A 54,682-nucleotide genomic window follows, 5' to 3' on the forward strand; every position below is an offset into this window, starting at 1 on the left:
ACCATTGTTCCAGCCCGGACCGCGCTGCCAGCCATTGCCGCGATGATAGTTCTGCGCGACATCGAAGGAGCCGTCAGCGCGGACGCCGTCAGCCTGGGCCACAGCCGGAACGGCGGCAATGCCTGCCACTGCCAAGGCCGCAGCAAGTCCGGCGGACATCATCGTCTTCATGGGCTTCATCATAGTAACTCTCCGTGGATCAAGGCGATGGTATGCTATTCGTCTGATGATGATCCCGCCCCATCATCCGATGCTTTAACCCATCGCCACGCATTGCATCGTTGCGTCAACGATCGTGCAGGCTGTCAGTTCCGTTTATTATCCAGAAGGAAAAATATTGCGCCGCAATCAGTGGCCGATCTCGTTCGCGCAAACGGCATCGTCGGGCGGCGGGCCGGATCAACGCTCAACTCGGGCACGATAAGCAAAAGAGCGCCGCCGGACGGTTCCGGCAGCGCTCCTGATCGCGTGATGAAAAGGCTCAGGCCGACTGGGCGACCACAATGCCCTTCTCTGTCAGGAAGGACTGGATCTCGCCGGCCTGGAACATCTCGCGGATGATATCGCAACCGCCGACGAACTCGCCCTTCACATAGAGCTGCGGGATCGTCGGCCAGTTAGAATAGTCCTTGATGCCCTGGCGGATATCCGCGTCGGCCAGCACGTTGATGCCTTTGTAGTCGACGCCGAGATAGTCGAGGATCTGCACGACCTGGCCGGAGAAGCCGCACTGCGGGAAAGCCGGCGTGCCCTTCATGAACAGGACGATATCGTTGGACTTAACTTCATTGTCGATGAAGGCGGTGATTTCGGACATGTCTGCTTTCCTGGTCTGGCCGGACGGCACAAAGGCCGCTCCGATGATCCCATCAAATAGGTCGCGGGGGACGGCCCGCTACTCCGGCGCGCTGGTCTGCAGCGCCAGGGCGTGCAGGACGCCACCCATGTTCCCCTTGAGTGCGGCATAGACCATCTGGTGCTGCTGCACCCGGTTCTTGCCGCGGAAGCTCTCGGATACGACTTCGGCGGCATAGTGGTCGCCATCGCCGGCGAGATCGCGGATCACGATCCGCGCGTCGGGAAGCGCCGCCTTGATCAGGCTTTCGATGTCGCGTGCATCCATTGCCATGGTCAGTCTCCGCAGGTCGCCGCCGTACCGAGGCGGGGCCGGATCAAACGCCGCCCGCCATGAACGCCGGGAACCAATTCTCGTGCGCCTCGGTCAACTTTGCAATGGATATGGTGGCGAGGCCCGCCACATCCAAGCTCTCGCCGCCGACATGGCCGAGCAGCGCGGCGTCGACGCCGGCCGCGGCGGCCGCCGCAAGGATGCCATCTGCGCGTGTCGGATCGGCCGTGACGACGTAGCGGGCCTGGTCTTCGCCGAAGAGGGCGCCATGCGGTGCCCCCGCACCGCCGGGGAGGGCGATGGTCGCGCCAATACCGCCGGCCATCGCCATCTCAGCGAGCGCGACCGCGAGGCCGCCATCCGAGATGTCGTGGCAGGCGGTGAACTGTCCCGAACGGATCAGTCCGCGCACGAGGTCGCCGACCTTGCGCTCCTCGGCGAGATCGACCGGCGGCGGGGCGCCTTCCTCGCGACCGAGGATCTCGCGCAGATAGATTGACTGGCCGAGATGGCTGCCGGGCTTGCCGATGAGCAGGACGGCGTCGCCGGTCTGCTTGAAGGCGATCGTCGTCATCACGCTGAGATCGGGCAGGAGACCGACGCCGCCGATGGCCGGGGTCGGCAGGATGCCGACGCCGCTCGTCTCGTTGTAGAGCGAGACATTGCCGGAGACGATCGGGAAGTCGAGCGCGCGGCAGGCCTCGCCGATGCCTTCGATCGCGCCGACGAGTTGACCCATGATCTCGGGCTTCTCGGGATTGCCGAAATTCAGATTGTCGGTGGCGGCGAGGGGCTCGGCGCCGACGGCGGTCAGGTTGCGCCAGCATTCGGCGATCGCCTGCTTGCCGCCCTCGAAGGGATCAGCCTCGCAATAGCGCGGCGTGACGTCGAGCGAGAAGGCGAGGGCCTTCTTCTCGTGCCCCTCGACGCGGATCACCCCGGCATCGCCGCCCGGCTTCAGCGCCGTATTGCCCTGGATCAGGTGGTCATACTGTTCCCAGACCCACCGCCGCGAGGCCATGTCGGGCGCGCCAAGGATCTTGACCAGCGCTGCGCCATAGTCATTCGCCTCCGCGATGTCCGTCGCGGCGATCGCGGCCGGCGGCGTGGTTCGGGTGAACGGGCGATCATATTCCGGCGCCTCGTCGCCGAGATCCTTGATCGGCAGATCGGCGACCACCTCGCCGTGGCGGAGGATGCGGAAGCGGAGGTCGTCGGTCGTGTAGCCGACGATCGCGAAATCGAGCCCCCATTTGCGGAAGATCGCCTCAGCCTCGGCTTCCTGCTCGGGCCGCAGAACCATCAGCATGCGCTCCTGGCTCTCGGAGAGCATCATCTCGTAGGCGCTCATCTCCGCCTCGCGGCAGGGCACCTTGTCGAGGTCGAGCTCGATGCCGAGGTCGCCCTTGGCGCCCATTTCGACCGCCGAGCAGGTGAGGCCGGCAGCGCCCATGTCCTGGATCGCGATGACGGCACCGGTCTGCATCAGTTCGAGGCAGGCTTCGAGTAGCAGCTTCTCGGAAAAGGGATCGCCGACCTGCACGGTTGGGCGCTTCTCCTCGATGGTCTCGTCGAATTCCGCCGAGGCCATGGTGGCGCCGCCGACACCGTCGCGGCCGGTCTTAGAGCCGAGATAGACGACCGGCAGGCCGACGCCCTCGGCCTTCGAGTAGAAGATGCTGTCGGCCCGTGCGAGGCCGGCGGCGAAGGCGTTGATGAGGATGTTGCCGTTGTAGCGGGGGTGGAAATTGACTTCGCCACCGATGGTCGGCACGCCGAAGGAATTGCCATAGCCGCCGACGCCGGCGACGACGCCCGAAACGAGATGACGAGTCTTCGGATGCTCCGGCGCGCCGAAGCGCAGCGCGTTCATCGCCGCAACAGGACGCGCGCCCATGGTGAAGACATCGCGCAGGATGCCGCCGACACCCGTCGCCGCGCCCTGATAGGGTTCGATGAAGGAGGGATGGTTGTGGCTCTCCATCTTGAAGATGATCGCCTCGCCATCATCGATGTCGACCACGCCGGCATTCTCGCCGGGGCCGCAGATAACGCGCGGGCCTGTCGTCGGCAGCGTGCGCAGCCATTTCTTGGAGGATTTGTACGAGCAGTGCTCGTTCCACATCGCCGAGAAGATGCCGAGCTCCGTCAGCGTCGGCGTGCGGCCGATCAGATCAAGGATGCGCTGGTACTCGTCGGGCTTGAGGCCGTGGCTCGCGACGAGTTCGGGCGTGATCGGCGTATCATTGGCAAGCACGGATGACCTCGACCTTGGGATTTGGGGTTCGGATAGAGCGCGGCGGCCCGCATGTAAATGGCAGCGGCGAAAAAGCTGATGTCTCGACGCGAATCAGCCAAGCTCCCACCAAATTCGAGGCGACAGGAGCGGGCCATGGAATTCAATCACGTTGCCAATCGTGTCGCGGCTGCGCATTTCGAGATCATCGTCGCGCTCTTCAAGGAGCGTCTGGGCTTCATCGAACTGCGCCGGACCGAGCGGGCGATCTGGCTGCGCAAGCCGGGCTCCAACATCGACCTGCAATTCTCCCGCGTCGCAGCCTCGCACGATGATCCTGAGCGTGCCCGCTCGCAGGTCTCGTTCCTCAGCCTGACGCCACGCGACGAACTCGAATTGCTTGCCGGGTGGCTCTCCGAACGCGGTGTCGCGGCCCATGTCGGCGCCTATTCCGATCGCGAATTCTATCTCGAAGCGCCCGACGCCATGGTCGATTTCGTCATCGAGGCGATGCGGCCGGAACTCGCCGACTATCCTGTGAAGGACTAGCTCAGGCCACCGCCCTCAGTGCGCTCTCAAACAACGGCCGCCCGTCCAGCCCGCCATTCAGCGGCTCGATGAGGTTTTCCGGATGCGGCATCATGCCGAGGATGTTGCGCTTCTCCGAAAGAATCCCGGCGATATCGTCGATCGAGCCGTTCGGATTGCTGATATAGCGGAATGCGATGCGGTCCTCGCCCTTGAGCCGCGCCAGTGTTTCGTCGTCGGCGCGATAGTTGCCGTCGCCATGGGCGACCGGTGACCGGACGACCTGTCCCTTGGAGTAGCCCGCTGTGAAGGCCGAGGCAGTCGTCTCAACGCGCAGCTCGACTTCCTTGCAGATGAACCGAAGGCCGGCATTGCGCATCAGCACGCCCGGCAGCAGCCCCGCCTCACAGAGGATCTGGAAGCCGTTGCAGACCCCGAGAACCGCAACGCCACGCTCCGCCTCGCGGCGAATCCCATCCATGATCGGCTCACGCGCAGCGATCGCGCCGGAGCGGAGATAGTCGCCATAGGAGAAGCCGCCGGGGATCACGATGAGATCGACCTTCGGCAGGTCATGATCGCCGTGCCAGATGACGGCTGGACGATGGCCGCTGATCTTTTCGAGCGCCGCGATCATGTCGCGCTCGCGATTGGAACCAGGGAAGACGACGACGGCGGATTTCATGTCGCTCAGCCCACGATCTCGACGCGGTAATTCTCGATGACCGTGTTGGCCAGCAGCTTGGCGGCCATGGCTTCGACCTCGGCCTTGGCCTTTTCGGTGTCGGTTCCGGCGATCTCGATGTCGAACACCTTGCCTTGGCGGACGCCGCCGATGCCGGCGAAGCCGAGCGAGCCGAGCGCGCCTTCAATGGCCTTCCCCTGCGGATCGAGGACGCCGTTCTTCAAGGTGACGGTGACGCGGGCCTTCATGGATGCTCCGGTAGACGCGATTGCAGTGGAAGATGCGCCCCCGAGGGGCGAAACGGAAACGGCCGCCCGTGAGGGCGGCCGCAATCGTTATTGCTTACTGGACGAGCACGGGACCGCCGCCGACGGGGCGGTCGGGCTCGATCAGGATGCCAAGGCGGCGCGCGACTTCCTGATAGGCCTCGACGAGCCCGCCCATGTCACGGCGGAATCGATCCTTGTCGAGCTTGTTCTGGGTCGCGACGTCCCACAGCCGGCAGCTATCGGGCGAGATCTCGTCGGCGACGACGATACGCATCATGTCGCCTTCCCAGAGCCGGCCGCATTCGATCTTGAAATCGACCAGCTGGATTCCGGCGCCGAGGAAGAGGCCGGAAAGGAAGTCGTTGACACGAATGGCCAGCGCCATGATGTCGTCGATTTCCTGCGGCGTCGCCCAGCCGAAAGCGGTGATGTGTTCTTCCGACACCATCGGATCATCGAGCGCATCGGCCTTGTAGTAGAACTCGATGATCGAGCGCGGCAGAACCGTGCCCTCTTCGAGACCCAGGCGCTTCGCCAGCGAACCGGCGGCGACGTTTCGCACGACGATCTCGAGCGGGATGATCTCGACTTCACGAATCAGCTGCTCACGCATGTTGAGCCGGCGGATGAAGTGAGTCGGAATGCCCATCTTGTTCAGATGAGTGAAGATATGTTCGGAAATGCGGTTGTTAAGCACGCCCTTCCCGTCAACAACCTCATGCTTTTTCTTGTTAAAAGCAGTGGCGTCGTCTTTGAAGAATTGTATCAGCGTGCCGGGCTCAGGTCCTTCGAAAAGGATCTTGCCCTTGCCCTCATAGATGCGCCGACGGCGGTTCATGGGCACATACCGTGGTTTGAGGAAATCCATTAGGCCGGGGTTCCAATATACAGGGATTCGCCGCGGCGAAAGTTCAGCCGGCCGAACCCGATCAGGGTCGTCCGCGCGGCGTGAACCTACCCGATCGCTCCCGAATTAACAATGAGCCACTCTTGCGGCGATTTGGAGCGAGGACGCCCTAAGGTGGCCATCTCCGTGCTGCGTTGGCGTTGATTTGGGGTATTCGTCACTATATGCAAGGGGCCACCTAGCCTGCGGCTCGCCAAGCGGCCTGCCGTCAGTTCATCTGAATTCAGCGGAGAGCCCGATGACGACGTTCGACCAGCGCAAGGACGCCTTCGAGAACAGGTTCGCCCATGATGAAGCCCTTCGCTTCAAGGCCACTTCTCGCCGCAACAAGCAGCTCGGCCTCTGGGCCGCGGCGCTGATGGGGAAGGCCGGCGCCGAAGCGGAGACCTATGCGAGTGAAGTGGTCGCTGCGGACTTCGAAGAGGCCGGCGATGAAGATGTCTTCCGCAAGGTCCGCCAGGACCTCGATGCTGCCGGCATCGCCCAGTCGGACCACCAGATCCGCCGTACGATGGACGAGCTGCTTGCCAAGGCGATCGAGGACGTCAGGACCGAGGGCTGAGTTTCCCCGACGCGCGAGGGCGCTGACATGACGTTCGTCTCGCTCGCCGCGCGTTTGGCGGACGCAACGCCTGCGCTCTCGGCCTGGATTTCGATGCCGGATCCGCTTATTGCGGAAAGCGCGGCCAGGGCCGGCTTCGATGCCGTGACCCTCGACATGCAGCATGGATTGCATGATCCGGTCAGCGTCATGCGAGGGGTCGCCGCCGTGACACTTGCTGGGCAGCCGACCATCGTGCGTGTGCCGGTCGGCGATTTCGCGATGGCGAGCCGCGCGCTGGACATGGGCGCATCAGCTGTGATCGCGCCAATGATCAATTCGGTCGCGGACGCCGAGGCACTGGTCGCTGCCACCAAATACCCGCCGGTCGGCCAGCGAAGCTGGGGTCCCACGCGCGCCATCCAGCTTCAGGGCATCGATCCCGCAGCCTATCTGGCGAATGCCAACCAGACGACGCTGGCTTTCGCCATGATCGAGACGCTCGCCGCTATGGCAGCGCTCGACGCGATCCTCGAAGTTCCCGGCCTTGATGCCGTGTTCATCGGACCGTCTGATCTCTCGATTGCGCTCTCCAACGGCGCCAATGTCGACCCAATGCGGATCGACAACCAGGACGCTGCCTCAGCGATTCGCGCCCGCGCACACGCAGCCGGCAAGCGGGTCGGTATCTTCGCGCTGAACGGTGCCCAGGCGCGGCTCTATCGCGCGCTCGGCTATGATTTCATCGCGCTCGGCGTCGATGCTGCCTATTTTGCGCTCGGCGCGGCGGCCATGCTGGCGGACGCACGGCGCGACTGACGAGGCCGTCCGAAGCGGCCCTCTGTTCACTTTTGCACTTTCGGCGGGCGAGACGTATTTCTTATCCGGCGGCGACTTGCGCCGTCCGGGGGGAAATCATGAGAAAGCCTATCGCCGAATTCATCGGCACTTTTACGCTCGTCTTGTTTGGCTGCGGCTCGGCGGTGATCGCGGGTCCGCAAGTTGGGGCCACCACGGTCGGGGTTCTCGGCATCGCCTTCGCCTTCGGCCTTGCCATCGTTGCCATGGCATATGCGATCGGTCCGGTCTCCGGTTGTCACGTCAATCCTGCTGTTAGCCTTGGCGCGCTTATTGCCGGCCGCATGTCCGTCGGCGATTTCGTCTCCTATGTGGTCGCGCAGCTCGCGGGCGCGATTGTCGGTGCGCTCGTGCTCTTCCTGATCATGAAGGGCAAGGCATCGGGCTGGGAAGGCGGCATGGGCACTAATGGCTGGGGTGCCGGCTATCTCGGCGAATACAACACCGTGTCGGCGTTTCTGTTCGAGACCGTCGCGACCTTCATCTTCCTGGTCGTGATCCTCGGCGTGACGCACAAGATCGCGCTCAACCACTTCGCCGGCCTCGCCATCGGCCTGACGCTGGTCATGATCCACATTGTCGGCATCAACGTCACCGGTGTGTCGGTCAATCCGGCGCGCAGCATCGGGCCGGCGCTATTCGTTGGCGGCCAGGCGGTCGCGCAGCTCTGGCTGTTCATCATCGCGCCCTTCCTTGGCGCCGCACTGGCCGGGCTGCTGTTCCGCTCGGGGGTTCTCTACGGCAGAGAGAGCTGAGGAAACGGCCTTCAATGACGCGAGGCCGGGCACGTCCCGGCCTCGACTGCTGCATCGCCTAGACTAGGCGACGGCGAGGGCGGTCTCGATTGCGGCGACGACAGCCGGATCGTCCGGGACTGTCTTCGGGCTGAAGCGCGCGGCGATCGCGCCATCGCGGCCGATCAGGAACTTCTCGAAGTTCCAGGTGATGTCCTCATCGCCAGCGAGCCAGTCATAGAGTGGATGGCGGTCCTCGCCCTTGACCGAGATCTTGGCGAACATCGGGAAATCGACGCCATAGGTCGAACGGCAGAAATCGGCGATCTCCTCGTTAGAGCCCGGCTCTTGCCCGGCGAAATTGTTGGCCGGGAAGCCGACGACGACGAGGCCGCGATCCTTGTATTTGGCATAGAGCGCTTCGAGACCGTCATATTGCGGCGTCAGCCCGCATTTTGAGGCGACGTTGACGACCAGCAGCACCTTATCGGCATAGTCAGCGAGCGTCGTTTCGCTGCCATCGATACGCTTCAGGGGAATGTCAAAGGAGGAGGCCATGCGGAATCCAGGTTCGGGATGACGAAAGGGACCGCTCCTCAATAGGCAAGTCCGGCCCTGCCGTCATCTATCCCGTTCAGGCGGCGGTTTCGCCGAAGACGCGACGGAAGATCGTGTCGACATGCCGCGTGTGGTAGCCGAGGTCGAATTTCTCCTCGAGCTCCGCATCGGACAGCACAGCAGTGACGCCCGTGTCTGCTTTCAGTTCGGTCAGGAAGTCGGCACCTTGTTCCCAGACCTTCATGGCATTGCGCTGGACGAGGCTGTAGGCGTCCTCGCGGGAGACGCCCTTCTGGGTCAAGGCCAGCAACACGCGCTGCGAATGAACGAGGCCGCCGAGCCTGTCGAGATTCTTCTGCATGTTGTCCGGATAGACCAGCAGCTTCTCGATTACGCCGGCGAGGCGATTCAAGGCGAAATCAAGCGTCACGGTCGCGTCGGGACCGATCATCCGCTCGACCGAGGAATGCGAGATATCCCGCTCGTGCCAGAGCGCGACATTCTCCATGGCCGGGACGACCATGCCGCGCACAAGGCGCGCCAGCCCGGTGAGATTCTCGGTCAGCACGGGATTGCGCTTGTGCGGCATCGCCGACGAGCCCTTCTGGCCGGGCGAGAAATATTCCTCGGCCTCCAGAACCTCGGTGCGCTGCAGGTGGCGGATCTCCGTCGCCAGCCGTTCGATCGACGATGCCACGACGCCGAGGGTCGCGAAATACATCGCGTGGCGGTCACGTGGGATGACCTGCGTCGATACGGGCTCGACCGCGAGCCCGAGCGCGGCGGCGACATGCTCCTCGACACGAGGATCGATATTGGCGAAGGAGCCGACCGCGCCTGAAATCGCACAGGTCGCCACTTCGGCGCGCGCGGCGACGAGACGGGCACGGCCCCGTTCGAATTCGGCGTAGGCCTGGGCAAGCTTGATGCCGAACGTCGTCGGCTCGGCATGGATGCCATGGCTGCGGCCGATGGTGACGGTGTCCTTGTGCTCAAAGGCGCGTTGCTTCAGCGCCGCCAGCAAGCGGTCGACATCGGCGATCAGAAGGTCGGCGGCGCGTACGAGCTGGATGTTGAAGCAGGTGTCTAGCACGTCGGAGGACGTCATGCCCTGATGCACGAAGCGCGCATCCTCGCCGACGATCTCGGCCAGATGCGTCAGGAAGGCGATGACGTCGTGCTTGGTTGTCCGCTCGATCTCGTCGATGCGGTGTACATCAAAGGTGGCGGCGCTCCCCTTGGCCCAGACCGTCTCGGCGGCGGATTTCGGCACGGTACCGATCTCCGCCAGCGCATCGAGGGCATGTGCCTCGATTTCGAACCAGATGCGGAACCGCGTCTCCGGCGACCAGATTTCCGTCATTTCGGGGCGGGAGTAGCGCGGGATCATGCGGTGGCTTCCTTGGCGAACGGTCAGGGGCGGCCGGCTGGCGGTCGGCGTTGATCTAGCGAATTTCGCCGCCCGGCGTAACCCCTGCCGCGTCAGGCACCGCGCCGCATGCCGCGGATCGCTGCTATATTGGCGGCATAGGCGGAGGCATCGCCCTTGAAGACGGCCGAGCCCGCGACCAGCACCTCGGCACCGGCCTTGATCAAAGCCGGCGCGGTGTCGGGCGAGACGCCGCCATCCACTTCGATGCGGACGGGCCGCGCGCCGATCATCCGGCGCACCCGCGCGACCTTTTCCACCGAGGCGGGAATGAAGCTTTGGCCGCCGAAGCCAGGATTGACCGTCATCACAAGGACGACGTCGACGATGTCGAGGATATATTCGAGCGCGCTTTCCGGCGTCGCCGGATTGATTGCGACGCCGGCCTTCTTTCCGAGGGCCCGGATATGCTGCAGCGAACGGTGGAGATGCGGACCGGCCTCGGCGTGAACTGTCATCACGTCGGCGCCCGCCGCTGCGAAGGCATCGAGATAGGCATCCGCCGGCGCGATCATCAGGTGAACGTCGAAGATCTTGGTCGTGACATGGCGCACGGCCTTCACCACTTCGGGCCCGAACGTGATGTTGGGCACGAAATGCCCGTCCATGATGTCGAGATGGATCCAGTCCGCCCCCGCCGCATCGATGGCTCGGATTTCCTCGCCAAGCCGCGAGAAATCGGACGACAGCACGGAAGGAGCAATCAGCGGCGGATGGGCCATGGTGTCTGTCTCTTGCCTCTCGATTGCTTCGGACGCGATAGGCCGTAACACGGGCGGGCAGCCCCCAGCAATTGCCCAGCAGCCCCAAGGCAGGCAAAGTCCGCCCTAACGTGGGCAACCTGATTCCCCTTCCTGGCGTGGCCCGACGGTTGGACGGCATCGCCGGTTAGCAACGAAGATCTGGTCGGCAGAAAGCGGGGAGAGAGGAGCAATCCGGCGTGTTGGAACTCGAGGGCGGAAGGGCCGGCCGGATCTGGCGGGATGGCGACAGCGTCACGCGCCCCGCCGGGGCCTGGACGCCAACGGTTCACCGGTTTCTGCGCCATCTGCACGACGCCGGTTTTTCCGCCGCGCCGATGCCACTGGCCCTCGAAGGGGGCCAGGAAATCGTGACTTATGTCGAGGGCCGGGTCTGCGAGGACTTGGCCGACCCGGCGACAGGGTCGCTCGCGATGCTCGCTTCGGCCGGCGCGCTGCTGAGGCGCTTCCATGATGCGGCGCGTGGCTTCCTCGAATCGGACGGTGAGGAGCAACGATGGATGCTGCCGCCGCAGGAGCCCTGCGAGATCGTCTGCCACGGCGACTTCGCGCCCTTCAATGTCGCGACCGTTGGAGAAGCTGCCGTCGGCATCATTGATTTCGATGCGTCCCACCCGGCTCCAGCCGTATGGGACCTTGCCTACGCAGTCTATCGATGGGCGCCCCTTTCCGATCCCACGCATGATGGCGTCGCGTTCGGCACCGAGGAACAGCTGCGGCGCGCCCGGCTCTTCTGCGATGCGTATGGAGCGGATGAGAACGACCGTCGCCAGCTGCCAGACATGATCGTGCGGCGCCTGCGTGCGCTGCTGGACTTCATGCACGCCCGCGCCAATGCCGGCGACGCCACGTTCGTCGAGGATATCAACGTCGGAGATTCTGATATTTATATCAGGGACTTGGATTATATTCGGCAGAGAAGCGACCGGCTGATTTCCGTGCTGATCGACTAGAGCAAAGGACCGAAGAGTGGATTCCGGTTTTCGGCGTCATCCGATGCGAAAGCAAAGAGCTGGATCGCCCCTTGTGCGTCCGATGGGATGCGTGGCGATCTGGGGCCGGTGTGGTGGCCGTTTGGTGATCAGGGACTGTTGATGGACAAATATGATGCGATCGTGCTCGGCGCCGGCATCGTCGGCGTGTCCGCCGCCATTCATCTCCTGCGCCGCAATCGCAGCGTCCTGCTGCTCGACAAGGGCCTGCCGGGGGAGGCGACCTCCTATGGCAATGCAGGGGTCATCGAGCGCGAAGGCTTCTATCCGATCGTCTTTCCTCGCGGTCTCGGCGAACTCTACCGCATCGCTCGCAACGAAGAGGCGCGGCTCAACTACAACCGCCGCTTCCTGCCGCGCCTTGCGCCCTGGCTGCTGAAGCTGCGCAAGGCGACGGGGCAACGGGGCATCGACGCCTATGCCGAGGCGATGAACCCGATTCTCTCGCATGCGGCAGCCGAGCATGGCTCGCTCGCCGGAAAAAGCCGCGCCGTCGAGTTCTTCCGCGGTACGGGGTGGCTGAAGGGCTATCGCAGCATCGCAAGCTTCGAAGCCGGGACTAAAGCGCACCTGGCCCTCGCCGATCATTTCGGCGTCCGCTACCAGGTGCTCAGCAACCATGAGATTGTCGATCTCGAGCCCGATCTGTCGCCCGTCTTCGCCCGCGCCGTCTTGTGGCCCGAGTCGGTTTCTGTCTCCAGCCCGGGCGGCGTCACCAAAGCGCATGCGCGGCTGTTCGAGCTGATGGGCGGGGCGTTTGCCCAGGGCGACGCACAATCGCTGCGCCGGGAGAATGATCTCTGGGTCGTCGACCGCGCCAGCGGCCCCGCCACAGCGCCTGACGTCGTCGTGGCGCTGGGGCCCTGGTCGATGGATCTCCTTGCACCGATGGGCTATCGGCTGCCCTTCGCCGTCAAGCGTGGCTACCATCAGCATTTCAGGCCACGCGGCGATGCGGCGCTGGACCGGCCGGTTGTCGACGTCGACCATGGCTATGTGCTGACGCCGATGCGGCAAGGCTATCGCATTACCTCGGGCATCGAGTTCGACGAACGGGATGCGCCGCCGACGCCGATCCAGATCGAGCGGATCATGCCGCAGGCGCGGGCGCTCTTTCCGCTCGGCGATGCCATTGAACGCGAGCCATGGATGGGTGCCCGGCCATGCTTCCCGGATTCGAGGCCGATCGTCGGGCCGGCGCCGAAGCATCCGGGCCTGTGGCTGGATTTCGGCCACGGTCACCTCGGCTTCACACTCGGTCCCGCGACCGGCCGCCTGCTCGCCGAACAGATCACCCGCGAGATGCCCTTCGTCGATCCGGCGCCGTTCAGCGCGCTCCGCTTCGGTCGCTGAGGTTCAGGAGCCCGGCAGCGGCTCGAAAGTCTCGGCGCCCCAGCGGTAGATCCCGAAGCCCGGCAGCTTCGTATCGCCCTTGGCATCGAAGGCCACGGGGCCGAGCACGGTGTCGACTGTGTTCTTGCCAAGCCATGCTGCGAGTTCGCCGCCCTTGGCGGAATGCGTCGCCTTGCGCGCGGCTGCAAAGAGCTGCACGGCGGCATAGGCCGGCAAGACGAAACCGCGCGGCTCGACGTCGTCAGCCCGGAACGCCGCAGCGACGGCTTCGGCAGGCTTTTGGCTGCGCCAGTCGGTGTAGAAGGTCATCAGCGTGCCCATGGCGGCAGGGCCTGCGACATTGCCGAACTCGCTGGTCGCGAGCGCATCGCCGCCCATCAGCACGATGTCCGAGCGACGGGCCTTCAAAGCCGCGGCGATCAGCGCCGCATCGCCGTCATAGCCGGCGACATAGAGCACGCCGATATCGTCGTCGATCATGACATCGACAAGACCGGCATAGTCCTTTGCGCCGGGCTCGAAACTATCACTGCGCGCTTCCTTGACGCCGGCGGCGTTCAACCCGGCCACTACGGCCTCGGCCAATGCCTTGCCATAGGGTGAGCCGTCACTGACAACCGCGATCCGCTTCTTGCCATAGGCTTTCGCCAGGAAGGCACCGGCGGCCGTCCCCTGCGCGTCGTCGCGGGCGGCGAGTCGGAGGATTGATGGGCCGGGACGATGGTCGGTGAAGTCGTTCGCCGTAATGGCCGGGCTGATTGCGAGGATGCCCTTATCGGCATAGACGGCGGCAGCGGCATCGCCCTCGGCGGCGCACACATGACCAACCACGAAGACGTCGCCGCGCGCGGCAGCCTTGGCAGCCGCGGTTGCCGCTGTATCGGCGCGGCAGATGTCATCGGACACATCGAGCCGGACCGTCTGGCCATCAATGCCGCCGGCGGCGTTCAATTCCGCGACGGCGCGCGCGGCACCCGATTTGATTTCCTGGCCAAGCGTCTGGTACGGGCCCGACAGTGGCGCGATGACTGCGATGCGGATATCGGCCAGCGCAACCCCGGCAAATGCGGTGGTGCAGAGTGCGAGGAGAAGAAACCGTCTCATGCTCATGTCCATCGATGATGGCCGATCATGCACGGGCCAGGCGGAAATGAAAACGCCGGCCCCAATTGGGACCGGCGCTGATGCATCGAAAGTCGAGAGCCTAGAGCGGCACGTTGGTGATCTTGCCGTCGTCGCCCTTCTTCCAGATCCACATGACATAGTCGGCGGTCGTGCGGTCGCCCTTCGCGTCGAAGGAGAGCGGGCCGATCACGGTTTCGAACGGTCCACCGGACTTCAGCGTCTCGGCGACCTTCTGCGGGTCGGCCGTGCCGGCCTTGGTGATCGCATCGACGATGACCTGGACGGACGCGTAGGCGTAGAGCGTATAGGCCTCGGGCTCGAAGCCGGCGGCGCGGAATTCCTCCACGGCGGCGGTCGCCATCGGGTTCTTGCGCGGATCGGGCGAGAACGTGTTGAGGGTGCCCTCGGCTGCCGGACCGGCGATCGAAGCGAACTCGTTCGACACGATGCCGTCACCGGAGAAGAGGGTCGCCTTCAGGCCCTGCTCAGCCGACTGGCGGACGATCAGGCCGCCTTCGGTGTGCAGGCCGCCCCAATAGATGATTTCGACGCCAGCCGCCTTCATCTTGGAGATCAGTGCCGAGAAGTCCTTGTCGCCGACATTGACGCCTTCATACATGACTTCCGTCACGCCGGCGGCATTGAGGGCCTTCTTGGTCTCGTCCGCGAGGCCCTGGCCGTAGGTCGTCTTGTCGTGGATGATCGCGACCGGCTTGCCCTTGAGGTTCTCGGCAATGTACTTGCCGGCAACCGCGCCCTGCTGATCATCGCGACCGCAGGTGCGGAACGTGTTCCACAGGCCGCGCTCGGTGAAGGTCGGGTTGGTCGAGGCCGGGGTGATCTGAAGGATGCCGTTCTCGGCATAGACTTCGGACGCCGGAATCGACACGCTCGAATTGAAGTGGCCGATAACGAATGTCACGCCATCGCCGACGAACTTGTTGGCGACCGAGACGCCCTGCTTGGCGTCCGAAACGTCGTCGCCGAGTTCGACGACCAGCTTCTGGCCGAGCACGCCACCCTTCGCATTGATATCGGCGACGGCCTGCTCTGCACCCTTCTGGAGCTGAGCGCCGAAAGCCGCATTGGCACCGGTCAGAGGACCGGCGACGCCGATCTTGATGTCGGCATGGGCGGCGCCGGCAAATGCCAGGCTCGCTGCAAGCACGAGACCGGACATGAGGGACTTCTTCATTGATGTCTCCCGTTGTTACTGGAAGTTCGCTCTGGAGCGTTTTCGGCGGATGTTGAACGCGCCTTGATCAGGCATCTTGCCGATTTTGCGGGTCCTGTCACCCGGATTCTGGATCCTATGTCAGCAGTAAGTCGTTGCTTTCGCAAAAGCTTATCCTGCCGCCAAAGGCTATTTCGCGCGCCATGAGAAGGCGCCGGATTTTTCGTATAGCCAATAATATTGAGAAACCATCTGATTGGCCAAAGTATAGCGATAGGCGATGGTTCCGATGGCAAGAAGAATTACGAAGTCGATCAGCCAGTAGTGGACCGAGAGCAGTGTGCCGCCGAAAAGCGCAAAATGAATAAAGCGCACGCCGAACGAGAGAATGAGCAGATAGACGACCACAGGCAGGAAGCGCCGCCAGGTGAGGGCGCAAGCGCGTCCGGTCATCCAGGCACCCGCGCCGCCGAGGATCAGCGTGACGAAGATGAAGACGAAGATGGACTTTTCTTCGAAGAGGAGGCCCTGCATCGTCGTCACTCCGGCAATCTGTCCGCGCCGGCGGTCGGCGGGAGGGGAAGGCAGGCCGCAGCCGGGCGAGAGCGGAACGGGGCGGTCAATGCGCGCCCCCCTCGAGATACGCCGCTCGGATTTCAGGCTTTTCGAGCAGTTCGCGGCCTGGGCCCGACATCGTGACGGAGCCGTTGACGAGGACGTAGCCGCGATGCGCGAGCCGCAGCGCGTGGTAGGCGTTCTGCTCGACAAGGAAGACCGTCAGCCCTTCGGAGCGGTTCAATTCGCCGATGGCATCGAATATCTGCTTGACGATCAGCGGCGCCAGGCCGAGCGAAGGCTCGTCGAGCATCAGAAGCTTCGGCCGCGCCATCAGCGCACGCGCGATCGCCAGCATCTGTTGTTCGCCGCCGGAAAGCGTGCCGCCGCGCTGTCCGATACGTTCCTTGAGGCGCGGGAACAGCGTGAACATGCGCTCCACGTCCTGGTCGAAATAAGCGAGATTGTCGAGCGCCGCGCCCATCTGGAGATTCTCCAGGACCGTCATGCGCGGAAAGATGCGGCGACCCTCGGGCGACTGGGCGATTCGCAGTCGCGCGATTTCATGCGTCGGCAGCTGCGTGATGTCGCGGCCCTCGAAGAGGATCTGACCTTCGCGTGCGCGCGGGTTGCCGCAGATGGTCATCATCAGCGTGGACTTGCCGGCGCCGTTGGCGCCGATCAGTGTGACGATCTCACCCTTGTTGACGTCGATATCGACGCCCTTCAGCGCAATGATCTTGCCGTAGTAGGTCTTGGCGCCGCGGACCTGGAGCATCGGCGTGGCCGTCGTGACGGTCATGGCGTCGCTCCTTCAGTCAGTTCGTCCAGCTGCTCCTCGACCTTCTCGACCTCCTCGTCGTCGACGCCAAGATAGGCGGCGATGACGCGCGGATCGTTGCGGACTTCGGAAGGCGTGCCGTCCGAGATCTTCACGCCATATTCGAGCACGACGACATGGTCGGAAATTTCCATCACGACGGACATGTCGTGTTCGATCAGCAGGATCGACGTTTTCCCCATCTGTCGGATGTCGAGCAGCAACGTGTTGAGTTCGGCGGATTCGCGCGGGTTAAGGCCCGCGGCCGGCTCGTCGAGGCAGAGCAGTTCCGGACCCGTGCACATCGCACGGGCGATCTCTAGGCGGCGCTGGGCGCCATAGGGGAGGTCGCCGGCCGGGTCATCGGCGCGGGCAGTGAGCCCCGTCTTGTCGAGCCAGAACTTCGCCGTCTCGATCGATTCCTTCTCGGCGCGCTTGTAGGAAGGCATGCCGAGGACGCCGAGGATCGTCATGCCCGAGGCGAGCATGAGGCGGTTATGCTGGGCGACCAGGAGGTTTTCCAGCAGGGTCATGCCCGAGAACAGGCGAATATTCTGGAACGTCCGCGCGACCTTCGCTTTGGCCGAGATACGGAAGTCAGGCATCCGCTCGAGCAGGAATGTGTCGCCCGCAGCGTGCTTCAGCAGGAGCATGCCCTGCGTCGGCTTGTAGAAGCCCGTGATGCAGTTGAACACTGTGGTCTTGCCGGCGCCGTTCGGCCCGATCAGCGCCGTGATGTCGCCGCGGCCGACCTCGAACGAGAGGTCGTTGACAGCGACGAGGCCGCCGAAGCGCATCTGGACATGCTCGACCGTGAGCACCGGATCGGCGGTCCATGGGCGCGGCGTCTGTTCGCTTGAGAGGACGGACGACATCACCCGTGGCCCTCCTTGACGAGCGAGCTCGAGATCGATTTTCGCTCCGTGAGGAAGACGGTCGGCTCGCGGGCCGAGACAAATCCACGCGGCTTCCAGATCATGACCAGCACCATCGCCAGACCGAAGATGAGCATGCGGAACTGATCGGGATCGAAGCCCTCGCCGAAGACGGCTTTCAGGAAATCAAGTTCGCGCAGCAGTTCGGTGCCGCCGATCATCGCGACGGCGGCCAGCGCGACGCCGATCATCGAGCCCATGCCGCCGAGCACCACGATGGCGACGATGACGGCGGATTCCATGAAGGTGAAGCTCTCGGGGCTGACAAAGCCCTGGCGCGCGGCGAAGAACGAGCCGGCGAAGCCGCCAAACATTGCGCCGAGCGCGAAAGCGGTCAGCTTTGTGTTGGTGGTGTTGATGCCGAGCGAGCGGCAGGCGATCTCGTCCTCGCGCAGGGCCTCCCAGGCGCGGCCGACCGGCAGCTTGCGCAGCCGCAGCGTGACAAAGGCCGTCAACAGCGCGAGAAGCAGGATGAGGTAATAGAGGAAAATCTTGTAATAGGCGCTCGACATCGCGAGGCCCCAGACCTTGGCAAAATTGTTCGGGGCCGAGACATCGAACGAATAGATGCCGAAGAAGGTGATCTTCGGGATCGAGGAAATGCCGGCCGAACCGTTGGTGAGCTCGCGGAAGTTGATCAGGACCAAGCGAATGATCTCGCCAAAGGCGAGTGTCACGATGGCGAGATAGTCGCCTCTGAGCCGCAGCACCGGGAAGCCCAACATGATGCCCCACATCGCGGCGAGAATGCCGGCCATGGGCAGCAGCAGCCAGAACGAAAGGCCGAAATGGGTTGCCAGCAGCGCATAGGAATAGGCGCCGACGGCATAGAAGGCGACATAGCCGAGATCGAGCAAACCGGCGAGGCCGACCACGATGTTGAGGCCCCATCCGAGCATCACATAGATCAGGATCTGGATGCCGAAATTGTCGACCCACTTCAGCGAGCCCTGGAAGCCCAGGAAGTAGACCATCAGCGCCGGATAGATGAACAGGAAGACGAGGCCGGTCGGCGCGAACCAGCGCGCGAGCCGGGCGCGGAAGGCGACTTCGCCCGCGGTCGCCGGCGGCTTGTCGCGCAGCTTGTTGCGCGTCATCGCTGGCCAGATCGTCGTCGTCAGCAGGAAGCGGCCGGCGATCACGATGCCGACGATGATCGCCACCAGCCCCCAGCGGGTCGTGATGACGAGCTCGTTCTGCATGTTCTGCTCGGTCTTCAATCCGACCAGCGGACCGAAGATGCCGAGGGCGACGACACCCGCAAGAATAGCGTCGCGCGCGGCGCCGGCGATCGAACCGCCGGGGCCGGACGTCGTTTTTGCCGTTGCCATGCTCAGACCTTCTCGACTTCCGGTCGGCCGAGCAGGCCCTGCGGCATGAAGATCAGGACGATGGCGAGGATCGAGAAGGCAGCGACATCCTTGTAGTCGATCGAGAAATAGCCCGACCAGAACGTCTCGATAAGGCCGATCAGAAGCCCGCCGAGCACAGCGCCGGGCAGAGAGCCGATGCCGCCGAGAACGGCCGCTGTGAAGGCCTTCACGCCCGGCGTGAAGCCGTCCGAGAAGTTCACGACGCCATAATAGGTGAGGTAAAGCGTGCCGGCGACGGCTGCGAGCGCTGCGCCCATCACGAAGGTCAAGGAGATCGTGCGATCGACATTGACGCCGAGCAGCGCCGCCATCTTGCGATCCTGCTCACAAGCGCGCTGGGCGCGGCCGAGCGGCGTCTTCTGCACGACATACCAGAAGCCGGCGAGAAGGACGGCCGTGACCACCCAAATGAGGATCTGCTTGTAGGAAATCGTCGCCGCGAAGTTGTTGCGCTCCATCAGCGTGATGGTGCCGGAGAGGACCGGGGGCAGCGGCTTGTTGCGTGGGCCCTGCGCGACCTGGATGAAGTTCGACAGCACGATCGACATGCCGATCGCCGAGATGAGCGGCGCCAGGCGGAACGAGCCCCGCAACGGCCGGTAGGCGACACGCTCGATCGCCCAATTGAGCAGGCCGGTGAGGACCATGGCGATGATCATCACAGCGATGAGCGCCATGATCACCGAGGAGACCCCGAGAACGGTCGTGAACAACAGGAAGAAGATCATGGCGATGAAGGCCGACACCATGAAGACGTCGCCATGGGCAAAGTTCACCATGCCGATGATGCCGAACACCATCGTGTAGCCGATTGCGATCAGGCCGTAGATCGAGCCCAGCGTGATCCCATTGATCAATTGCTGTAGGAAGATTTCCATCTGCGAAAGTTCCCCGGTGCAGCGCGCTTTTTGCCGGGGGCTCGTACCTTGCGGTCGGCCCCTCGTTGATCCTTTGGCTTAGCAATTCGGCACGCACAAAACAACAGCACGACCCCCGCCAGGTGGGATGTATGTTTCGGGGTGTGAACAAAAGACGCGGAACATTGTTCGATCGCGAGGCCGATCCGGATCTTTGACGCAAGGACTCCAGAGATGCCGAGAGAGCGCGCTGAGCGATTGTCAGATGGATGGCTGGATTGTCAGAAGCGAGCTTGGGGCCATTTGCCGGCACGTTGATGAAGCTGCTGGAAGAACCGCTACAGCGCTTTCCGCCTAACAAATCGAATCTGCATCGGCGCGTAACGACTTGAAAAATCAGGCGGATGCCTGCTTGCCCTCAGAGGCGCGCGGGTCGAGGGCGATCGTCTCCGGCGTCGCGTCGCGCAGCGGCGGCATCGACTGAAATGCGTCGCGCGGGACATCGGCGACCGCTGGCCTGCGGCTCAGGCGGTAGAAGATGTAGGCGATGAGGCTGGCATGCATCAGCCCGCAGAAGGTGAACAGGCCCTGCGGGCCGACCCACTCCATCGCCAAGGCGGCGACGATCGGGCCGATCATGGTGCCGATGCCCGACATAAGCAGCAGGCCGCTGGCGATCTTCACGAAATCGTCCGGCGCGGCATAGTCGTTGGCGTGGGCAACGGCGAGGCCGTACATCGGATAGACCATGCCGCCAAATCCCGCGACCAGCGCGATCACGACGAAGGCGCTGCTCGGGTTAAGGAGGCTGATCGTTCCGCTCATGATGATTGCAGCGAAGGAGACGCCGATCAGCACGTAGCGGCGGTCGATCCTGTCGGACAGGCGGCCGAGCGGCACTTGAGTCAGGGCGCCGCCGAGCACGGCGCCGCTCATCACCAGCGCGATCGCGCTCGTCGGCAGGCCGATCTTCTGCGCATAGACGGCGCCGAGCGTGCCAAAGGCGCCGTTCACCATGCCGATGATGAAGCAGCCGACCGCCGACACAGGCGAATTCACGAAGAGGCGGCGGAGGTCGAGCTTGGTCGTTTTAAGGGGGCGAGGCGTCTGCGCCGTCGACAGCGCCGAGGGCAGGATCGCCAGCGAATAGAAGATCGCGCCGAGCACGAAGAACTCGTAGCCCTCGGTTGATCCCGTGGTGATCAGGAGCTGGCCGGCCGTCGAGGCCGCGAAATTCACCATCTGGTAGACCGAGAAGATGGTGCCGCGATTCTCGCGCGTAGCGCGCTCGTTGAGCCAGCTTTCGACGATCATGGCCGCGCCGGCGAAACAGAAGCCGGAAAAGGCCCTGAGCGTGATCCAGGCGAACGGCGAGACATAAAGAAGGTTCAGCAGGATCACGACGCTGGCGATCGACGCCATGACGCCATAGGCGCGGACATGGCCAACACGGCGCACGATGCGCGGGACGATGAGGCAGCCGGCGACGAAGCCAACAGCCCAGCCCGTGCCGATCAGGCCGAGCTCGGCTGTCGTGAACCCTTCGATCGAACCCCGGATGGGAAGCAGGAGCCCATGGAGACCGCCGGCGACCAGGAGAAGGGCCGATCCCATGAGGAGCGCGGCGACGGGAACGAGCTGCGATGCCATGATGATCGAGGTTGCCGTGATGGCCGCGATGCGGCAATTGCTTCGGTCACCTTGTTGAACGGTGCCATGTCGAAATCATGGCGCATCATCGTGAACATCTCGTCACCAGAGCGCTCAACGTGCGGATATGCCAAGCTTTCAGCGCGTCTCGCTGGCAAGTGCCGACTTCAAAGCCAGAAGATCCCGCCAGACGAGCCGCTTCTGCAACGGCTGGCGCAGGAGATAGGCTGGATGAAGCGTCGCCATGGCGCGAATCGTCCGCTTGCCGGTGTCGAAACCGAGCCATTGGCCACGAAGTCGCAATATTCCTTCGCGCGTGTCGAGCAATTCCTTGGCCGCGGCACCGCCGAGACAGATCAGGAAATCCGGGTCGACAAGCGCGATCTGACGCCGCACGAAGGGGCGGCAGATCGCGGTCTCCTCGGGCGTCGGCGTCCGGTTGCCGGGCGGGCGCCAGGGCACGACATTGGCGATATAGACCTGCTCTCGATCCAGGCCGATGGCGGCGAGCATCCGGTCGAGCAGCTGGCCCGACCGACCGACGAAGGGCACACCCTGGAGGTCCTCCTCACGGCCGGGCGCTTCGCCGACCAGCATGATCCGGGCAGCCGGATTTCCGTCGGCGAACACAAGCGAACGGGCGGTGAGGCGAAGGGAGCATCCTTCGAAGCGGCCGAGCGTTTCGCGCAACTGATCGAGCGTCTCAGCTGAGGCCGCGGCGATCCGTGCCGCCTCGATGTCGAGGTCTGGCGTCTCGGGTGCACGTGGCGGGGCTGGGGCGAAGGTCGGGCCGGCGGACGGCGCCCGGGCCGAGAACGCCGCCGCGTCGGCTGTCGGTGATTCGAATGCAGGGGCCGGCGCCGGGGCGAAGACCTGTTCGGGCGGCGGCGCGGCGAAACGATCGATCGCAACCTCGTCGATCGCCGTATCGACTCCGTTCGCCTGATACCATTCGATCAACGCGGCAAGCGCGTCGGCCGTCAGGCTGCCGGGGTCTGTTTCGATCCTCATCCGGCGATCTTACCGACAGAGCGGGTCGATGACAAAGCGGCGCTGCGGCTGCTGCGCCGATGGATCAGCTGATCGCGGAATTCATCACGACTAGATCCTTGCCGGTTGCATCTGGATGAAGCGGCAGGTCCGTGGTCACAAGAACGTCGCCGGCTTTCATCAGCGACTGGATGGTTGCCGTCACCTTCGGATCGGCATGGATGCGGAAGAGCGTGCCCTGAGCGTCGGCGGCGGCAGCGCTGTCGCGGTCGAAGCCGATCGCATGCCAACGCAGATCCCCAGTGGGAGAATCGGAGCGATTGAGCACGAAGGTGTAGGAGCCGAGCGGCTTGGTGGGAAAATCGAAATGCGCCGGCCCGTCAGCGACCGTGACGCCGTTGACGAGCACCAAGATGCGTTTGTCGGCGCTGGAGACGATGATCGAAACGGCCTGCTCGGGCGCGGCGGCAGAAGAACCATGAGGCTCGGCGGCTGCAACCGCTGTCCGGGCTTCCTCAGCGACGATATCGGCCAGCACCAGGCCGTCGCGCCCGACATCCACCGGCTCATCATGGGCTCCGGCAATGATCACCGGCGTACCCAGCGTGGTGACGCCGAAGAGAAGGGACGAGAAGGCTAGCGGCAGGTGAACGCAGCCATGCGACGACGGATAGCCCGGCAGGCCGCCAGCATGCAGCGCCACGCCCGACCACGTCAGCCGCTCGGTATTCGGCATCGAGGCCTCGTTGTAGAGGCTCGAATGATGCGTGCGGTCTTTCTGCAGGATGGTGAAGACACCGGTCGGCGTGTCATGGCCGGCCTTGCCGGTGGAGCAGGTCGAGACGCCGATGCGGATGCCGTTGCGATAGACGAACAGCATCTGGTTCGGGATCGATACGACAATCGCGACCGGCCCGATTGGCGACCTGTCCGGATGCCAGGTGAAATCGCCGGGCTTCAGGTCGGCAACGTCTTCGACTTCGACCGCGCGCGCGACAGCCGGCAGAAACGCCAAGGCGGTGGCACCGAATGCAAATTGGCGGCGGTTGGGTCTGCCGAAGGACGACCGCTTGTCCGATCGCGTGGCCATAGCCGAATCACCTCCGCCGCAAGTTGATCCAGGATTAGGCGGCGCGGACGCTGCTGGTCAATTCTCTGACAGTGCGGAACGCAACGATCATGTGGTTCCAGCGGAACACCGAGAAACACACGACAGAGGGTGACTGGTCTCATACGGGGCGACGCTCTATTGTCCTGCCGCATGAGGATTGAACAGCCGCCAGGCAGCCGAGGCAGTCTCAAATGGATCCAGCGTTCGGTCGCGGAGAAGTGGCACACCCTTGAAGCGCCGATCCTCAGTGCGGCCGGCGGAAGCGAGCTGCGCTGGTATTCGCCGCTTGCGGCCGACTCCTATGCCGAATACCGGGACGAGGCCTGCCTCGGCCTGCTCGGCCAACTCCATCTGGCGGATGCGCTGCAGGATTTCTGGCCGGCGCGCGGTCCGCAATGGGACGCGCTTGCAAAGACCGATTCCGGCGCCGTCGTGCTTGTCGAAGCGAAATCTCAGATCTCCGAACTGTTTTCGCCGGGGACGGCCATTGGCGAAGCAGCCCGTCTCAAGGTCGATGCCGTTTTCGAGAATCTTGCGGACCGGCTGAAGGCGGCTTCACGCCGTGCACGCTGGACCGAGCATTTTTATCAACTCGCCAACCGCTTGGCGTATCTCGATTTCCTGCGCCGGCACGATGTCGAAGCCTGGCTTGTGCTGGTGAATTTCGTTGGCGACGCGGAGATGCATGGCCCGCATTCCGACGCGGCCTGGGAGGCTGCCTATCAGGTCGTGTGGCATGTGATGGGCTTGCCGAAGCGGCACGCCCTCTCATCCTATGTCGTCCATGTTCATCCTGATGTGCGAATGAACGGGCAACACGCGCTGTAGCCTTGAGACCGAAGACGGCCTCTCGCTACTGCAGGAGGAAGTCCAGCACCAGATCGTCGAAGGCGGTCCCCTGCTCGACATTGAGGAGATGGGCGGCTTTGCGGATGACCTCGAGACGCGCCCCTTCGATCGTCGATACCCATTCCCGCGTCTTGGCGATCGGGGTCGCCGCGTCCGAGTCGCCGCATATTGCGAGGGTCGGAACCGGGATGAGTTCGAGATCGTCGCGAAGGTCCATTTCCGCCAGGGCTTCGCAACAGGCGGCGTAGCCTTCGTCGGATGCCGTCAGGATCATTGCGCGGACCCGCGCGCATTCCTCAGGATGGGCGGTGCGGAACGCTTCAGTGAACCAGCGTCCGATGACAGCATCGACCAGCGCCTCGACGCCTTCGTTGCGGGCGGTCTGGGCACGACCCTCCCAGACCTCGCGCGGTGCAAGATGCGGCGAGGAGGAAACGATCACCAGCTTTTCGACATGCTCGGGCGCGTTGATGCCGAGCCATGCCGCGGTCATGCCACCCTTCGACAGCCCGACGACATGCGCCGATTCGATGCCCAATGCCTCCATGACGCCGCGGGCGTCACGGCCCAGCCGGTCGATCGTGTAAGGCGTTTCGGGCGGGGCTGACTGCCCATGCCCGCGATCGTCGAATCGCACAATACGGAAATGTTCGCGAAACCGCGGCATCTGGCCGTCCCACATCGTGTGGTCGGCACCGAGTGCGTTCAGGAAGAGCAGCGGCGGCTTGCCGTTGTCCGGATCGGCCTCGACATAGAGTTCGATCCCGTCGTCCATCGCAATGCGTGGCATCACCCTGTCCTTGCCGCTACCCCGATTCCGCTCTGGCGATCCGCCGGCGGGAATGATCTCATCATGGTTCTGGTCGGCGTCAACCTATATAACCGCGACAGCGGTTCGAACATGCCCCGACTCGCCTCGCATGGGCCTCCTTATGGCGTCGTCGTTACCTCAATCGATCACGGCTGCTACCTCCTTGTTCGAACCGCGGAGCCTTGGATGACCAGTATCGCGTGGGATGCGGTGGCCGATCGCGACGTGATTGAGATTGCCGAGCAGTGGCTGCATCAGGGACGACGAATCGCGATTGCGACCGTGGTGGAGACCTGGGGGTCGGCGCCGCGGCCTGTCGGCAGTCAACTTGTCGTTGATGACGCTGGCGCATTCGAGGGCTCTGTCTCAGGTGGCTGCGTAGAGGGCGCCGTGATCGCCGAGGCGGCCGATGTGATTGCAAGTGGCCATTCACGGGTGATGTCGTTCGGCGTTGCCGACGAGACCGCCTGGCAGGTCGGACTTTCGTGCGGCGGCCGCATCGCTGTCTATGTCGAGGCCATCAGCTGATGCGCGCCGAAACTCTCGAAGCGCTGGCGGCAGCTGGACGAGAGCGCCGAGCCGCCATCCTCGTTACCGATCTCGAAAGCGGCGACAGCCGAGTCGTGGCTGAAGACGGAAGCTTTTCTGAAGATCCATTCGGCGATGAACTGATGGCGCGTTTCCGCTCTGGGCGCTCGGGTTTGGTCGAGTCGGCGCATGGCAAAGCCATGCTGACCGTCCGACTTCCACCGCCGCGCCTCGTCATCATCGGCGCAGTGCATATCGCCCAGGCCTTGGCACCGATGGCCGGGATCGCCGGGCTCGACGTCACCATCATCGATCCGCGCACGGGCTTCGCAGCGGTCGGGCGCTTTCCAGGCGCGCGGCTTTACCCGATCTGGCCAGAGGAGGCCTTGGCCGAAGTTCCGCTCGACGCCTTCACTGCGCTGGCGGCGATGACCCATGATCCGAAGATCGATGACCAGCCGCTCGCGGCGGCGCTTGTGGCGGGTTGCTTCTATGTCGGCGCGCTCGGCAGCCGCAAGACACATGCAAAGCGCCTCGATCGTCTCGTGTCGCTTGGCGTCGACCCCGTGGCCGCTGCACGCATCCGCGCGCCGATTGGGCTCGATATCGGCGCGCAGTCGCCGGCGGAGATCGCTGTCGCAGTCCTTGCAGAAGTGATTGAGGCGCTGCGACGGCGGGGGGGCGACACGTGAACACGGTCGCCGCCATGATTCTGGCGGCAGGCGAGGGGCGGCGCATGGGCGGCCCGAACAAGCTGCTCGCCGAAATCGCCGGCGTTAGCTTGATCAGGCGTGTCACCGAGGCCGCACTGGCGAGCCACGCGCTTAGGCCCGTCGTCGTTGTCACTGGCCATCGACCTGAGGCGATCCGGGCGGCGCTCGCCGGGCTCGATGTCGCAAATGTGGACAATCCGGATTATGCATCGGGGCTGTCGACATCGCTCAAAGCCGGTATCGCCACGCTTGGTACGGAGATCGACGGTGCGCTGATCCTTCTCGGCGACATGCCCTTCGTGGACAGCGCGACCATTGATGGGATTCTCGCTGCCTTCGAGGGCTCTGGTCGCCGGGCGATCGTTGCGCCGGTTCATGATGGCCGCCGCGGAAATCCCGTTCTGTGGCCGCGCCGGTTTTTCCCGGCGCTGGTGGCGATCGAGGGCGACAAGGGCGCGCGCGATTTGATCACGGCCCATACAACAGAGGTCATCGAGGTCGCGGCCGGCCCCGGGGTGGGCCACGACCTCGATACGCCAGAGGTGTTGGCCAAGGCGGGCGGGCGTCTGCCCAGCTGACACGCTTCAGATGGGTTGGCCGACGTCGATCCGGTTGCCGTCAGGGTCCTCGAAGACGAACGCGCGGAGGCCATAGTCCTTGTCGCGCAACCCCTTGACGATGCGCAGCCCCTGCTTTCGGCAGATGGCATGAAGCCCGTCTACATCCGCGACCATCATGTGGATTGCGTTGAAGCCGGGCTGCTTGAAGTCCTTCTGCAGCGTCAGATGCAGTTCGGCGGCGTCGCGCTTCAAGATCATGAAGCCGACAGGTTCACCGTTCTCGAAGGTCTTCCGGAAGCCGAGAACGCGGATGTAGAAATCTTCTGCCCTTGCCATGTCGTGTACGGGCAGCATTGCGGCGATCCGCCCGAAGCGGATGCCGTGGTCGGCGCTATCAGTCATGATCGAACTCGGATTGGGAACAGGCCTGCGCCAATGGGACGGTGCCCATTCGTCACAGCCGTCATCCTGAATCGGGCGAGACGGTGCTCGGCAGTGAGTCTAGCACAAACAGACCCGTCAGCGCGTCCAGCCTGGTTGGCTGGCAGCACTCAGCCGCCTATGCTGCTAATATCTTGATTCAGCACGACAATCGTCGAATACGCGGTTGAAATCAAGGGGCCTCTGCGACACGATTTGGGTGTCCCTCCCAGGACGTCGTGAAATCGCAATGTCGAGGTGTCCATGCCTTCATCGTTGTTGCGTCAGCTTCAGGGCTATGGGTTGACGACTGCCCATATCCTTTATCGCCTGCCTGATCATCCCGCCCTCCTGCAAAGCTATGTCTGGCAGGATTACGATCTCGCCCCGGAGTTTCCCGAACTGAACCGTTTCCTTGATTTCTGGAAACGTGAACTCGAGGGGCCGCTTCATTCTGTGAAGGTTGCGCATCATGGCGTGATCAGCGCTGCGGAGATGCGGATCGCCTCGTCCGAGTTTGCGTTCAACTAGGTTCCCGGCGCCGCAGGTTCCTCCCCTTGCACGGCACCGGACAGATCGGGTTGCCAACATGTCGTTGGCAACCCGATTTTTCCGGTTTTGGACCGTTAGCGATCAGTCTTTGCCGTATGGCGGGGCCGGAATCGCCTGATGCGCGGCGCGCAGCGCCGCCGACCAGCGCTCGCGCAGATCCAGGAAATATTCGTCGTTGCGATCGATGCGGTGCGAGACATCGATCTCAATCGCGTCGCGGCGAATGGTGACGACATCGACCGGCATCCCGACGCCGAGATTGGAGCGGATGGTCGAGTCCATGGAGACGAGGCCGAGCTTCAGAGCTTCCTGGAGGCTCGTCTCGCTGGTCACCGCACGATCGAGGATCGGCTTGCCATATTTGTGCTCGCCTATCTGCAGATAGGGCGTGTCGCTGGTCGCCTCGATGAAGTTGCCGGCCGAATAGATCATGAACAGCCTGAGACGGCCGCCCTTGACCTGGCCGCCGAGCAGCATGGTGACGTCGAAGCTCGCGGCCTGCTGCTCCATCGACTTGCCATGGATGCGATAGACCTCGCGAATGGCGCGGCCGATAAACTGCGCCACCTTGAACATGCTCGGGATCGAGTAGATCGTTTCGATCTCGCCCGTTTCGGGGTTCTTGATCCCTTCGTTGAGCAGGTTCAGCACCGACTGGCTGACCGCTAGATTGCCAGCCGTGGCGATCGCGATGACGCGGTCGCCCGGCTTCTCGAAGAGGTGCAACTTGCGGAAGGTCGCGATGTTGTCGAGCCCGGCATTCGTCCGGGTATCGGCGATCATCACCAGACCCTCGCGCACGAGAATTCCAACGCAATAGGTCATGACCGCATTTCGTCTCCGCCGGGCGCCGGATTGTCGACACTCACGGCACGAGTCGCAAGCGCTATGGCTGCGACTTCCCCGTTACTTTGCCGCACCGGCCTCGGAAACCCGGATCGACACCTTGGGAACGGCGCTCCAGTCGCCATAGGCGGCGCCGCGGACCGGGGCGGCGGCGACCCTGTCGAGCCCGATCGCGAGGCGGACATACGAATCGGTCGGACAGAGATTGGTCGAGGGGTCGAAGCCGATCCAGCCGACGCCGTCGATGAATGCCTCCGCCCAGCCATGCTCGGCATGAGCAGGCTCGGTCGTCTCGGGGCGATAGAGATAGCCGCTGGCATAGCGCGAGGGGATGCCGAGATGGCGCGCGGCGGCGATGAAGACATGCGCCATGGCACGGGGATCCCCGGTCTTGGCCGCGAATGTCGCGATCGCAGCCTCGTCCGCCGTCTCGCCAGGGGCGATCTCGTCATGTAGGCCGTCCATCAGCGCGTGCAGGCGCGATAGCGGGTCGCTTGGCGCGGCGGCGTCGATCGCCTGCGCAAAGGAGCGGATCGCCGTATCCGATTGGGTCAGCGCCGTCTCGCGCAGGAACACGGCGATCGGGAAACGCTCGGATTGGCCGCGCACCATGCCGGCCATGTCATGCGTCTCCACCTCGCCAAGCGCGGTGATGGTGAGACCGTCGAGCTTGCCCTCGGTGGTGAAGGACTGGACCATGTTGCCGAACGGGTCGAGCACGCCGGCGAGGCGGCAGTCGTGATCGACCTCGATGCGCCAGTTGACCACGAACTGGCCGTCATGGCCGCGCGGGGTCAGCCGCAGCGTCTGAATGGCGCCGGTCGCCGGCGGATCGAAGGCGTAGACGGTCTCGTGGACGATCCTGAGGCGCATGTCAGGATCCTCAGGCGAGATACTGGTCGGTGATGGCCTGGCCGAGGCGCGTGTTCTCGCCGATCAATTCGGTGAGGAACTCATGCAGCCCGCCCTGAAACACCTCGTCGAGGGTCGCGTTCTGCAGCCGGTTCCTCGTCGAGCGCGCGACGCGCTGGGCTGGTCCCTGGCGGCCATAGGCCAGCGAAAGCTCGTCGAGGAATTCGCAGATCCGCGCGTAGCAGGCCGAAAGCGAGCGCGGCAGCTGTTCGTTAAGAACCAGGAGGTCGGCAACGAGCCAAGGCTTGACGCTCTCGCGATAGACCCAGTGATAGGCCGTGTTGGCCGACACCGAACGCAGGATCGACGACCATTGGAAGAAGTCGAGGCCGCCGCCGACGCTTTCATGCTCGGGCAGCAGCAGGTGATATTTGACGTCGAGGATGCGCGCGGTGTTGTCGGCGCGCTCGATGAAGCTGCCGAGCCCGGAGAAGAAGAAGGCGTCGTTGCGCAGCATGGTGCGATAGGCCGAGCCGTCGAAGCGGAGCGATGCCTCCTTCACGTAAGTCAGGAAGGCATTGAGCTTTAGCCGGTCGCCGGCGAGCCGGTCGAAATCGCGCAGGCCGAGCCATGCGCCGTTGATCGCTTCCCACATCTCGCCCGTCAGCGCCGTGCGCACGGTGCGGGCATTGACACGGGCACGCTCGAGGCAGGAGCGGATCGAGGAGGGATTTTCCGGCGATAGAGCGAGGAAGTCGACGACGTTCTCGGCCGTCGGTTCCCTGCCGAGCGATTTGAACAGGCCGAGCGTGCCGGTGGCGGCGACCGCCGATTCCCATTCGTTCGATTCGCCGGCATAGGCGATCGGCATCGCAGCCAGACGGTTCGCCGCATCGACGATGCGCGCGGTGTTTTCGGCGCGCTCCACATAGCGGGCGAGCCAGAACAGATTGTCGGCGGTACGGCTCAGCACGGGTGGAAACTCCGGATGCAAAGGCTCTCAGAGACCCTCGACCGGCACGCGGGCGAAGGGATCAGGCCTTGGAACGCGATCGAAATCGGCAACAGGCGCCAGGTCTTGCTGGCGGAAAGGGCAGGGGCGAGGATGGCCAGGTCCTCAGGCATCGAGCACCCATGTGTCCTTGGTGCCGCCACCCTGGCTCGAATTCACGACGAGCGAGCCTTCCTTGAGCGCGACGCGCGTCAGGCCGCCTGGCACGATCCGGACCTTGTCGCCGCCCGTCAGCACGAAGGGGCGGAGATCGACATGGCGCGGCGCGATGCCCGATTCGACGAAGGTCGGCGAGGTCGAGAGCGCCAGCGTCGGCTGGGCGATAAAGTCGTCGGGATTCGCCTTCAGCTTGGCGGCGAAATCGGCGATCGACTTCTTGTCGGCGGCGGGGCCGATCAGCATGCCGTAGCCGCCCGAGCCGGCCACTTCCTTGACGACCATCTCCGGGAGATGGTCGAGCACATATTTCAGCGCATCGGGTTCCCGGCAGCGCCATGTCGGGACGTTCTTCAGGATCGGCTCCTCGCCGAGATAGAAGCGGACGATTTCTGGCATGTAGGAGTAGACGGCCTTGTCGTCGGCGACGCCGGTCCCGACCGCGTTCGACAGCGTGATGTTGCCGGCGCGATAGGCGTTCATCAGGCCGGGGACGCCGAGCGCCGAATCCGGGCGGAAGGTGAGCGGATCGAGGAAGTCGTCGTCCAGGCGACGATAGAGGACGTCGACACGCTTCGGTCCTTCGGTCGTGCGCATGTACACGACATTGTCGCGCACCTGCAGGTCACGGCCCTCGACCAGCTCGATGCCGAGCTTGTCGGCCAGGAAGGAGTGTTCGTAGAAGGCGCTGTTATACGGGCCGGGCGTCAGCAGGGCGACCGTCGGGTCGGACGAAGCTGAGCGCGGGGCGACGGACTTCAGCGTCGCCAACAGGGCGTCGGGATAGTTTTCGACCGGTGCGATCCGCTGTTCGGCGAAGAGGTCCGGGAACAGCCGCATCATCACTTCGCGGTTCTCCAGCATGTAGGAGACGCCGGAGGGCGTGCGGGCATTGTCCTCGAGGACATAGAAGGTCTCGGGATCGACGCGAACGATGTCGATGCCGGCGATCATCACATAGATGTCGTGCGCCAGCTTCAGGCCGGCCATCTCAGGCCGATAATACGGGTTGCGATAGATGAGGTCATCCGGCACATGGCCGGCCCGCAGGATCTCGCCCTTGGAATAGATGTCGGCCAGGAAGGCATTGAGCGCCTTGGTCCGCTGTTCCAGCCCGCGCGAGAGAATCGACCATTCCGGCTTGGTCAGGATGCGCGGGATGATGTCGAACGGGATCAACCGTTCCTCGCCTGCGTCGTCGCCATAGACGTTGAAGGTGATGCCGATGCGCCGGAACAAAAGCTCCGCCTCGGCGCGACGCGTCGCCAGAAGATCGGGCGGGGTCGAATCCAGCCAGCGTTTCAGGACTTCATAGCCTGGCCGGCAGCCGTCGCCGCTTGCGCCCATCTCGTCGAAGGCAACGCCCATTCCCGCCATCACTCCCCTACAGTTCCCGACCAACCCGGCAAGCACTGTGCCAACGGCCATGCCTACGCTTGTTCGGATCGCGCATCGCGAATTCGTCTCACGATATTGCACATAACGCGCTCAGTCTTGGCTAGTGCCAATCGGATGTCTTGATGATGTCGGGATGCCGCGGCACGAAAGGCAGCATCTGCCGTCAAAATGGGCAGATTGTCGACAGTTCCGCGGAGCCGATTGCCTCGCTCGCGCCTTCGGGTTCATGATGGTGTCAACGCAGCGGCGCCGACCGCGGATAAGAGCCGAGAGGGATAGTCATGACTGAGTTCGATGCCAGACGGGACGCGGTGCCGCATGAGAGCGGGATCATCGTCGTCGATTATCGCGATCCGAACGCGCCGGCGCTGTTCGCCGAGTCGCTGCGCCGGACCGGCTTCGGCGTCCTGACCAACCATCCGATCCCGCAGCCGCTCGTCGAGCAGATCTATTCCGAGTGGCTCGGCTTCTTCGACAGCGAGGCCAAGCACAATTATCTCGTCGGCGAGAAGCATGACGGCTTCTTCCCGCCCGCTAAGGCTGAGACGGCCAAGGGCGGCAAGAAGCGGGACCTCAAAGAGTATTTCCATATCTATTCGTGGGGTCGCTATCCCGACGAAGTGTCCGATGCGGCGAAGCGCTATTTCGATCTCGCGCATGATCTGGCCGAGGAACTGCTGACCTGGGTCGATGACAACACGCCCGCCGAGGTCAAGGCGAAGTTCTCGGTGCCACTGCCCGAGATGATGCATGGCAGCGAGGGCACGCTCTTCCGCATCCTCCGCTATCCGCCCTTGACTGGAGAGGAGGATCCCGATGCGATCCGCGCCGCGGCGCATGAAGACATCAACCTGCTGACGATCCTGCCAGCCGCCAATGAACGCGGCCTGCAGCTCCTCAATGGCGAAGGCGAGTGGGTCGACGTTCCGTTCGATTTCGGCATGCTCGTCATCAATGTCGGCGACATGCTGCAGGAGGCATCGGGTGGCTATTACGCCTCGACGACGCACCGCGTGATCAATCCGGCCGGCGACTCGCGCTTCAAGTCGCGCGTGTCGATCCCGCTGTTCCTGCAGCCCCGGCCCGATGTGGTCCTTTCGGAACGCTACACGGCCGGCAGCTATCTCGGCGAGCGACTGCGGGAACTCGCTCGGAACGACAAGACATAGCCGAAGCTTCCGGTCCCACTGCTACGAATCAAGTCGCCAGTGCCACGCTGATGGTCACAATTGTGGCAGTTGCGTGGCGTAACCAATGGGTGTAGGTTAGTGGTGATGTCATAGCATAGCATGCTTCCACGAGACCTGACGTGATGTCGGAGGTCGGATCATGAAGTACTTGCTTGCCCTCGCAGTTTTCGCGCTGTTGCTCACGCCCGTGTCGCTTGGAAATCAAAGCGCCCTGGCCGATTCTTGTAACAATCCTCAACAGCGCAAGTGCTAGCCGGGCTGATTACCGCTGAAGGCTGAATTGCAGCCTCTTCAGGCACGGACGATGTCCCGCATTGGCCTGACGACTTGTTGTCCCTAGCCGTCGAAACGCTCGACACCTCGCGATCGATTTGAGGGCCGCCTGCCATTTCCGGGCTCGATGAGGTGTGTCTGAACCGTGGAGCGCCGGGTCAGGGCCGTCGGGGCCGCGCCGCCAACTGTATTGGCAGGCGTCTCGGCGGATGTGGTGTTGCGTTGCGTAGGGGGTGGATATGGACACGAACTCTGCGTACTGGCCGGACAGCGTCCCGACAACACTCTGGCAATACACCGCGCTGACGCCCGAAGCACAACGGGATTTTCCCTTTGTCGGGATCGCGGTCTCCTGGGAATTCGTTGTCGCCTTTCTAGCCGGTGTGGTGCTTATCTGTGCCTTCGCATGGAAGCGCTTTGCCGAGCCGAGCTACGACGTCAATACTGACGCCTTCCGGGACTTCAAGAAGCTCAAGATCTGGAATCTGAAGGACAGCGAGTCCCTGCGCAGGGCTTATGTCATCTATTGCATCCTGCTCATCTTCATCTACGCAATGTTGTCGTTTTTCGGCCGCGTGATTTTTCAGCTGGCCTCGCAGATCAACGTGTCCGGCCTTCAGGTAAGCGTCGGCTCGGTCGAGTTCACATCCTGGAGGTGGCCGCTGCTTCTGGCTGCCGGCATCGGAGGGCTCGCGCCGCTGCTCAATCCGCTCATTCCGGCCGAAAACATGCTGCGGCGGTTCGCACACGAAATCGTCGGCATTCCAACGCGTCTGCGGGAGAAGGCAACCCGGATCAAGACCTTGATCGATGGCAACCCCATCGAGGACCCCGCGACCCTCGCCAGCTTTCCGTCATGGGTGAGGAAGACACTCGGCCCAAAGCTTGCCAGCTATATTACGCTCAGCAAGAACCTCCATGCGGTGGTCATCTGGTCTCGCAAAGAAAATCTCCAGTGGTCGGACCCAGAGATCAGGCGAAAACTCGACGAATATGAACGGGAAGTGCGAGATGAGGCGGAAGACGCGCTGGCCCTGTTCGACAGCCTGCTTCACGGGAGCGAAAGGCTCGGCGAAAGCAGTGACGGCGCTTCGACCAGCAAGAATGATGAGAAGCTGCTGCTCGATACTTGCGTCGTTCTTGAACGCATCCGCGACGAGTTCGCCATCATCATGGCGATCTATGTCGACTATGGGTCGAAATTCGCTAGCTTGAAGGACGATCTCAGAGAAACGATCATTAGCCGCTTTCGAGAAGAGGACAACAATCCCGCAACGGGGTTTCCGCTCTATATGCTCGCCGTCATCTACACGGTCTACTTCATCTTCGTGTGGATCCAGTGGCATCCTCCTATCTTCCCCGTGCCGCTTTCCGTGTCCAATCTCGCTCTGATTGCGGCTGCCGAAACGACCAAGCTGTTCATTCTCGTCTGGCTGCCGACGACGACGATCGCGACGCTGGCCGAAGTCGCCGATGGCCGGTTTTCACGCGAAGGGTCGCTTGAAACCACGGTTCTCTGGCGGGATATTGGGGGCTTGCTGGCCGCGCTCGCGATTTCCGCAGGCGGGATGATGCTCTTCGCGATCCTGAAGACGGCCTTGACCAGCAGAAACATCCAACAGATGACGCAGGAATTATTGGGATCGGAGCGATATGCAGGAAATCTATTTTTCTATGTCATTCTCGCTCCAATATCCGGGATCTGCTATCTCGGCATCAACATCGTCCTGCGCTATCCGGACAAGTCCTTCGCGCGGCGTCGTCTGTGGATCGCGGCTGTTGCCGGGATTGTGACGCTCGTCTATCTCAGCTTCGTCGCGAGCAACTTGGCGGACGTCCCTTGCCGGCGCCTCATCGACGACCACACAGAACCCTTCGATCTGTCGTTGTGGAGCATGTGGTGGACAGGTCGCGACAATCTGGAGACGTGCTTCACCTATTATTCGACACTGGATCTTCTGGTCATCTCGGCGTCGGTCTTCATCTCGGTGATCGGACTGACGCGGCAGCACCGCCGTTCGCAACAGCGCCTTGAGATCAGGCGACAGGCCTCGTCGTCCAAAGCGGCGAAGGCGGCCGCTCAAGCAGGCGTCGTTGCGATGGTTCTGCTCGCGAGCGGCGTGTTCTTCGGCTCCGTGACACCCGCCCGTGCCGCCAATCCGGACGGGGCTCAGCCTGATGCCGTTCAGTCAGCGCCCCCAACGATCGTGCTCGGCTTTCGATCCGACATTCCGCCGTTCTCGTTTCAGCCGGCCGGGCAAAGGCAAGACACGCCGCATCCCTATCTCGGCTATGTCGCCGAGCTTTGTTACCAGATCTTCGAGAACAGCCCGTGGCGGATCGAGCAGCGCGTCATCGATCAGCCCCAGAGCCGGTTCAAGAGGCTTCGCGGACCGAAGGATCCATCGCATGACGAGATGATCGCGAATGGCATCGCGGATGACAAGATCGACGTGCTCTGCGATGCGACGACGCTTTGGCTGGGTGACAGCGAACGCATGGTCGCTGGCATCTTCTCGCCCATCATCTTCGTGTCGGGCGTCTCCTATCTCTATCGCTCGGCCCAGCAGTACAACAGTGATCCCGTCCAGATCGGCTATCTGGCCTCATCCACGGCCGAGCGCGTCGCGTGGGAGATTTGCAGCGTCGACGTCCTGAAGGTCGGTGCGTCCGACAAGCCCGCGACCTGCGCCAGAGGAACGCCTTTGGAGTGTGTCGAAACCAAACCCGTCGCCGATGGAGCCGCGAGCAGCGGTCCGGTCCAAACGCAGACGCAGTCGCTGAGGGCGCTGTCGGAAATCTCCCAATCCTACGTTCTTTGCCCGAGGTCGAGCCACGATAATCTCATCGCCTGGTTCTGCGAAGGCTGGGCCCGCGACAAGATCTATGTCGGTGATCTCGATATCATCCAGGCAAAGGAGGCCGAGTGGCGCGCGCGGGGCCGCGATTGTCCCGGGGTGCGGCCTGCTGGAAAGACATATACCTATGAGCCCTATGCGCTGCTGGTTTCCCGGCATGACACTGAGCTCGTCGCCTTCGTGCAAAGGCGGGTCTATGAACTCTTCTCACATCGATCGGGGGCGAGAGCGCTCTTCGAGAAGTGGTTCCCCGGACAAAACATGTCGCTGACGCTCGCCTGGCTCTTCCTGCTGAACGGCGTGATGGATGAGGGCGACATGCTGCGAGGGCCCAAGGGGCCGCCCTAGACTTCCCTTCCCAAGTTGTCCGGGCAGCGATCCCGCCGCAGTGCATACCCCGGCGGGACCCGATGTTGCGGTATCTACTGCGCTCCGAACGGCGTCAGCGTCTCGTTGCGACGCACGGCCGGAGGCACCCATTTGCCGGTGAGGGCATCGGATTTCGGCGCATAGAGGCGCATGGTCAGGTTGAACGGCCCCTTCGGCGCGGGCAGCCAGTTGGCTTCCATCGCACCGCCCGGCGAATCCGGCCCGATGATCAAATCGAGCGAACCATCAGGATTGGAGACGAAGGGCATCCAGCTCGACACGGCGAAGCGGTTGAGCGTGTTGGCGACCTGGAAACCTTCCTGGTCATAGAGCGTCACCGACCAGAACGCATCGACCGGCGGCAGGCAGGCCTTGTCGAAATGGATCGTGTAGGAATTCGCGCCCGACAGGGGCTGGCCGGCTTCATCCGCGAGATTGAGCGGATAGATCGCGTCCTCCGGCAAGTTGGCGCCGAGGCCGAGCTGCGCGACGATGGCGCGCTTCAGATAATAGTTGCCGTAAACGCCCATCGTATCAGTGTTGAGCGACCAGCCATTGGCGATGCGGGCGAGTGTTGGCACTTTCCATTTCATCAGCGCCTGCGCCCCGGCCGGGGCGGCCGCGATGGCAGCCTTGACGTCGTCGGGGAGCTTCGACGCGTCGAACGGCTTGCCGGGCTCGATGCCGATGCGCCGCATCTGCGCCAGGATCGGCTGGTCGGTGATATGGGGCGGGTTGGCGCCCATCAACTCTGCGCCATAGGCGAAATAGGCGTCGGCTGCCATCGTATCCACCTGCAGCTTCGGCGGCGTCTTCATGTCGATCGACGCATCGGGCTTGAGGGAGGCCGGGGCAGCAGCTTCCTTGCCCCAAGCGGAGAGCGGCGTAATCTTGTAGCCGGCCTGGATCTTGTGCACGGCATCGTAATCCGACGGGCCATCGGTCTTGGTGCGGCCAATGATCCAGACATTCGGCGTCGGGGCATCGATGCGCTGCGTATCTGCCGGAAGGTTCAGGGCGGCTTGCCAGCCGTCCTTCAGCTCAGGGCGCCAGCCAGGTGGCGTGACAAGGAAATGTCCCTCCGCCGTCCCGGTGGTGCGCCAGCCGGGCGATGCGAAGACGTCGCTCCACATGTCCAGCATGGGCAGCAGGTAGTAGCGTCCGCCGGTATCGGGTGCCGTGACGACGACCGGCTCCTTGGTCAGGTCGAGCCAGGCGCTCGAATAGAGCGTATCGAAATTCGGCCGGACGACCGTGCGCATATCTGCGGCGGGGAATGCCGGGATATTGGCGAAGGCGTTGGGTGGCCCGCCTATGCCCGAATCCGCCGGCATGTTCGTTAGTTGCCTGCGGGTCAGGTCCATGGTGATCAGGGGATAGAGATAGAGATAGGCGTTGACCGCGATCGCGCTCGCCTCCTCCTTGTTCACCGCAGGCGCCATGGACGCGGCCTGCGATGGCGCGGTAGCCGCCAAGGTGGTGGCGACCGCAAGCGTTGCAGCCTGCAAGCCGCGGCGCGCCCGCTGGCTCCGTTTGGGTGACGATTTCCAGAGCGAGGATAGTTGCATTCTGAGGCTCCCCTGACCGGATCGTGCGGCAGGGTTCCGACGCTTCCGGCATTCGGCGCTATTTCGCCGCTGGCGATGCTATCCGGGTAGCCATTTTACGACACGGTGTGACGCAGATCGCTTTGCGAGCGTCAACGAGCCGGACGAATCTTGACAGCGGGCTCAGGCAGGATCTCCGACGCCGCGCCAGTTCCTGCCGCGGAAGAAGACGAGCGGGTCGGCGTCGGGGCGTGTATGGACCGCCAGGACCCGGCCGATGACGATCGAGATGTTGCCGTGCTCGACGATGTCCGTGACGGCGCAATCAAAGGCGCCGAGGGCGGACTTCAGGATTGGCGCGCCGCTCGAAAGGGTCGTCCAGTCCTCCGGCACGAATCGCGCCGCGCCGGAAACGCCGGTTCGGCCGCCAAAGGCGTCGGCGAGGCCACCGGCTTCGGCCGGCAGATAGTTGATCGCGAAGTGGCGGCGGGAGAGGACGCCGGCAAGCGCATGCGTCTTGCGGTCGATCGATACCAGCATCGTTGGGGGGCTGGCGGTCACATGGCTTGCGGAGAGGCCGAGAAACCCGGTCGGGCCGTCATCGCTGTCGGCGGTCACGACGGTCATGCCGGTCGCCCGCTGTCCGAGTGTCTGCCAGAAGGCCTTCGCGTCGATCTCGCCGGGTGCAGCCGCTTCGGTCATCAGAGTTTCTCCGTCTTGATCAGGCCAGTCAGGCGCGCCTTGTCAGATCAGCTTCAATCCCTTGAAGCTGACGGTGCCGTTCCGGCCGATGATGAGGTGATCATGCACCGCGATGCCGAGAGGGGCGGCGATGTCGACGATGGTCTTGGTCATCTGGATGTCGGCGCGCGAGGGCGTCGGGTCGCCGGACGGATGGTTGTGGACCAGCACGATCGCGGTCGCGGAGAGTTCGAGCGCCCGCTTCACCACCTCGCGCGGATAGACCGGCGTATGGTCGACCGTGCCGGTCTGCTGGACCTCGTCGGCGATGAGCGCGTTCTTTTTATCGAGAAAGAGGATGCGGAACTGCTCCTTCTCCTCATAGGCCATGGCGACGCGACAATATTCGATGACGGCGCTCCACGAGCCGAGCAACGGCCGCTCGCGAACGGCGCCGAGCGCCAGCCGCTTGGCGGCGGCGTGGACCACCTTGAGATGCAGCGCGACCGAGGCGCCGACGCCCGGCACCTCCATCAGCCTTGCCTCGGGCGAGGCCAGCACTTCGGAAAAGGTGCCGAAACGGCTGATCAGCGCCTTGGCGATCGGCTTGGTGTCGCGCCGGGGCACGGCGGCGAACAGGATCAGTTCGAGCAGCTCATAATCCGCCAGCGCGTCGGCTCCGCTCTCGCGGAACCGTGCCTTCAGCCGTTCTCGATGGCCGAGAAAGTGCGGCGGTTCGTCGGCTCCGTCTTCGAATCCGCTCATGCGCCTGTCGGGTAAGGCGGGCAGGTATAGCCCCGCGGGGAGAGGGTGAAGATTTCGCATCCGGTCTCGGTGACGCCGACCGTGTGCTCGAACTGCGCCGAGAGCGAGCGGTCGCGCGTCACGGCGGTCCAGCCATCGGACAGCACCTTCACATGCGGCCGGCCGAGATTGATCATCGGTTCGATCGTGAAGATCATTCCGGGGCGGAGCTCGATGCCTTCGCCGGGATTGCCGTAATGCAGGATGTTCGGCGAATCGTGGAACAGGCGGCCGACGCCGTGACCGCAGAAATCGCGCACAACGCTGCAGCGCTCGCCCTCGGCGAAGGACTGGATCGCATAGCCGATATCGCCGGTCGTGGCGCCGGGCTTCACGGCGGCGATGCCGCGCATCAGCGATTCATAGGTGACCTCGACCAGCCGCTCCGCCGCGCGCTTCACATTGCCGACCGGATACATGCGGCTCGAATCGCCGTACCAGCCGTCGAGAATGAAGGTGACGTCGACATTGACGATGTCGCCGTCGCGCAGCGGCTTGGCGTCGGGAATGCCATGGCAGACCACGTGATTGATCGAGGTGCAGGTCGACCGCGTATAGCCGCGATAGCCGAGAGTCGCGGGCAGGGCGCCATGGTCGGCGCCGAACTCGTAGACATAGCGGTCGATGACATCGGTCGGCACGCCCGGCCGCACGATGTTGGCGAGGCCGTCGAGGCAGGCGGCGGCGAGTTGTCCGGCGCGGTGCATGGCGTCGAACGCCTCGCGCCCGTAAAGGCGGATCTGGCCCGTGTTCTTCAACGGGGCGGCATCGGCATCGACATAGGTGACCATGGAAACGCTCCCTCGTTCCGAAGCACAGCATTCCTCTGCTTCCGGAACAAGCCTGTTGCTGACGAGGATTGAAACGATCTGGCGCATCGGGCGGCGAGATACAAGGGTTTTGACGTCGCGGCGGCGTTGAGCGGCGCGCGCCGAGCGGCTACATCTCGGCGCTCACATCATCAGGAGACGGCGGACATGACGACAGGCAGCGAGACGGCGCACACAATCGTCACCGCGGCGATCCTGGTGATCGGCGACGAAATTCTCTCAGGCCGGACCAAGGACAAGAATATCGGCTATATCGCCGAATACTGCACGGCGATCGGCATCGATGTGCGCGAAGTTCGCATCGTGCCGGATGTCGAGGACGAGATCATCACGGCGGTCCGGGCGCTTTCCGAACGCCACGATCACGTTTTCTCGACCGGCGGCATCGGGCCGACGCATGACGACATCACGGCCGACGCGATGGCCAAGGCGTTCGGCGTCACCATCGATCATGATCCGCGCGCCGTCGCGATCCTGACGACGCATTATGGCGAGGCCAACCTCAATGAAGCGCGGATGCGCATGGCCCGCATTCCCGCCGGCGCCGACCTCATCGACAATCCCGTCTCGAAGGCGCCGGGCTTCACCATCCGCAATGTGCATGTCATGGCAGGCGTGCCGGTGATCATGCAGGCGATGCTCGACGCGGTGACGGCAACGATTTCGACCGGCGCCAAGATGCTGTCGGCGACCGTTCCCGCTTCGATGGGCGAGGGGCGGATCGCCGCCGGCCTCGGCGCGCTTCAGAAGGACTTCCCGGACGTCTCGATCGGCAGCTATCCGAAGATGCTGGATGGCGGCTTCGCGACCGACATCGTCCTGCGCTCGCGCGACCAGTCCCGCCTCGACCTCGCGGTGCGAGCGGTCGAGGGGCTGATCGCCAGCCTGCTCGTTCAGCGGAGCTAGCGCTGCAGTTCTGTCAGGGCGTGGACGAAGGGCTCGGACGAGGCCTGGATCGGCCCGTCGAAAGGCCGGCCCATGTCGAGAACCATGTAGATCGCGCCGGCGAGCAGTCCGGAGGACAGGACGAAGCCGGTGACGACCAGCGCGTTTTTCGGCGCCCGGTAGCCGTAGCTTGCCATCGTCATGGCGAGCCAGACGATCAACGCGATCATCAAGGGGCGCGGCACGGAGCCCTCGGTCCGGTCGATGAGGCTCCACCTTGCGCGCAGAAGCGTATCGACATCCGCCTTCGCCTGATCGCGCTCTGCGATTATCTGGGGATCGGTCAACTTGAGCGCCGCGATCTTGTCGCGGATATCGTGGAGCGTCGCCTCGGCCGACTTGTTTTCGCTGGGCAGCGCCGGCCGTTCCACATCGCGCATCGCGACGACGGTCGAGACGTAGCCGAGAAGTTCGCCGCGCGCCGGCTGGGCGTCTGGGCCGAGATCGCGGAGCGAGCGATCGAGCAGGATCAGATCCGTGGCATAGCTGCGGACAGCTTTCTCGACGTCGCTGAAATTACCGCTCGCCGAACTCACCAGCAGACCAAGCACGAGCGAGCTCAAGAGGCCGAAGATGTTGGCGATGATCCTGACGATATCGAGCGTCTTGTCGTCGAGATGATGGGCCGGCAGTCGTTCATAGGTGAAAAGGGCGCCCAGCGACGCGGCGCAAAGGCAGCCGAAGGTGATCAGCGCGATCGTCATCTCGTCGGTTAGCCCAAACATGCCGTGCACGCCTTTCGCTTGGGGCTCGAACGCTGTCGCCGCCACGGCGCAAAGGGGGCATCGAAAAAGCCCGTGCGGCGGCCCTTTCCTGTGGAGCGTAACCTCTGGCAGATTGCAAGCAGGCGCATGGCATTCCATGGCTGGAGCTGAATAGAGGTGCGGGGATAAAAGCCATGGCGGATGCGCGAAGCGACAAGGCCTTTCCGGTTTCGTGGGACCAGTTTCATCGCGACGCGCGCGCGCTGACCTGGCGCCTCTCCGGCGACAAGAAATGGGAGGCGATCGTCTGCGTCACCCGCGGCGGCCTTGTGCCGGCGGCGGTGGTGGCGCGCGAACTCGGCATCCGCATCGTCGAGACGGTGTGCGTCGCCTCCTATCACGACTATCAGGAGCAGGGTTCGCTCAAGGTTCTGAAGCCGGTCAGCCAGGCGGTGATCGACCTGGCCGGCGGCGGAGGAGCCGGCATTCTGGTCATCGACGACCTGGTCGATACCGGCAAGACGGCGCGTCTCGTGCGCGAAATGCTGCCCAAGGCGCATTACGCGACGCTCTATGCGAAGCCGCTGGGGCGCCCCGAGGTCGACACGTTCATCACCGAAGTGTCACAGGATACGTGGATCTACTTCCCCTGGGATATGGGGCTGACCTTTCAACCGCCGATCGTCGGCTGAGGAGATGAAACGATGACCGAGCCGACCGAAGACGCCGAGTTCGAGGCCTTCGCCGAGGAATATGAAGAGCATCGCGGCGCGCTGTTCGAAATCATCTCGGACTATGCCGACGAGCAGGAACTGGATGACGGGCTGCTCGTGGCGCTTCTGCTCGATCTCGCCGTCACCGCGCGCATGATCGCTTATGCCGACACGGTCGAGAAGCCGTCGGCGTCTGGCCTGCGCCTTGAGCTCGACCGCTTCCTCAAGGATGCCGGCGATCACGTTCGCGAAGTGAAGAAGGGCGCCGAGGAGTTCATTGCCGATATCCGCAAGGAGAGCGAGCAGAACTGACCGGCGCCTTCCAGCGTCAGACGGTCTCCGCCACCGCCTCGAACGCGTGGCGGGGACCGCTCACGGTGAGGCCGATCAGCTGGCCGGCTTCGTCGGTGGCGCTGAGGGCGATACCGTCGCCCATCGGTGCACGATTCCAGGCTGCGACCGCACGTGCCGCGAGATGCAGGTGTACGTCCGCCTGGATGACATTCACATAGGAATGGCCGAACTTGATCGCTTCGAGCGCTCCAGTCCAGGACTGCTCGGCACCCGGCCGGCGCACGGCGAGTGTCACCCCCGCGCCGCTGGCGCTGGCCGCGACGAGCGGGACGCCGCCGATATCGCCTGAATCGACCGGAACCGTCGTGCGGGGCAGCGGCGGGACATAAGGCAGCGGCGCGCGTGCAAACGCTGCCAGCGCTGCGTTGAATTTCTCGGGTCCTTCGAGCGCGGTGACCTTGATCACCGAAACGCCGTCCGCATCGAGGAAATCGACATAGGTCAGCACGGTGTCATGCGGCGTTTCGCTGACATCGGCAACGATGCTCGCTATGACCGACGGATCGATGACGGTGCGGGCCTTCTCGTTCTCTGCAACGAGCAGTCCACCTTCCAGTTTCACGCCGTCGAAGACGCCGATCCGCTCGAGCAGTGCGCCCGGCGCGCGCACGCCGACCAGTGTGCGGCCCATGGCGCTGGCGCGCGCGAGGATGTCGAAGGGTTCGAGGGGAAGGGACTGCCGGTGGGAGATGGGCGTGGCGGTGGATTCGGTCATGGCAAGCGGATTCCTGGCGGCTCGGTTCCAGAGGTCTCAAAGGTGAGCGAGCCGTCGTGGTGCCACGATTCACTTCACGGTTCTTCCTAACAGCCGCGAACGGCAATGGAAGTCGAAATTTGTGATCGGAATCCCTTTCGAGGCCTCGCCGCTCTATCGCGCCGCCACGCAAAATGACAGAACTCCGCCAGTGCGGGCGTGGCGAAACTGGTAGACGCAAGGGACTTAAAATCCCTCGGCCTCGGTCATGCGGGTTCGATCCCCGCCGCCCGCACCAACTGTCCTGCCTACTGAATTCGCCCTTGAGCGCCAAACGCCGGTTATCGCAGGCCTGGCTTTTGGTTCCATGACCGGCGTCATATATAATGCGGGAGGCAAGGAGGCCCCTGATGGCGCGTGCGTCGAAGAAGGATGCCGAACGGCATCGGCAGGAAATCGTAGCGGCATCGGCGCGGCTGTTTCGCGAGCGCGGGATTGGCGGTGTCAGCGTGCCCGAGCTGATGGCGGCGGCCGGACTGACGCATGGCGGCTTCTACGGCCATTTCCCATCCAAGAGTGCCTTGGCGGCCGAGGCGATTGCGGAAGCGTCACGCGAGATAGGGTCGGCCCTTGCCGCGACCGTGGACGCGCATCGCGACGACCGCCAGGCGGCGTTCGCTGCATTGGTTGCCACCTACATGTCGCCGCATCATCGAGACGATCCGGGCGAGGGATGCCCTGTCTCTGCGTTGATCGACTATGCGCGCGATGGCTGCGGGACGGAACTCGGCACCGCCTATCACGACAGTGTCGAGACGATGATTGCGGCCGTCCAGAATGTGCTGCCCGAGGGCTCTGGACGAGAGGACGCGCTGGCGATCCTGGCCACCATGGTGGGCGGCCTGCTTTTGTCGCGCGCCTGCACCGGGACGCCGTTGTCGGACGAGTTCCTGATCGCCGTCAGGCGCAATCTTGGTGTTTCGGAAAAGCACGACGCCGCGGAGCGCGAAAAAATCCTGTAAGGCTCCTTGTAGCCTTTAGATGATGATCATAATTTAAATTGGACGGCAGCGGCGCCGAGAGTCGGCGGCCGTGTCGAACAATGGAGATCATCATGGCGGCAGGACATCAGGGGCGCGGCGTAGCGCTCGTCACGGGCGCATCATCGGGCATCGGCGCTGTCTATGCCGACCGTCTGGCAGAGCGGGGCTACGACCTTCTTCTCGTCGCGCGTGACAAGCGGCGTCTCGCAACGCTCGCCGCCGAAATCGGCGCGAAGACGGGGCGTCACGTCGATGTCCTCGCGGCTGACTTGACGTCGAAATCCGATCTTGCCGCGGTCGAAGCGCGACTGCGCTCGGACCCGTCCATTACCGTCCTCGTCAACAATGCCGGCATTGCCGGCGGTGGCCCGCTGGCTGCGGCGGATCCGGACGCCATGGAACGGATGATCGATCTTAACGTCGTTGCCCTGACACGGCTTGCGCTGGCCGCCGCGCCGGGCTTCGTGGCGCGCGGGGCGGGGACGATCGTGAATATTGGCTCGGTGGTGCCGCTCATCCCCGAGAGCTTCCCGGGAATCTACGGCTCGACCAAAGCCTATGTGCTGCATTTCAGCCAGTCGCTGCACGCGGAGTTGAGCGGGCAGGGCGTCCGCGTTCAGGCAGTGCTGCCGGGGGCGACGGCAACCGAAATCTGGGAGCGCTCCGGCCTGTCGCTCGAGAGCCTGCCGCCCGAGATTGTCATGCCGACCGGCGCGATGGTCGATGCGGCGCTCGCGGGTCTCGACCAGGGCGAGATTGTCACCATCCCAGCTCTGCCCGATGCGGCGGATTGGCAGGCCTTCGAAGCCGCGCGGCTTGCGCTGGCACCCAATTTGTCGCGCCGCGAGTCCGCAAAGCGCCTTCAGGTCGCCACGCGCGCGGCGGCCTGAAGCGTCGGCATTCGCTAGAGGTCGACCGGGTCGTCGGGCTGCGCCTTGATCGCCGCGGCGGCCTTGGCAAGGATGTCGGCGATCCGGCGCTGCTCGTCCTCGGGCGCGCCGATCGCGGCGGCGATGGCCGCCTTCAGCATACGACGGGCGTCGTTGAGTTCAGGGACGACGCCCTCGATGTCACGGTCGCGCGGCTGGCCGCGGCGATCGTCTTCCTCGCGATCGAACCAGGCGCGCGCCTCCGCGAGGCGGCGGCCGATGCGGGCGAGATGATCCAGCACTGCATTGACGCCGGCGCGGTTGGCCGTGAGATGGGCGAGGCCGGCATCGGTAATCGAATAGACCTTCTTGTTGGTCTCGCTCACCGAGGAGACATGCCCGCCTTCCTCAAGAAAGGTGAGGGTGGGATAGATGACGCCGGGGCTCGGGCTGTAGCTGCCGCTGGTCAGCTCCTCGATCGCCTTGATGATGTCGTAACCGTGCCGGGGCTGCTTCTCCAGCAGCGACAGCACGATCAGGCGAAGGTCGCCATCGGCGACCATGCGACCCATGCGGAAGCCGTCGCCGCCGCGCCCGCCCATCGGGCCGCGCCCGCCAAACGGTCCGCCATGACCGGGACCGCCCCGCCGCGACATGAAGCTCAGAACGCCCTCGAATCCGGCCGGGCGGCAGCCGTGGCCGTGACGGCCGTGATGATGAAAATGACCCATAATGGGCTCCTCTTTCGTTTCGATATATCTTACGTACTAACGCAGAGGCCAATCGTCAAGATATATCTTACGAGCTATCGCATGCGCTGGCGCGTTAGTTAGCGGTCGCCTGCGTGACGATTGTCATAGTAAGTTGGCGGCCAACGGCGATGATCCGCCGCCGGCCGCGACCTGTTTTCTCGCGCCGGAGACGAACTCCATCCGAGGCCGACCATGGACATGCCGACCGCGATACCAAGCCCAGCCACGGCGGCGATCCCGCTCGACGCACGGCACTGGAAGAAGACGCTGTTCGGAATGCTGCTCGATTCCCGGTCGCGCTTCGGCGGCAAGCGCACAGTCATCGAGGATACGCAACGCAAGCCGCTGACCTTTGACCGCGTCGTCATCGGCGCCATGGTGCTCGGCCGGGTCTTCGCCGCACGGACGAAGCCGGGCGAGCGGGTCGGCATCCTGCTGCCGAATGTCGCGACCGTCGCGCCGACCTTTTTCGGCCTGTCCGCCTTCGGCCGCGTTCCCGCGATGCTCAACTTCACGGCCGGTGCCAAGAACCTTGCTGTCGCGTGCAGGGCCGCGGAGATCCGTCTCGTGATCTCGTCGCGCCGCTTCATTGCCGAAGGCAAGCTCGAGGAGCTTGTCGAGGCGATCAGCAAGGACGTCACGTTTCTCTGGCTCGAGGATGTTGGCAAGAAGGTGACCGGCTTCGACAAGTTCGTCGGGGTCGTCTCCTCCTGGTTCGCCCGCGCCATCCACGCGCGGAGCCGCGTCCGGCCGGATGACGTTGGCGTCGTGCTGTTCACGTCAGGTTCGGAAGGACTGCCGAAGGGCGTTGCGCTGACGCATGAGAACGTGCTCGCCAATGTCGAGCAATTCTTGCGGACGCTCGCGCTGAGCCCAGACGATTCGCTGTTCAACCCGCTCCCGGTGTTCCATTCGTTCGGGATGACGGTCGGGCTCGTCGCACCATTCTCGATCGGAATGCGCGTTTTCTTCTACCCGACGCCGCTGCATTACAAGCAGATCCCGGCGCTCATCAAGGACAGCGGCTCGACCATCCTGATCGGCACGGACACATTCGCGGCCGGCTGGGGGCGGCAGGCGGAGGATGACCAATTCAAGAGCTTGCGCCTCGTCGTGCTGGGCGCCGAGCGCATCAAGCCGCAGACACGCACCCTCTGGCGCGATCGCTTTGGTATCGAACTGTTCGAGGGCTATGGCGCGACGGAGGCCGCGCCCGTGATCGCCGCCAACACGCCGCTGTTCCACCGTGATGGCACCGTCGGACGGCTCTTGTCGGGCATGTCATATCGGCTTGAGCCCGTGCCCGGGCTCGACGAGGGCGGGCGACTTTGGATTCGCGGGCCCAACGTCATGCGCGGCTATATGCGCGAATCGGCTCCCGGCGTGCTGGAGGCGACTGACGACGGTTGGCACGACACGGGCGATATCGTCAGCGTCGATGCCGAGGGCTACATCACGATCCTCGGCCGCGCGAAGCGCTTCGCCAAGCTCGGCGGCGAAATGATCTCGCTGGCCGCGGCGGAAGCCTATGTCGCGCAGGTCTGGCCCGACAACGCGCATGCCATGGTGGCGGTGCCGGATGATCGCAAGGGCGAGCAACTCGTCCTCGTCACCGACAGGCCGAGCCCGGATCGCGATGAACTCATTGCCGCGGCGCGCCTGCACGGCGTTGCCGAGATCATGCTGCCGCGACGCATCGTGAGCGTCGAGGCGCTGCCGATGCTCGGCACAGGCAAGACAGACTATCCCGCCATCACCGCGCTGGCGAAGATGCGCTGAGCACTGGCGCGGCGGGCTTTGCGAGCAGGCGACAGCTTGACCGAAGTCGGCGACGCCAGCAGCGTGAGCGTCGTCTCCAGTTCCCCGGGCTTGCCCAGGAAATATCCCTGGGCGTTCTGCACGCCGAGCCCGATCAAGGCCTCGCATTCGCCGCGGGTCTCGACGCCTTCCGCGATCAGTGTGGCGCCGGTCTCGCGCGCAAAGGTCACCATGGCTGTGGCCAGGGCGCGTCGGGCCGGATCGACATCGATAGATCGCGTCAGGCTCATATCGAGCTTTATGATGTCAGGCTGCAGGCGCAAAATGTGCTGCAAGCTGGCGAAGCCGGCGCCAGCGTCATCGATGGCGATCCGGAGGCCTGCTTGCCGGAGGGGCACGAGCGCGGCGACGAGCGCGTCATAATCCTCGACCACCTCGTGTTCGGTCAGCTCGACGATGATACGGCCGAGAGGAAGGTCAGCGAGAACGTCCATCATGCGGCCGCTGCGGATCGTTGTCGCCGAGGCGTTGACGGAGAGATAGAGATCCGGCGGCAGGGTGCGGAGGGCAGGCAGGGCGACCCGCACGGCCTCCAGCTCGAGATCGACGCCGCGGCCTGCGGCAACCGCATCGGCGAACCAGGCATCGGGTGAACGATATGGCATCGCTGAAAAGCGGGACAGCGCCTCGACGCCGACGGGCCGACGCGTCTGTAGGCTCCAGATCGGTTGGAAGACCGCCGTGAACATCCGATCCGCGATCACACCGTCGATGAGGTCATCGCGCTTGCGCGCGGAGCGCTTCAGTCCGAGCTCGGTGATAACCTGCTCGCCGATAATGTCCGCGAACACGCGCATGACCTGGAGATCGCGCTGGCTGAGCGAGCTATTGGGCTGCGGGCTGAGGCAGCAGAACATGCCGATGGCCACGCCGTTTCGATCCCGGAGCGGGACCGAGATATGCGAGCCGATCGGCAGCGCCTCAGTCAGCGGCAGCGACATCGCGAGGGGGAACTCGCTCGTATCGGTGATGAGCTCAGGCAGGTTGCCAGCAAGGATATGCCGGCAATAAACGGCATAAAGCGACGCGGAATCATTGACCTTGATCAGATGCTCGAAGCCCGGCGCGTCGACGGCGCGCATTACAGTGAGATCACCCTCAAAGGTCGACACATAGGCGATCTTCATGCCGAGGTGTTCGCGAATCGCGGCAATGGCGAATTGAAGCGTTTGCGGCGACGGGTCGTTCGGGACGGCTATCAGCCGCTTCAGCATCTTCCTACCTCGCCCAGCCAGTCAGACTACCGACCAAGGGCGACTCCCCGTCTGCCCCCATCCTCGAGGATTGAGCCGGAACGTTCGCGAACGTCGGACCTCGGGATAGCCATTCAATTCGTCGGTTGTTGTCTGGTTCCAGCGTGAACTGATGATTTTGTCGCAGCACCCGAAAGCCAGTCCGGGTGGTTAATCAACCGTTCTGCCGCCAGCCATAGATCCAATCATAACGAGCCAGTAATCGGTCGCCGCCCAATGCCTTCATGGTTGCGTCCCGGAACGGCGCGGCGAGGGGGCTCATATGATAGATGGCGCCGCTCTGGCGCGCAGCCTGGGCGACGCGCGCGGCGCGTGGCCTTCGCTCGGCAACATAACGGGCGAGCGCGATCTCGGCCGGCAGGTCCGGGCGCAGGAGCATGCGCGTCAGCACAGCCGCATCCTCGATCGCCATCGCGGCGCCCTGTGCCAGGAAGGGCAGCATCGCGTGGCAGGCATCGCCGATAAGGGCGATCCGCCCGTTCTGCCAGGGTCCGTTGGCGTCGACGCCGCAGAGGCACCAGCGGGTCCAGTCGCTGCCGGCGGCGATGAGGTCTTCAAGGTCGTCAGCGGTGCCGCAAAAACGCTGGCGGATGAACGCGGCGTCGCCCGGCTCGCTCCAACCTTCCCCCTGCCATGCCTCTTCGACGATGGCGACGACGTTGATCTCCCGGCCCGAACGGATCGGATAGACAACGACATGGCTGCGGTCGCCGAGGAAAACCGTGACGCGGTCCCGGGCGATCCCATCAGGCGCCGCCGCGGTTGGAATAGTTGTGCGCCATGCCGTGCGACCGGTCGGCTCCGCCGGGCCGCCGCGAAGATGGGCGCGCACGGACGAGCGGACACCGTCCGCTCCGATCAGGATATCGGCATCGCGGCTGATATCGCCTGCCGCGAAGCGGAGGCCCGCCGCCGTTTCGGAGATATTGCTGACGGGACTTCCGAGATGGACCGCGATCTGCGGGTCTGCCGCCACGGCCGAAAGCAGGATATCGAGCAGGTCGGCGCGATGCAGCAGCCGATAGGGTGCGCCGTAGCGGATAGCCGCGCGTGCCAACGGGAGCGCGATGATCGCGCGGCCGCTTTGAACGCCGCGCATCTCGATTGCCTCAGGGCGTGTTGCGACGGCGTCGAGGGCTGGTCCAAGGCCGAGATTATCGAGGATGCGACCGGCATTCGGCGAGATCTGCAGCCCGGCGCCAACCTCGGAAAGGCGATCGGCGCGCTCGAACACCTCAACGCGGAAGCCGGCACGCGACAGGAGAAGCGCTGCCGTCAACCCGGCAATGCCGCCGCCCGCGACGGCGATGGTCGAGACGGACACGGTCTTCGTCGGCCTCAGGCGGCCAGCGGTTCGACGAAAAGGTGGCCGGGCGGGTTCGATTCCGTGCCGTGCAGGCGGGGATTATGCCGATACACCGTCGAGCAATAAGGACAGACACGCTCGCCGGAAGCGCCGAGATCGATGAAGATGTGGGGGTGGTCAAAGGGCGGCTTGGCGCCGACGCACATAAATTCCTGCACGCCGATCTCGATCAGCGCGACGCCGGAATCATTGTGAAAATGCGGGATGACGTGCTCGGCCATGGCGAAATCCGCTCGTTCGACGAAAGTTGGCGCGACGATAGAGCGTTGCGCCCGCGATGAACAGACCGTGATGCTTCTTCCTGTGGCGACACCTTGGCGCGGCGCGCGGCTTCCGTCATAAGGGCGCTCCTCGCAGCGCTGGGCGCTGCCCGTCGCCGCTATCCGGGTCCGCCATGCCAGTCTTCCAGTCCAACGGCTACAGCATTGCCTATATCGATGAGGGCGAGGGCGCTCCGATCCTGCTCATTCATGGTTTCGGGTCGAGCGCGCGGGTCAACTGGGTCAATCCAGGCTGGGTCGATACGCTGGTCAAAGCGGGACGGCGCGTAATCGCGATCGACAATCGTGGCCATGGCAACAGCGACAAGCCGCATCAGGTCGAGGCTTACCGCGTCGCGGCGCTCGCCGAAGACGCCCGCAATCTCCTTCTCCACCTCGGCATCGGCCGCGCTGACGTGATGGGATATTCCATGGGTGCCCGGATTGCGGCGATTCTGGCGCTCTCGCATCCCGAGATGATCCGTCGCCTGGTCTTTGGCGGCCTCGGCTACGGGATCGTTACCGGGATTGGTCCGTGGGGACCAGTGGTGGACGCGCTGGAGACGGAGACGCCCGAGGCGATCACCGATCCGGTCGGCCAGATGTTCCGCAAGTTCGCTGACCAGACCGGCAGCGACCGCGTCGCGCTGGCCGCCTGCATGAAGGCGACCCGCCAGCCGATTTCGGCTGACGATCTCGCGACGCTGCATATGCCGGTCCTGATCGCGGTCGGCGAGAAGGACGAACTGGCCGGATCGGCAGCCGCGCTCGCCCGGATCATTCCGAGCGCCGAAGTGCTGGACATCCCGAAGCGCGACCACATGCTCGCGGTCGGAGACAAGGTCTACAAGGCCGGCGTACTCGATTTCCTTGGCCGGCGCGGTCTCGAATGACGATCGGCCCTCGCAACCGTCGCCGCCGAGCATAGTTTACCCGCCATATGCCGTTTTGTGGCATCCAAGCCTTCATGATAGTGTCCCGGCGGAAATCCGGGGCCCAACTCCGGCAAGGAGACGTTCATGTCGTCAGTCACCTCGCGCATCGGTGGCGATAGCCTCGCAAGCTTCGACCCGCTGTGGTCGCGGATCCGCGCCGAGGCGGAGGAAGTCGTCCGCGGCGAGCCGGCGCTGTCGACCTTCGTCTATGGGTCGATCCTGGCGCATGAACGCCTCGAACTCGCCGTCGCGCACCGTATTGCCGGGCGGCTCGATCATCCAGACGTCGCGGGCGAACTGATCGCACAGGCGTTTGCCGAAGCATTCGAAAACGACGTGTCGATCGCCCATGCTCTGCGGGTCGACGTTCAGGCGGTGGTCGATCGCGATCCGGCCTGCAATCGTTCGATCGAGCCAGTACTCTATTTCAAGGGCTTCCACGCCATCCAGACGCATCGCCTGGCTCATTATCTGTGGCGCCGCGGGCGGCGTGATTTCGCCTATTACCTGCAGAGCCGGTCGTCGGCCGTCTTCCAGGTCGACATCAATCCCGCCGTGCAGATGGGCAAGGGTATCTTCTTCGACCACGCCACCGACATCGTGATCGGCGAGACGGCCATTCTCGAGGATGACGTTTCGATCCTGCAGGGCGTGACGCTCGGCGGAACCGGCAAGGAAATTGGCGACCGCCATCCCAAGGTGCGCCATGGCGTGCTGATCGGCGCTGGCGCCAAGGTGCTGGGCAATATCGAAATTGGGCATTGCTCGCGCGTCGCTTCGGGCTCGGTCGTGCTGCATGCGGTCCCGCCCAACACCACCGTCGCTGGTGTGCCGGCCAAGGTCGTCGGCAAGGCGCCCTGCGCCGAACCGTCGCGGTCGATGGATCAACTGCTTTCGGGTCAAGGCGAGTAAGCCTGACGCCACAAGGTGCCGGAGGCGTCGCACGGGGCGGCGTGCCGGGTCAGCCCGTGCGCTGCGCGGGTGGTCGCCGATCATTCCCCCCGCAAATGGAGAGAAAATTGGATCGCAAGGAGATCCAGAAGCTCGAGGGCTTCTTCCGCCGGCGTTTCAACATGAAGGACATCACTGTCCGCCAGCGGCCGCGCAAGGACGATTCTGCCGAGGTCTATTTCGGCGAGGAGTTCATGGGCGTGCTGTTCCGCGACGATGAGGAAGGCGAGCTTTCCTACAACTTCACGATGGCGATCCTCGACATCGATCTCGAGGAAGTCTGATCGTTCGCACGAGGCCGGACGGCTGACCCGAACTGGGTCATGTCGCTGGTGCCTGTGCCTTTACGAAACAATAACCATGACGCCGCCGGTTCCGGCGGCGTTTTGCATTTGCGAATGGCGGGCCGCGCCACCGTTTCGGTGAGCGGGCCCGTCGGCATGACGTTTGCGTGCGCAGAGGCGGTCAACCACCAGAGCAGAACGAACATGCCGCTTTCCGTCCAGCTCTTCGTGCTCCTCTATTCGGTCGCGGCCGGCTTCGTCACGGCGGGCATCGTCGGCAGCTTTTATCAACTCGTGACCTCCGAACCGGCGCGTTTTGCACTGCTCGGCAGCTCGGCGCCTGCAATGCTGGTCACTTTCCTCTTCTGTGGCGTCGTCGGTCCGTTCATCATCATGCGCAATGCGGTCGCCGCACAGCGGAAGCAACGTCCTGCCCTCGGCTGGATCGTGGGCAGCGTGGCGATCGCCGGCATGTGGAGCGCCTGTTCGGGCCTCATCGTGCTGGATTTCGCGCTTGCCGCGCAGGCAAGCCTATGAGGAGACGGACAGATGGCTGAGAACACGCTGGATGGGGTCGGGCCGGAACTGCCTGAAGCGGGGCGCTACTGGATCGCGCCGGATGCGCGGGTGATCGGCAAGGTGACCCTCGGAGTCGATGTCGGCGTGTGGTTCGGCGCCGTCCTGCGGGGCGACAATGAGCGGATCACCGTGGGGGCCGCGACCAATATCCAGGAGCACGCCATGCTCCATACCGACATGGGTTTTCCACTGGCGATCGGCGAGGGGTGCACGATCGGGCATCGCGCGATCCTGCATGGCTGCACGATCGGCGAGAACAGCCTGATCGGGATGGGGGCAATCGTGCTCAACGGCGCACGGATCGGCGCCAATTCGCTGGTCGGCGCTGGTGCGCTCGTGCCGG

Annotated in this window: 59 protein-coding genes, 1 tRNA gene and 1 pseudogene (2 of these 61 running past the window's edge); 25 read left to right on the forward strand and 36 right to left on the reverse strand. The window is 63.9% G+C overall.

Annotated elements, in window-relative coordinates:
• From BUB39_RS08950 to purL, 4 genes are all read right to left on the reverse strand, one after another.
• Positions 1–183, reverse strand: the 5' portion of a protein-coding gene (locus BUB39_RS08950; RefSeq protein WP_073052549.1) for a BA14K family protein. 276 nt of this gene lie to the left of the window's left edge; only the first 183 of its 459 coding nucleotides appear in the window; it begins with the start codon at positions 181–183; the stop codon falls past the left edge of the window.
• Positions 184–481: 298 nt separating this feature from the next.
• A complete protein-coding gene (grxD, locus tag BUB39_RS08955) occupies positions 482–817 on the reverse strand; it encodes a Grx4 family monothiol glutaredoxin (RefSeq protein WP_073052550.1) in 336 nt (111 codons plus the stop codon).
• 78 nt (positions 818–895) lie between these two features.
• The gene (locus BUB39_RS08960; RefSeq protein WP_073052551.1) at positions 896–1,129 is read right to left on the reverse strand and encodes a BolA family protein; all 234 of its coding nucleotides are present in this window, start codon (positions 1,127–1,129) and stop codon (positions 896–898) included.
• Positions 1,130–1,172: 43 nt separating this feature from the next.
• Positions 1,173–3,386, reverse strand: coding sequence for a phosphoribosylformylglycinamidine synthase subunit PurL (gene purL, locus BUB39_RS08965; protein WP_073052552.1), 2,214 nt, complete (start codon positions 3,384–3,386; stop codon positions 1,173–1,175).
• A 135-nt stretch (positions 3,387–3,521) separates the two neighbouring features.
• On the opposite strand from purL, the gene BUB39_RS08970 reads away from it, so the two are divergent.
• On the forward strand, positions 3,522–3,914 hold the full coding sequence (locus BUB39_RS08970) for a VOC family protein (protein ID WP_073052553.1): 393 nt from the start codon (positions 3,522–3,524) through the stop codon (positions 3,912–3,914).
• Position 3,915: 1 nt separating this feature from the next.
• On the opposite strand, the gene purQ is transcribed toward BUB39_RS08970, so the two are convergent.
• From purQ to purC, 3 genes are all read right to left on the reverse strand, one after another.
• Positions 3,916–4,578, reverse strand: a complete 663-nt coding sequence (gene purQ, locus BUB39_RS08975) for a phosphoribosylformylglycinamidine synthase subunit PurQ (RefSeq protein ID WP_073052554.1) — start codon at positions 4,576–4,578, stop codon at positions 3,916–3,918.
• A gap of 5 nt (positions 4,579–4,583) precedes the next feature.
• Positions 4,584–4,826 (reverse strand): phosphoribosylformylglycinamidine synthase subunit PurS, encoded by a 243-nt coding sequence (purS, locus tag BUB39_RS08980; protein ID WP_073052555.1) that lies wholly within the window; start codon positions 4,824–4,826, stop codon positions 4,584–4,586.
• Between the two features lie 94 nt (positions 4,827–4,920).
• Positions 4,921–5,685, reverse strand: coding sequence for a phosphoribosylaminoimidazolesuccinocarboxamide synthase (purC, locus tag BUB39_RS08985; protein WP_073052898.1), 765 nt, complete (start codon positions 5,683–5,685; stop codon positions 4,921–4,923).
• A 307-nt stretch (positions 5,686–5,992) separates the two neighbouring features.
• Between purC and BUB39_RS08990 the strand changes: the two genes are divergently transcribed.
• From BUB39_RS08990 to BUB39_RS09000, 3 genes are all read left to right on the forward strand, one after another.
• Positions 5,993–6,316: a DUF1476 domain-containing protein gene (locus tag BUB39_RS08990; RefSeq protein WP_073052556.1), complete on the forward strand. Its 324-nt coding sequence runs from the start codon at positions 5,993–5,995 to the stop codon at positions 6,314–6,316.
• 27 nt (positions 6,317–6,343) lie between these two features.
• On the forward strand, positions 6,344–7,114 hold the full coding sequence (locus BUB39_RS08995; RefSeq protein ID WP_073052557.1) for an HpcH/HpaI aldolase family protein: 771 nt from the start codon (positions 6,344–6,346) through the stop codon (positions 7,112–7,114).
• Positions 7,115–7,212: 98 nt separating this feature from the next.
• Entirely contained in the window at positions 7,213–7,908 is a 696-nt protein-coding gene (locus BUB39_RS09000; protein WP_073052558.1) for an aquaporin, read from the forward strand.
• Between the two features lie 63 nt (positions 7,909–7,971).
• Here the strand turns inward: BUB39_RS09000 and BUB39_RS09005 are convergent, their stop codons facing one another.
• The 3 genes from BUB39_RS09005 to rpe all read right to left on the reverse strand — a co-directional run bounded on the left by BUB39_RS09005 (position 7,972) and on the right by rpe (position 10,596).
• On the reverse strand, positions 7,972–8,445 hold the full coding sequence (locus tag BUB39_RS09005) for a glutathione peroxidase (RefSeq protein WP_073052559.1): 474 nt from the start codon (positions 8,443–8,445) through the stop codon (positions 7,972–7,974).
• A 76-nt stretch (positions 8,446–8,521) separates the two neighbouring features.
• Positions 8,522–9,835, reverse strand: a complete 1,314-nt coding sequence (gene purB, locus BUB39_RS09010) for an adenylosuccinate lyase (RefSeq protein ID WP_073052560.1) — start codon at positions 9,833–9,835, stop codon at positions 8,522–8,524.
• A gap of 92 nt (positions 9,836–9,927) precedes the next feature.
• Positions 9,928–10,596 carry a ribulose-phosphate 3-epimerase gene (rpe, locus tag BUB39_RS09015; protein WP_073052561.1) on the reverse strand — a complete coding sequence of 223 codons (669 nt, stop codon included), beginning with the start codon at positions 10,594–10,596 and terminating at the stop codon, positions 9,928–9,930.
• Between the two features lie 221 nt (positions 10,597–10,817).
• Between rpe and BUB39_RS09020 the strand changes: the two genes are divergently transcribed.
• Both BUB39_RS09020 and BUB39_RS09025 read left to right on the forward strand, forming a co-directional pair.
• Entirely contained in the window at positions 10,818–11,588 is a 771-nt protein-coding gene (locus tag BUB39_RS09020) for a phosphotransferase enzyme family protein (RefSeq protein ID WP_073052562.1), read from the forward strand.
• A gap of 141 nt (positions 11,589–11,729) precedes the next feature.
• The gene (locus tag BUB39_RS09025) at positions 11,730–12,980 is read left to right on the forward strand and encodes an NAD(P)/FAD-dependent oxidoreductase (protein ID WP_073052899.1); all 1,251 of its coding nucleotides are present in this window, start codon (positions 11,730–11,732) and stop codon (positions 12,978–12,980) included.
• A gap of 3 nt (positions 12,981–12,983) precedes the next feature.
• On the opposite strand, the gene BUB39_RS09030 is transcribed toward BUB39_RS09025, so the two are convergent.
• The 10 genes and pseudogenes from BUB39_RS09030 to BUB39_RS09075 all read right to left on the reverse strand — a co-directional run bounded on the left by BUB39_RS09030 (position 12,984) and on the right by BUB39_RS09075 (position 23,474).
• Positions 12,984–14,084, reverse strand: a complete 1,101-nt coding sequence (locus BUB39_RS09030; RefSeq protein WP_073052900.1) for a branched-chain amino acid ABC transporter substrate-binding protein — start codon at positions 14,082–14,084, stop codon at positions 12,984–12,986.
• 100 nt (positions 14,085–14,184) lie between these two features.
• On the reverse strand, positions 14,185–15,300 hold the full coding sequence (locus BUB39_RS09035) for a branched-chain amino acid ABC transporter substrate-binding protein (protein ID WP_073052563.1): 1,116 nt from the start codon (positions 15,298–15,300) through the stop codon (positions 14,185–14,187).
• A gap of 168 nt (positions 15,301–15,468) precedes the next feature.
• Positions 15,469–15,813 carry a DUF6867 family protein gene (locus tag BUB39_RS09040; RefSeq protein ID WP_073052564.1) on the reverse strand — a complete coding sequence of 115 codons (345 nt, stop codon included), beginning with the start codon at positions 15,811–15,813 and terminating at the stop codon, positions 15,469–15,471.
• A gap of 85 nt (positions 15,814–15,898) precedes the next feature.
• On the reverse strand, positions 15,899–16,636 hold the full coding sequence (locus BUB39_RS09045; protein WP_073052565.1) for an ABC transporter ATP-binding protein: 738 nt from the start codon (positions 16,634–16,636) through the stop codon (positions 15,899–15,901).
• A gap of 20 nt (positions 16,637–16,656) precedes the next feature.
• Positions 16,657–17,529: pseudogene (locus BUB39_RS09050) on the reverse strand (ABC transporter ATP-binding protein); the annotation flags it as partial.
• Positions 17,529–18,920, reverse strand: a complete 1,392-nt coding sequence (gene livM, locus BUB39_RS09055; RefSeq protein WP_073052567.1) for a high-affinity branched-chain amino acid ABC transporter permease LivM — start codon at positions 18,918–18,920, stop codon at positions 17,529–17,531. The pseudogene BUB39_RS09050 and the gene livM, both read right to left, overlap by 1 nt.
• Positions 18,921–18,922: 2 nt before the next feature.
• A complete protein-coding gene (locus BUB39_RS09060) occupies positions 18,923–19,840 on the reverse strand; it encodes a branched-chain amino acid ABC transporter permease (protein ID WP_073052568.1) in 918 nt (305 codons plus the stop codon).
• A 375-nt stretch (positions 19,841–20,215) separates the two neighbouring features.
• Complete coding sequence (locus tag BUB39_RS09065; protein ID WP_073052569.1) at positions 20,216–21,469, reverse strand: MFS transporter; 1,254 nt, start codon at positions 21,467–21,469, stop codon at positions 20,216–20,218.
• A gap of 138 nt (positions 21,470–21,607) precedes the next feature.
• Positions 21,608–22,480, reverse strand: coding sequence for a uracil-DNA glycosylase (locus tag BUB39_RS09070; RefSeq protein ID WP_073052570.1), 873 nt, complete (start codon positions 22,478–22,480; stop codon positions 21,608–21,610).
• Between the two features lie 64 nt (positions 22,481–22,544).
• Positions 22,545–23,474 carry a L,D-transpeptidase gene (locus BUB39_RS09075; protein ID WP_175561790.1) on the reverse strand — a complete coding sequence of 310 codons (930 nt, stop codon included), beginning with the start codon at positions 23,472–23,474 and terminating at the stop codon, positions 22,545–22,547.
• Positions 23,475–23,720: 246 nt separating this feature from the next.
• On the opposite strand from BUB39_RS09075, the gene BUB39_RS09080 reads away from it, so the two are divergent.
• On the forward strand, positions 23,721–24,398 hold the full coding sequence (locus BUB39_RS09080; RefSeq protein ID WP_073052572.1) for a hypothetical protein: 678 nt from the start codon (positions 23,721–23,723) through the stop codon (positions 24,396–24,398).
• A 25-nt stretch (positions 24,399–24,423) separates the two neighbouring features.
• Here the strand turns inward: BUB39_RS09080 and pcaD are convergent, their stop codons facing one another.
• Entirely contained in the window at positions 24,424–25,209 is a 786-nt protein-coding gene (gene pcaD / locus BUB39_RS09085; RefSeq protein WP_084527042.1) for a 3-oxoadipate enol-lactonase, read from the reverse strand.
• 207 nt (positions 25,210–25,416) lie between these two features.
• Here pcaD and BUB39_RS09090 point away from each other — a divergent pair, with 207 nt between their 5' ends.
• The 3 genes from BUB39_RS09090 to BUB39_RS09100 are packed head-to-tail and all read left to right on the forward strand — an operon-like array spanning position 25,417 to position 27,049.
• On the forward strand, positions 25,417–25,758 hold the full coding sequence (locus BUB39_RS09090) for an XdhC family protein (RefSeq protein WP_073052902.1): 342 nt from the start codon (positions 25,417–25,419) through the stop codon (positions 25,756–25,758).
• Complete coding sequence (locus BUB39_RS09095) at positions 25,758–26,450, forward strand: XdhC family protein (RefSeq protein WP_073052573.1); 693 nt, start codon at positions 25,758–25,760, stop codon at positions 26,448–26,450. Before BUB39_RS09090 ends, BUB39_RS09095 begins: the two co-directional genes overlap by 1 nt.
• On the forward strand, positions 26,447–27,049 hold the full coding sequence (locus BUB39_RS09100) for a nucleotidyltransferase family protein (protein WP_073052574.1): 603 nt from the start codon (positions 26,447–26,449) through the stop codon (positions 27,047–27,049). Before BUB39_RS09095 ends, BUB39_RS09100 begins: the two co-directional genes overlap by 4 nt.
• 6 nt (positions 27,050–27,055) lie before the next feature.
• Here the strand turns inward: BUB39_RS09100 and BUB39_RS09105 are convergent, their stop codons facing one another.
• Entirely contained in the window at positions 27,056–27,433 is a 378-nt protein-coding gene (locus BUB39_RS09105; RefSeq protein WP_073052575.1) for a glyoxalase superfamily protein, read from the reverse strand.
• 282 nt (positions 27,434–27,715) lie between these two features.
• Here BUB39_RS09105 and BUB39_RS09110 point away from each other — a divergent pair, with 282 nt between their 5' ends.
• On the forward strand, positions 27,716–27,982 hold the full coding sequence (locus tag BUB39_RS09110) for an usg protein (RefSeq protein ID WP_073052576.1): 267 nt from the start codon (positions 27,716–27,718) through the stop codon (positions 27,980–27,982).
• Positions 27,983–28,084: 102 nt separating this feature from the next.
• On the opposite strand, the gene BUB39_RS09115 is transcribed toward BUB39_RS09110, so the two are convergent.
• The 4 genes from BUB39_RS09115 to BUB39_RS09130 all read right to left on the reverse strand — a co-directional run bounded on the left by BUB39_RS09115 (position 28,085) and on the right by BUB39_RS09130 (position 32,237).
• On the reverse strand, positions 28,085–28,828 hold the full coding sequence (locus BUB39_RS09115) for a proteasome-type protease (RefSeq protein WP_073052577.1): 744 nt from the start codon (positions 28,826–28,828) through the stop codon (positions 28,085–28,087).
• Positions 28,829–28,909: 81 nt separating this feature from the next.
• A complete protein-coding gene (locus BUB39_RS09120; RefSeq protein WP_073052578.1) occupies positions 28,910–29,722 on the reverse strand; it encodes a transglutaminase family protein in 813 nt (270 codons plus the stop codon).
• Positions 29,723–29,732: 10 nt separating this feature from the next.
• A complete protein-coding gene (locus BUB39_RS09125) occupies positions 29,733–30,674 on the reverse strand; it encodes an alpha-E domain-containing protein (protein WP_073052579.1) in 942 nt (313 codons plus the stop codon).
• Positions 30,675–30,818: 144 nt separating this feature from the next.
• A complete protein-coding gene (locus tag BUB39_RS09130) occupies positions 30,819–32,237 on the reverse strand; it encodes a circularly permuted type 2 ATP-grasp protein (protein ID WP_073052580.1) in 1,419 nt (472 codons plus the stop codon).
• A gap of 311 nt (positions 32,238–32,548) precedes the next feature.
• Here BUB39_RS09130 and BUB39_RS09135 point away from each other — a divergent pair, with 311 nt between their 5' ends.
• Together BUB39_RS09135 and BUB39_RS09140 are read left to right on the forward strand one after the other, a co-directional pair.
• Positions 32,549–33,436, forward strand: a complete 888-nt coding sequence (locus BUB39_RS09135) for a 2OG-Fe(II) oxygenase family protein (protein ID WP_073052581.1) — start codon at positions 32,549–32,551, stop codon at positions 33,434–33,436.
• A 533-nt stretch (positions 33,437–33,969) separates the two neighbouring features.
• Positions 33,970–36,936 (forward strand): type 2 periplasmic-binding domain-containing protein, encoded by a 2,967-nt coding sequence (locus BUB39_RS09140; protein WP_244540184.1) that lies wholly within the window; start codon positions 33,970–33,972, stop codon positions 36,934–36,936.
• A gap of 74 nt (positions 36,937–37,010) precedes the next feature.
• Here BUB39_RS09140 and BUB39_RS09145 read toward each other — a convergent pair whose 3' ends face one another.
• From BUB39_RS09145 to map, 4 genes are all read right to left on the reverse strand, one after another.
• A complete protein-coding gene (locus BUB39_RS09145; protein WP_084527044.1) occupies positions 37,011–38,525 on the reverse strand; it encodes a DUF1254 domain-containing protein in 1,515 nt (504 codons plus the stop codon).
• A 162-nt stretch (positions 38,526–38,687) separates the two neighbouring features.
• A complete protein-coding gene (locus tag BUB39_RS09150; RefSeq protein ID WP_073052583.1) occupies positions 38,688–39,206 on the reverse strand; it encodes a flavin reductase family protein in 519 nt (172 codons plus the stop codon).
• Between the two features lie 42 nt (positions 39,207–39,248).
• Complete coding sequence (gene radC, locus BUB39_RS09155; RefSeq protein WP_084527046.1) at positions 39,249–39,950, reverse strand: RadC family protein; 702 nt, start codon at positions 39,948–39,950, stop codon at positions 39,249–39,251.
• Positions 39,947–40,780, reverse strand: coding sequence for a type I methionyl aminopeptidase (gene map / locus BUB39_RS09160; protein ID WP_073052585.1), 834 nt, complete (start codon positions 40,778–40,780; stop codon positions 39,947–39,949). The genes radC and map overlap by 4 nt, the downstream gene beginning before the upstream one ends.
• A 186-nt stretch (positions 40,781–40,966) precedes the next feature.
• On the opposite strand from map, the gene BUB39_RS09165 reads away from it, so the two are divergent.
• The gene (locus BUB39_RS09165; protein ID WP_073052586.1) at positions 40,967–41,725 is read left to right on the forward strand and encodes a competence/damage-inducible protein A; all 759 of its coding nucleotides are present in this window, start codon (positions 40,967–40,969) and stop codon (positions 41,723–41,725) included.
• On the opposite strand, the gene BUB39_RS09170 is transcribed toward BUB39_RS09165, so the two are convergent.
• Entirely contained in the window at positions 41,722–42,489 is a 768-nt protein-coding gene (locus BUB39_RS09170; RefSeq protein ID WP_175561791.1) for a bestrophin-like domain, read from the reverse strand. The two genes, BUB39_RS09165 and BUB39_RS09170, sit on opposite strands and share 4 nt — an antisense overlap.
• 173 nt (positions 42,490–42,662) lie before the next feature.
• Between BUB39_RS09170 and gpt the strand changes: the two genes are divergently transcribed.
• Positions 42,663–43,160, forward strand: a complete 498-nt coding sequence (gpt, locus tag BUB39_RS09175; RefSeq protein WP_073052587.1) for a xanthine phosphoribosyltransferase — start codon at positions 42,663–42,665, stop codon at positions 43,158–43,160.
• A gap of 12 nt (positions 43,161–43,172) precedes the next feature.
• Positions 43,173–43,493 (forward strand): hypothetical protein, encoded by a 321-nt coding sequence (locus BUB39_RS09180; RefSeq protein ID WP_073052588.1) that lies wholly within the window; start codon positions 43,173–43,175, stop codon positions 43,491–43,493.
• Positions 43,494–43,509: 16 nt separating this feature from the next.
• Here BUB39_RS09180 and BUB39_RS09185 read toward each other — a convergent pair whose 3' ends face one another.
• Positions 43,510–44,250 carry a ChuX/HutX family heme-like substrate-binding protein gene (locus BUB39_RS09185; RefSeq protein WP_073052589.1) on the reverse strand — a complete coding sequence of 247 codons (741 nt, stop codon included), beginning with the start codon at positions 44,248–44,250 and terminating at the stop codon, positions 43,510–43,512.
• 192 nt (positions 44,251–44,442) lie between these two features.
• Here BUB39_RS09185 and BUB39_RS09190 point away from each other — a divergent pair.
• The 3 genes from BUB39_RS09190 (at position 44,443) to BUB39_RS09200 (ending at position 46,162) form a co-directional block, all read left to right on the forward strand.
• A tRNA-Leu gene (locus BUB39_RS09190) sits at positions 44,443–44,527 on the forward strand.
• A 112-nt stretch (positions 44,528–44,639) separates the two neighbouring features.
• Positions 44,640–45,251, forward strand: a complete 612-nt coding sequence (locus BUB39_RS09195) for a TetR/AcrR family transcriptional regulator (protein ID WP_073052590.1) — start codon at positions 44,640–44,642, stop codon at positions 45,249–45,251.
• 92 nt (positions 45,252–45,343) lie between these two features.
• Complete coding sequence (locus BUB39_RS09200) at positions 45,344–46,162, forward strand: SDR family NAD(P)-dependent oxidoreductase (RefSeq protein ID WP_073052905.1); 819 nt, start codon at positions 45,344–45,346, stop codon at positions 46,160–46,162.
• 14 nt (positions 46,163–46,176) lie between these two features.
• On the opposite strand, the gene BUB39_RS09205 is transcribed toward BUB39_RS09200, so the two are convergent.
• The gene (locus BUB39_RS09205) at positions 46,177–46,872 is read right to left on the reverse strand and encodes a PadR family transcriptional regulator (protein ID WP_175561793.1); all 696 of its coding nucleotides are present in this window, start codon (positions 46,870–46,872) and stop codon (positions 46,177–46,179) included.
• A gap of 213 nt (positions 46,873–47,085) precedes the next feature.
• Between BUB39_RS09205 and BUB39_RS09210 the strand changes: the two genes are divergently transcribed.
• Positions 47,086–48,672: an AMP-binding protein gene (locus tag BUB39_RS09210; protein ID WP_084527052.1), complete on the forward strand. Its 1,587-nt coding sequence runs from the start codon at positions 47,086–47,088 to the stop codon at positions 48,670–48,672.
• Here BUB39_RS09210 and BUB39_RS09215 read toward each other — a convergent pair.
• The 3 genes from BUB39_RS09215 to BUB39_RS09225 all read right to left on the reverse strand — a co-directional run bounded on the left by BUB39_RS09215 (position 48,636) and on the right by BUB39_RS09225 (position 51,551).
• The gene (locus BUB39_RS09215; RefSeq protein WP_073052591.1) at positions 48,636–49,925 is read right to left on the reverse strand and encodes a sensor domain-containing phosphodiesterase; all 1,290 of its coding nucleotides are present in this window, start codon (positions 49,923–49,925) and stop codon (positions 48,636–48,638) included. The genes BUB39_RS09210 and BUB39_RS09215 overlap by 37 nt on opposite strands.
• Before the next feature lie 193 nt (positions 49,926–50,118).
• Positions 50,119–51,288: an FAD-dependent monooxygenase gene (locus tag BUB39_RS09220; RefSeq protein ID WP_073052592.1), complete on the reverse strand. Its 1,170-nt coding sequence runs from the start codon at positions 51,286–51,288 to the stop codon at positions 50,119–50,121.
• 14 nt (positions 51,289–51,302) lie between these two features.
• Complete coding sequence (locus BUB39_RS09225) at positions 51,303–51,551, reverse strand: zinc-finger domain-containing protein (RefSeq protein ID WP_073052593.1); 249 nt, start codon at positions 51,549–51,551, stop codon at positions 51,303–51,305.
• 173 nt (positions 51,552–51,724) lie between these two features.
• Here BUB39_RS09225 and BUB39_RS09230 point away from each other — a divergent pair, with 173 nt between their 5' ends.
• The 5 genes from BUB39_RS09230 to BUB39_RS09250 all read left to right on the forward strand — a co-directional run.
• The gene (locus BUB39_RS09230; protein WP_073052594.1) at positions 51,725–52,483 is read left to right on the forward strand and encodes an alpha/beta fold hydrolase; all 759 of its coding nucleotides are present in this window, start codon (positions 51,725–51,727) and stop codon (positions 52,481–52,483) included.
• Between the two features lie 126 nt (positions 52,484–52,609).
• Positions 52,610–53,437 carry a serine O-acetyltransferase gene (gene cysE, locus BUB39_RS09235; RefSeq protein ID WP_073052595.1) on the forward strand — a complete coding sequence of 276 codons (828 nt, stop codon included), beginning with the start codon at positions 52,610–52,612 and terminating at the stop codon, positions 53,435–53,437.
• Positions 53,438–53,544: 107 nt separating this feature from the next.
• The gene (locus BUB39_RS09240) at positions 53,545–53,760 is read left to right on the forward strand and encodes a DUF3126 family protein (protein WP_139251392.1); all 216 of its coding nucleotides are present in this window, start codon (positions 53,545–53,547) and stop codon (positions 53,758–53,760) included.
• 39 nt (positions 53,761–53,799) lie between these two features.
• Positions 53,800–54,297, forward strand: coding sequence for a DUF6949 family protein (locus BUB39_RS09245; RefSeq protein WP_210187046.1), 498 nt, complete (start codon positions 53,800–53,802; stop codon positions 54,295–54,297).
• A 12-nt stretch (positions 54,298–54,309) separates the two neighbouring features.
• Positions 54,310–54,682: the 5' portion of a gamma carbonic anhydrase family protein gene (locus BUB39_RS09250; RefSeq protein WP_073052597.1), read on the forward strand. Its footprint extends 149 nt past the window's final position; the window shows 373 of its 522 coding nt (coding positions 1–373); its start codon is at positions 54,310–54,312; its stop codon lies beyond the right edge, outside the window.

It is taken from the genome of Kaistia soli DSM 19436, assembly GCF_900129325.1.
In the GTDB taxonomy this organism is placed as follows: Bacteria; Pseudomonadota; Alphaproteobacteria; order Rhizobiales; family Kaistiaceae; genus Kaistia; species Kaistia soli.

Coding starts and splice junctions, on each gene's coding strand:
- rpe (WP_073052561.1), bottom strand. CDS start 10,596: ATGGCCCATCCGCCGCTGATTGCTCCTTCCGTGCTGTCGTCCGATTTC.
- BUB39_RS09025 (WP_073052899.1), top strand. CDS start 11,730: ATGGACAAATATGATGCGATCGTGCTCGGCGCCGGCATCGTCGGCGTG.
- BUB39_RS09245 (WP_210187046.1), top strand. CDS start 53,800: ATGTCGCTGGTGCCTGTGCCTTTACGAAACAATAACCATGACGCCGCC.
- radC (WP_084527046.1), bottom strand. CDS start 39,950: ATGAGCGGATTCGAAGACGGAGCCGACGAACCGCCGCACTTTCTCGGC.
- BUB39_RS09105 (WP_073052575.1), bottom strand. CDS start 27,433: ATGACTGATAGCGCCGACCACGGCATCCGCTTCGGGCGGATCGCCGCA.
- BUB39_RS09070 (WP_073052570.1), bottom strand. CDS start 22,480: ATGAGGATCGAAACAGACCCCGGCAGCCTGACGGCCGACGCGCTTGCC.
- BUB39_RS08960 (WP_073052551.1), bottom strand. CDS start 1,129: ATGGCAATGGATGCACGCGACATCGAAAGCCTGATCAAGGCGGCGCTT.
- BUB39_RS09115 (WP_073052577.1), bottom strand. CDS start 28,828: ATGACCTATTGCGTTGGAATTCTCGTGCGCGAGGGTCTGGTGATGATC.
- BUB39_RS09180 (WP_073052588.1), top strand. CDS start 43,173: ATGACCGAGCCGACCGAAGACGCCGAGTTCGAGGCCTTCGCCGAGGAA.
- BUB39_RS09040 (WP_073052564.1), bottom strand. CDS start 15,813: ATGCAGGGCCTCCTCTTCGAAGAAAAGTCCATCTTCGTCTTCATCTTC.
- purQ (WP_073052554.1), bottom strand. CDS start 4,578: ATGAAATCCGCCGTCGTCGTCTTCCCTGGTTCCAATCGCGAGCGCGAC.
- BUB39_RS09005 (WP_073052559.1), bottom strand. CDS start 8,445: ATGGCCTCCTCCTTTGACATTCCCCTGAAGCGTATCGATGGCAGCGAA.
- BUB39_RS09185 (WP_073052589.1), bottom strand. CDS start 44,250: ATGACCGAATCCACCGCCACGCCCATCTCCCACCGGCAGTCCCTTCCC.
- purS (WP_073052555.1), bottom strand. CDS start 4,826: ATGAAGGCCCGCGTCACCGTCACCTTGAAGAACGGCGTCCTCGATCCG.
- BUB39_RS09225 (WP_073052593.1), bottom strand. CDS start 51,551: ATGGCCGAGCACGTCATCCCGCATTTTCACAATGATTCCGGCGTCGCG.
- BUB39_RS09130 (WP_073052580.1), bottom strand. CDS start 32,237: ATGGGCGTTGCCTTCGACGAGATGGGCGCAAGCGGCGACGGCTGCCGG.
- BUB39_RS09210 (WP_084527052.1), top strand. CDS start 47,086: ATGGACATGCCGACCGCGATACCAAGCCCAGCCACGGCGGCGATCCCG.
- BUB39_RS09135 (WP_073052581.1), top strand. CDS start 32,549: ATGACTGAGTTCGATGCCAGACGGGACGCGGTGCCGCATGAGAGCGGG.
- map (WP_073052585.1), bottom strand. CDS start 40,780: ATGGTCACCTATGTCGATGCCGATGCCGCCCCGTTGAAGAACACGGGC.
- BUB39_RS08990 (WP_073052556.1), top strand. CDS start 5,993: ATGACGACGTTCGACCAGCGCAAGGACGCCTTCGAGAACAGGTTCGCC.
- BUB39_RS09090 (WP_073052902.1), top strand. CDS start 25,417: ATGACCAGTATCGCGTGGGATGCGGTGGCCGATCGCGACGTGATTGAG.
- BUB39_RS09060 (WP_073052568.1), bottom strand. CDS start 19,840: ATGGAAATCTTCCTACAGCAATTGATCAATGGGATCACGCTGGGCTCG.
- BUB39_RS09145 (WP_084527044.1), bottom strand. CDS start 38,525: ATGCAACTATCCTCGCTCTGGAAATCGTCACCCAAACGGAGCCAGCGG.
- BUB39_RS09150 (WP_073052583.1), bottom strand. CDS start 39,206: ATGACCGAAGCGGCTGCACCCGGCGAGATCGACGCGAAGGCCTTCTGG.
- grxD (WP_073052550.1), bottom strand. CDS start 817: ATGTCCGAAATCACCGCCTTCATCGACAATGAAGTTAAGTCCAACGAT.
- BUB39_RS09080 (WP_073052572.1), top strand. CDS start 23,721: ATGAGGATTGAACAGCCGCCAGGCAGCCGAGGCAGTCTCAAATGGATC.
- purC (WP_073052898.1), bottom strand. CDS start 5,685: ATGAACCGCCGTCGGCGCATCTATGAGGGCAAGGGCAAGATCCTTTTC.
- BUB39_RS09140 (WP_244540184.1), top strand. CDS start 33,970: ATGGACACGAACTCTGCGTACTGGCCGGACAGCGTCCCGACAACACTC.
- BUB39_RS09205 (WP_175561793.1), bottom strand. CDS start 46,872: ATGGGTCATTTTCATCATCACGGCCGTCACGGCCACGGCTGCCGCCCG.
- BUB39_RS09095 (WP_073052573.1), top strand. CDS start 25,758: ATGCGCGCCGAAACTCTCGAAGCGCTGGCGGCAGCTGGACGAGAGCGC.
- pcaD (WP_084527042.1), bottom strand. CDS start 25,209: ATGCCACGCATTGCGATGGACGACGGGATCGAACTCTATGTCGAGGCC.
- BUB39_RS08970 (WP_073052553.1), top strand. CDS start 3,522: ATGGAATTCAATCACGTTGCCAATCGTGTCGCGGCTGCGCATTTCGAG.
- BUB39_RS09200 (WP_073052905.1), top strand. CDS start 45,344: ATGGCGGCAGGACATCAGGGGCGCGGCGTAGCGCTCGTCACGGGCGCA.
- cysE (WP_073052595.1), top strand. CDS start 52,610: ATGTCGTCAGTCACCTCGCGCATCGGTGGCGATAGCCTCGCAAGCTTC.
- BUB39_RS09000 (WP_073052558.1), top strand. CDS start 7,213: ATGAGAAAGCCTATCGCCGAATTCATCGGCACTTTTACGCTCGTCTTG.
- BUB39_RS09165 (WP_073052586.1), top strand. CDS start 40,967: ATGACGACAGGCAGCGAGACGGCGCACACAATCGTCACCGCGGCGATC.
- BUB39_RS09195 (WP_073052590.1), top strand. CDS start 44,640: ATGGCGCGTGCGTCGAAGAAGGATGCCGAACGGCATCGGCAGGAAATC.
- BUB39_RS09215 (WP_073052591.1), bottom strand. CDS start 49,925: ATGCTGAAGCGGCTGATAGCCGTCCCGAACGACCCGTCGCCGCAAACG.
- BUB39_RS09065 (WP_073052569.1), bottom strand. CDS start 21,469: ATGGCATCGCAGCTCGTTCCCGTCGCCGCGCTCCTCATGGGATCGGCC.
- BUB39_RS09230 (WP_073052594.1), top strand. CDS start 51,725: ATGCCAGTCTTCCAGTCCAACGGCTACAGCATTGCCTATATCGATGAG.
- BUB39_RS08995 (WP_073052557.1), top strand. CDS start 6,344: ATGACGTTCGTCTCGCTCGCCGCGCGTTTGGCGGACGCAACGCCTGCG.
- livM (WP_073052567.1), bottom strand. CDS start 18,920: ATGGCAACGGCAAAAACGACGTCCGGCCCCGGCGGTTCGATCGCCGGC.
- BUB39_RS09110 (WP_073052576.1), top strand. CDS start 27,716: ATGCCTTCATCGTTGTTGCGTCAGCTTCAGGGCTATGGGTTGACGACT.
- BUB39_RS09035 (WP_073052563.1), bottom strand. CDS start 15,300: ATGAAGAAGTCCCTCATGTCCGGTCTCGTGCTTGCAGCGAGCCTGGCA.
- BUB39_RS09045 (WP_073052565.1), bottom strand. CDS start 16,636: ATGACCGTCACGACGGCCACGCCGATGCTCCAGGTCCGCGGCGCCAAG.
- BUB39_RS09170 (WP_175561791.1), bottom strand. CDS start 42,489: ATGTTTGGGCTAACCGACGAGATGACGATCGCGCTGATCACCTTCGGC.
- BUB39_RS09030 (WP_073052900.1), bottom strand. CDS start 14,084: ATGAGACGGTTTCTTCTCCTCGCACTCTGCACCACCGCATTTGCCGGG.
- purB (WP_073052560.1), bottom strand. CDS start 9,835: ATGATCCCGCGCTACTCCCGCCCCGAAATGACGGAAATCTGGTCGCCG.
- gpt (WP_073052587.1), top strand. CDS start 42,663: ATGGCGGATGCGCGAAGCGACAAGGCCTTTCCGGTTTCGTGGGACCAG.
- BUB39_RS09120 (WP_073052578.1), bottom strand. CDS start 29,722: ATGCGCCTCAGGATCGTCCACGAGACCGTCTACGCCTTCGATCCGCCG.